This is a genomic window from Herbidospora sp. NBRC 101105, assembly GCF_030269205.1.
GTDB classification, from domain to species: Bacteria; Actinomycetota; Actinomycetes; order Streptosporangiales; family Streptosporangiaceae; genus Herbidospora; species Herbidospora solisilvae.
This window is the reverse complement of the sequence record NZ_BSSX01000001.1, coordinates 1,595,584-1,652,126: the sequence shown is the minus strand read 5'-3', so window position 1 is coordinate 1,652,126 and position 56,543 is coordinate 1,595,584. Positions and strand designations below refer to the sequence as shown.

Below are 56,543 nucleotides of genomic sequence, written 5' to 3'. Positions count from 1 at the left end.
GCGCCGACCTGTCGCTCGGGCCGCTCGACACGCCCAGCCACACCCAGCGCCGCCACGTGTGCGGCCCGGCCGAGTCGGCCAGGGCCGCCGCGGTCGCGGCCGCCGGCCTGGCCGCCCGGTACGACACCTACTGAAGGGGCGCGCGGTGGACGTCTCGGCGGAACTGGCGGTGGCCGTGGCCGCCGCGGAGGCGGCGGGCGCGCTGCTGCGGCGTGAGCCCGCGTGGATCGCCGCCAAGGGCGCGGACGGCGATCTCAGCACCGACCTGGACCTCCGCTCGGAGGAGCTGATCGTGAGCCGGGTCAGGGCCGCCTACCCCGGCGACCGGATCGTGGCCGAGGAGTCGGGCGCGGGGGGCACAGGGGGCGCCGAGGGCGACCGCGTCTGGTTCGTCGACCCGCTCGACGGCACCAACAACCTGGCGATCGGCCTGCCCGTCTACGCCGTGGGCATCGCCTTCTGCGTCGCCGCGCGGCCCGTGGCCGGGGTGGTGCACGACCCCGTCAGCGGCGGCACGTGGTCGGCCGTGCGCGGCGGCGGCGCACGCGGGCCGGGCCTGCCCGCCGAGGTCGCGCCGAGCGGGCGGCCGTTGCTGCTGGCCTGGACGCAGGGGCACGGCCTGGCCGCCGATCCGGTCGCCGGCGCGCTGCGGACCGCCCTGGAGGCGCGGGCCGGCCGCCTGCTGCAACTCTGGGCGCCGCTGGTCGCCTGGATCCTGCTGGCCCGGGGGCGGATCGACGGCATGGTCGGCTACCGGGCCGAGCTCGTCGACTTCCCGGCGGGCGCGCTGATCGCGGCGGAGGCGGGGGTGGCGATCCACCGGTTCGACGGGGAGCCCTTCGACCTGCGGGTCGACCTGCCGGAGTCGGAGCGCAACTTCGTCGCCTGCCGGGCCGGGCGGTTCGCCCGGATCTGGCCGTCAGGCGGCTGAGCCCAGCCCGACGGTCTCGACGACCTCGACGCAGGTGCCGTGCTCGCCCATCACGCACAACGCGAGGGTGCGGTAGACCTCGTCGAACGACCGCACCGGCGGCAGCAGGTCGGCGGGCACCTGCCGGCCGCGGTCGCGGAACCGGGTCATGGTGATGTGGGGGCGGAACAACCCGCCGATCTCGTCGTAGCCGTGGCGGTCGAGGTTGGCGCGGGCCTCAGGGGGCGCGACGAGGCGGTGGTCGGCCAGCACCCGGCCGACCGGGTCGTGTTCGCGCAATCCGGTGCGCAGCGGGCCGAGCCCGGCGACGAGGTCGTCCTGGAGCCGGGTGACGGCGGCGGTCTTCCGGTAGAACAACTCGAACATGCCCTGGTCGTTGGCGGCGAAATGGCCGCCCTCCAGCGGGATCACGGGGGTTCGCGCCGCGACCCGGCGGAGCGTCTCGCACACCTGGCCGAGGCGGGCCGATTCGAAATTCGCCATGTAAAGCGAGATGTGCGGATAGAACGCGCCGCTCCGCAGCGTGAATTCGACCGGGGCGAATTGCGCGCACCACGCGCTCAACCGCACCGAACGCTCCTCGACATCGGTGCCGGGTAACAGCACCGCGTCGTAAACCGGAAGACCCGACATGCGCCCACCCTATTTCAGGTGAGCGCCAGCACCCATACGACCGAAGGGAGCAGGAGAATGGCGAGCACCGCGCCGGTCAGCACGAATTTCCCCAGGGGCACCCTGACACCCCGGCGGCGGCACCATTCGAACCAGAGCAGCGTGGCCAGTGAGGCCCACGGCGTGATGACCGAGCCCACATTGGTGCCGGCCAGAAGGGCCAGCAGCTGGTCGAGATCGGCGGCCGGCACGACCTGTTCGCCCGCGACGTAGGCGGGCAGGTTGTTGATCGTGTTCGACAGGCCCGCGCCGGCCGCGGCCGTGCGCAGCAGCCCGGCGAACCCCTCGCCGGTGCCGACGAGCCAGGTCATCAGGTCGCCCAGGCCGTGGCGCATCAGCGTCGGCACGACCAGGAACAGGCCGGTGACGAACACCAGGAGCTGCCAGGGGATGAGCGAGGGACGCAGCGACCGGCGGTCGCGAAGCAGGTAGGCGGCGACGGCGAGCGCGGCGGCGACGATCGCGGCGACCTCGATCTGGAGCCCGGCCAGGATGGCCGCGATGAACAGCAGGCAGGCCGCGCCGGTGCCCCAGAACAGCACCGGGTCCCTGATCGGCTCGGGCGGGGCGGGCTCGTAGCGGTCGGCCCCCCGCACCCCCCGCCGCCAGTAGAAGACCCAGAGCAGCGCCATCGTGCCCGCGATCGCGACCGTCTGCGCGAGCCACATGCGGACCGCGAACTCCGGCGCCGACAGGCCCAGCTTGTTCAGCGCCAGCAGGTTGGTCAGGTTGCTCACCGGAAGCAGCAGGCTGGCGGTGTTGGCCAGCCAGACCGTGGTCATCGCCAGGGGCAGCGGCGCGATCTTCGCCCGGGGCGCGAGCGCCAGCATGACGGGGGTGAGCAGGACCGCCGTGGTGTCGAGGTTGAGGAAGATCGTGGTGGCCGAGGCGAACGCGACGCACAACAGGAAGAGCGCCGGATAGGCCCCCCGGCCGAGCAGCGCCAGCCGCGCCGCGATGACGTCGAATACCTGCGCCTCTTTGGTGAGTTCGGCCAGCACGATAACGCTGACCAGAAACAGCATGAGCGGAGCTATTCGCTCGACGCTCGCCCGCGCCTCGGCAATCGGCAGCAGACCCGTCAATACGCAGCCGACCCCGATGAAAAGCAGGCCGATTCGAATCCAGTCGAGTACACTCGGTGCTCGTACGGCCCGTTTCCACAACGGCACGGACGGTGACCCCTTGTCGCCCACGGTAGAAAATATCATGGCTTCATTCCGGCGAGGCGGGTGATACCGGCGTCATGGAGCGGCCGATCGACATTTTCATCAGCTACTCTCCGGCCGACGAACGGTGGGCGTCATGGCTGGGCTGGGAACTCGAGGCAGCAGGATACCGCACCATGCTGCAGGCCTGGGATTTCGTCCCCGGCACGAATTTCGTCGACTTCATGGACCGGGGCGTCCGGGAGGCCGCGGTCGTACTGGCGCTGCTGACCGAGAACTATTTGGGTTCGCGTTACGGGAAACTCGAATGGCAGGCCGCGCTCCGCGCCAATCCGGATAATCCAGAAAACAAACTCATCACCGTGCGGATCGAGGACTGCCGGGTCGACGGGCTTCTTTCGACCATCACCTGGGTCGACCTCGTCGGGGTGACCACCCCCGACCACGCGCGGGGGCTCGTGCTCACCCGCATCCGCGAGGCGCTGGCCGGGCGGGCCAAGCCCGAGTTACGCCCGGCCTTCCCCACCGGCTCCGAGCCCCGGCCGCCCGCGCCGCTCACCTCGCCCCGGCCGGCCGTGCCGACCGGGCAGCGCCGGGCCCGCCGGGTGCCGGTGGTGCCGCCGGGATATCCGGCCGACTTCGAGCCGCCCGCCCGGCGCGACAGCCTGAGCGTGCTCCACGTGGCGGGCCCCCGGTTCGGCCGGACGATGGGGGCCGAGCCGCCCCTGAGCCCGGCCGGTCTGCAGTCCCACATCTTCGCCGAGCTGACCCGGCTGACCGACGCGGGGGTGCCCCGGCCCGAGCTGATGGTGGTGGCCGGAGACCTCACGGCGGCGGGCAGCCGCAAGCAGATGACCGACGCGCTGACCTTCCTCACCGGGCTGCGCGCGCTGGCCGGTCTCGAACCCCAGCGGGTGGTGCTGGTGCCGGGCGCGCGCGACGTCAACCTGGCCGCCTGCGAGGCCTACTTCAACGACTGCAAGGCCGACGACGAACGCCCCGAGGCGCCCTACTGGCCGAAGTGGCGCCACTTCGCGTCGTTGTTCCGGGAGTTCTACCAGGGCGTCGACTCGGTGATGTTCGACAGCGCCCAGCCCTGGACGCTCTTCGCCGTCCCCGAGATCAAGGTCGTGGTGGCCGGGCTCAACTCCACGATGGCGATCAGCCACCGCACCGAGCACCGGTTCGGGCTGGTCGGCGAGTCGCAGGCCGCGTGGTTCGCCGAGCGGGTCCGCGCCTTCGAGCGGGAGGGCTGGTTGCGCCTCGGCGTGGTGCACCACGGCCTGACGCCGGGTCACCCCGAGTCGCTCACCGACGCGGCCGTCGTCGAGGGCCTGCTGGGCGGGAAGCTCCACACGATCCTCCAGGGCGGCGGCCGGGCCGGCGACCCGTCGGCGCTGGGGGCCGGGGCGCTCGTGCTGCCCCCGCTGGAGCCCGGCCGCCAGCAGGTGCTGGAGTTCACGCCCGACGGGCTGGTCGTCCACCGCACCTCCGCGCCCCCCGCCACGATCGAGCGGCGCTGGGTCTCGGCCGGCGGGATCTTCCCCGAGCCGGGGGCCGTGCCGGCGCCGCTGGCTGTGGGCGGCCCCGAGCCCGACCGGCCGCCGCCGGCGCGGGCGCAGGGGCCGCGGGCCCAGCTCCTCGACCGGGTCGCCGAGGCCTGCGAGACCCGTTTCGACCACGCCGTCATCCGGACCGTCGACGACGACCCGCCCCACCTGCGGGTGAGCTACCGCGACGGCGGGTTCGTGCGGGAGTTCTGGGTCGGCGTGATCGTCGGCGAGCCGACCGCGGGCGAGGTCGACGAGTTCGTCCGCCACGTCCACGCGGGCCACATGGGCCAGTCGGCCGAGCTGGTCTACCTCGGGCCGACGCCGCCGCGCAGCCTGCGCGAGGACGCCGCCCGGCGGGGCGTGCGGCTGCGCAGCCTGATCGAGTTCCAGGGCCTGGTCGACCTGTCGGGCTACGTCGCGGCCCAGACCCGGCGGCTCGACGCCGACCCGACCTACCCCGCCCACCTCTACGTCACCCAGGACTACCGCGAGCTCGACCCGACCGGCGGCGAGATCCGCCACGACCTGGCGGGTGAGCTGATCTCCCAGCTCCACGGCGACCAGGGCAGGTTCGTCCTGGTGCTGGGCGACTTCGGCCGCGGCAAGACGTTCGTGCTGCGCCAGGTCGTGCGGCGGATGGCCACCGAGACCCCCCACCTGACGCCGGTCCTGATCGACCTGCGCACCCTCGACAAGGCCCACTCGGTCGAGACGCTGATCGCCGCCCACCTGGCCAACCACGGCGAAGACCAGATCGACCTGAAGGCCGTCCAGTACATGCTGCGGCAGGGCCGGATCGTGTTGTTCTTCGACGGGTTCGACGAACTGGTCACCCGGGTGACCTACGACCGGGCCGCCGACCATCTGGAGACCCTGCTCCAGGCGGCGCAGGACCAGGCGAAGATCGTCGTGGCGAGCCGGACCCAGCACTTCAAGTCCGACGCCCAGGTGTTCACCAAGCTCGGCGAGATGGTCGGCGTCCTGCCGCAGCGGCGGGTCTTCAGCATCGAGGGCTTCTCCAGCGAGCAGATCCTGGCCTACCTGATCAACGCCTACGGCGACCGGGCGGCGGCCGAGGAACGGCTGCGGCTGCTGCGCAGCATCCAGGACCTGAGCGGGCTGGCCCGCAACCCCCGCATGCTCACCTTCATCGCCGACCTGGCCGACGACCGGCTGCGGGCCGTCGCGCACGCCCACCGCACGGTCAGCGCCGCCACGCTCTACCAGGAGATCCTCGGTTCCTGGTTGCGCTACGAGCAGCGGCGGCTGGGCGACCAGCGCGGCGCGCAGGCCGGGCTCGACGAGGCCGACCTGTGGCACGCCGTGCGCACCCTGGCGATGCGGTTGTGGGAGACCAACGAGCCCTACCTGCGGCTGGCCGAGCTGGCCGAGGTCGCCGAGACGCTCTCGGGCCTGGCCGACGGGCGCATGTCGGGCGAGCAGGCCACCCACACCGTGGGCACCGCGAGCCTGCTGGTGCGGACCTACGACGGCCTGTTCGGCTTCATCCACGGGTCGGTGGCCGAGTGGCTCGTCGCCCACTTCATCGCCGACGAGTTCGCTCGCGACCGCGCCGACCCGACCGCGCTGAGCCGCCGGGAGTTGTCGCAGCTGACCGTCGACTTCCTGTGCGACCTGGCCGAGGCGCACGACTGCCAGCTCTGGGCCGACCGGGTGCTGGCCGACCCGGAGGCGGGGAACACCGCGCGCAAGAACGCCCTCAAGATCATCACCCGGCTGCGCACCCCCGCCCAGACGAGCCTGCGCGGCGCGCGGCTGCGCGGGGAGGACCTCTCCCACCGCGACCTTCAGGAGGTCGACCTCACCGACGCCGACCTGACCGACGCCCGGCTGGTGGGCACCAACCTGTCGCGGGCGATCCTGCGGGGCACCAAGCTGGCCGGCGCCTGGCTCGACGAGGCCAGGCTGACCGGCGCCGACCTGCGCGGGGCCGACCTGACCCGGGCCCGGCTGGCCCGGACCGACCTGCGCGACGCCGTGGTCTCCGGCAGCCGGTGGACCCGCGCCACGCTGGTCAACGTGACGGCGGGTGAGCGGGTGCTGCGCGCCCCGGAGCTGCGCGACGCCGCCGTGGTGCCGGGGTCGTCGATCGAGGTGCAGGTCGCTCCCCCGGCGGTGGGCGTGCCCTACGGGTTCGACCCGCTGACGACGCGGTTGCCCAACCCGATCGCGTACAACACCGACGGGCAGATCTTCGCGGTGGGCTGCGACAACGGCGGGGTGATGGTGTTCGAGGCGCCCTCCGGGCGGCCGATCCGCACCCTGTGGGGGCACCGCGACCGGGCCTACGCCCTGGCCTTCGGCGCACAGGACCTGCTGGCGACCGGGTCGGCCGACGGCGACGTGCGCATCTGGGACACCGCGACCGGGGAGTGCGCCCACGTCCTGCCGGTGCATGCCAAGGGGGTCTGGCCGCTGCTGTTCGACGAGAGCGGCACGCTCCTGGCGGCCGGTTCGCCCGACGGCACCGTGCTGGTGTGGGAGACCGCGACCGGCACGCTGCGCTGCGCGCTGCCGGGGCACACCCCGCCGGTCTACACGGCGGTGTTCGGGCCCGACGGCACCAGCCTGATCACCGGCGACGCCTCGGCCAACGTCCGCGTCTGGGACCTGACCACCGGCGAGCTGCGGGTGGTGCTGTCGGAGGGCACCGGCCCGGTCTACCGGCTGGCGCTCAGCCCCGACGGGTCGCTGCTGGCCGCCGGCGACCACTACGGGCTGATCCGGCTGTTCGAGACGGCGAGCGGGCGGGTCGTGCACGAGCTGCGCGGCCATCCCGGGCGGGTCTACGCCGTCGACTTCCATCCCGAGGGCACCCATCTGGCGACCGGCGACACGATGGGCACGATCCGGGTCTGGAACCTGCGCGCCCCGCTGGTGCCGCGCCAGCTCGCCGGGCACACCGGGGCGGTCTACCAGGTGTCGTACACCCCCGACGGGAAGAACCTCGTCAGCGTCGACAGCAACGGGTCGCTGCGCATGTGGCAGGGCGAGCTGGGGCAGCCGAGGCCGGGGCTGGCGGGGCACCGGGGGTCGATCTGGCCGTTCGCGATCCACCCCGACGGCGCCCAGCTCGCCACCACCAGCAACGACGACTCGATCCGGTTGTGGGACCTGGGCACCGGCCAGCTCACCCGCACCCTGCGCGGGCACGGCCGCCGGGTCACCTCGGTGAACTTCAGCCCCGACGGCACGATGCTGGCCAGCAGCGGCAACGACGGGGCGGTCCGCATCTGGGAGCCGCCGACCGGCCGGCTGATCAAGGAGTTCAGCGGGGTCAACGACCAGCTCACCTCGGCGGTGTTCAGCCCCGACGGCGAGCGCATCGCCACCACCACCAACGACGGCGCGGTGCACCTGCGGCAGACCGCGGGCTGGGACTTCGAGCGTGAGCTCGACACCAACACCGAGTCGGTGTGGGCGCAGGCCTTCAGCCCGAACGGCAAGGTGCTGGCCACCGCCAACGACGACGACACGCTCCAGCTCTGGTACCGCACCAGCAACACCCACGTCACCCGGCCGGCCCCCCACCAGGGCCGGGTGCGCTCGATCGACTTCAGCCCCGACGGCCGCCTGGTGGCGACGGGCTGCGACGACCGGCTGGTCCGGATCTGGGACGCCACCACCGGCGAGTGCCTGCGCATCATGCCGGGGCACACCGACCGGGTCTACCGGGTGGTCTTCAACCCGATGGGCACGGCGCTGGCCAGCATCGGCAACGACGGCGTGGCCCGGATCTGGGACCACACCACCGGCCGTGAGCTGCAGGCGCTCGACGCCGGGTCGGGCCGCCTGTGGACGGGCGACTTCAGCACCGACGGCTCGATCCTGGCGACGGCGGGCGACGACCGGCTCGTCCGTCTCTGGGACGTCGCCACCGGCCGCCACCTGCACACCCTGTCGGGCCATTCCCGCCGGGTCGTGTCGGTCGCGTTCAGCCCGGCCGGGCCGCTGCTCGCCTCGGCCGGGAACGACGGCATGATCATCCTGTGGGACCTGTCGGGCCCCGAACCGGCCCGCAAGGTCACCCTGCTCGGCCTGCCCGGCGGGTGGGCCGCCTTCGCCCCCGACGGGCGTTACAAGCAGGAGGGCAACGTGCACGGCGAGTTCTGGTTCGCCATCGCCATGTGCCGCTTCGACCCGGGCGAGCTCGACCCCTATCTCGACGACGTGCGGCTCATGGTGCCGCAGGAGGAGTTCTGAGTCAGGCGAGGTGGCGTTCGACCGACGCCACCTTCTCCTCCATCCGCCCGGGTTCGCCGGTCCGGATGTCGGCCTTCAGCACCAGGCTCACCCGGTCACACCGGGCCTCCACGGCGGCCACCGCCGCCTGGACGACGGCCATCACCTGATCCCAGCTCTCCCCCTCGACGGTGGTGAACATCGCGTCGGTCCGGTTCGGCAGGCCGGAGGCCCGGACCACCCGGACCGCCTCGGCGACGTACTCCCCCACCTCCTCGCCCTTGCCGATGGGGGTGACGCTGAAAGCGACGAGTACGGACATGGCCTGACCTGCTTCCTTTGGTACCGTGGACCAACGTGGGCGATCTTGGGCATGAGCTGTGGTTCGGAGTGGGGCCGGAGCCCCGGGCGGACGGCGCCGCGCGGCTGGTCGACGTCGCCGTCCTTGCGGAGGAGGCCGGGCTCGACCTCGTCGCCCTCCAGGATCATCCTTATCAGCCCCGCCATCTCGACGCGCTGACGGCCCTGGGCCAGATCGGCGCCCGCACCCGGCGGATCCGGCTGCTGCCCAATGTGGTGAACCTGCCCCTGCGCCCGCCGCAGGTGCTGGCCAAGGCCGTGGCCAGCCTCGACGTCATGACGGGCGGCCGGGTCGAGCTGGGGCTCGGGGCCGGGTTCTTCTGGGACGCCGTCGCCTCCTACGGCGGCTCCCGGCGCTCCCCGAAAGAGGCGGTGGACGCCGTCGCGGAGGCCCTCGACGTGATCCGGTTGTTGTGGACGCCGGGCGGCCCCGTCTCCTACGACGGCGCGCACTACCGGCTCGACGGCGCCCGGCCGGGGCCGTTCCCGGCTCATCCGATGGGGATATGGGTGGGGGCGTACCGGCCCCGGCTCCTGGAGGTCACCGGGGCCAAGGCCGACGGGTGGATCCCGTCGAAGGGCTACGTGACCCGTGAGGAGCTGCCCCGGCTCGGCCGGATCGTCGACGAGGCGGCCCGGGGGCGCCCGATCAGGAAGGCGTTCAACGTCAGCGGGAGCTTCGACCCGCGCGGCGCCGGCTGGTTCGAGGGCCCGCCGGACCTGTGGGCCGAGCAGCTCGCCGAGCTGGTGCTCGACGTGGGGATGAGCGTCTTCGTCCTCGGCACCTCCGACGAGCGCCAGATCAAGGTCTTCGCCGCCGAGGTGGCCCCGAGGGTGCGCGAGCTGGTCGCGGCCGAACGTCCCGCGCCGGCTCCCCCGGTCGCGGCGGTGATCGACGACGCGTCGCGTCCCCGCTCGGTCAAGCGCGACGTCGCCTCGTTGTCGCCGCGCCAGCGGGAGATCGGCAACCGGCTGGTGCTCATCCACGACCACCTCCGGCAGGAGCTCGCCCGCATCGGCGACGCCGTCGAACAGGTCGCGCGGGGGCGGGCCGAGGCGGCGGCGGTCCGGTCGATGATCAACGACCTGACCATGCGGCAGAACTACTGGACGCTGGGCGGCTTCTGCGCCTCCTACTGCCGGGTGCTGACCGCCCACCACTCGATCGAGGACGCCCACATGTTCCCCGGCCTGGTCGCGGCCGAGGCGTCGCTGGCCCCGGTGATCCGGCGGCTGGAGGAGGAGCACGAGGTCATCGCGGAGATCCTCACCGGCCTCGACGCGGACCTGGTCGCGATGGTGACCGACCCGTCGGGCCTCGACGAGGTGCGCCGCCGGGTGGCGACCCTGACCGAGGCGCTGCTGTCGCATCTGGCGTACGAGGAGGAGGAGCTGGTCGAGCCGCTGTCGCGCCTGGAACTCGACGTCTGACCTCAGGCGCCCGCCGCCCACGCCGCCAGCAGCACCAGGGCGGCCACTACCAGGACGACCGCGCTCGCCCGCTGCCACAACGGCCCGAACCCGCGCGAGGGCCGGGCGATCCGGGCGAGCATCTCCTCCCGCATCGCCGGGAGCAGCACCGGCACCAGGCCGGGCAGGTGGCGGCGCACCGCCTCCTCGGCCGTCTTCCCGCACGCGTCGCACACCCTCAGGTGCCGTTCGACGGCCAGCCGGACCCGGCGCGGGAAGGCCATGCGGTCCCAGCCGTCGACGCCGAGGCAGCCCGGGGCCTCACGGGCCAGCAGGAGGAGCCGCAACCCGCCGGTCAGCGCCCGGCGCAGGTCGCGCAGCAGCAGCCCCGCCCGGGGCAGGTCGACGCACCGGGCCTCGGCGACCTCGCGGCCACCGGCGCCGCGCCGGACCACCAGGTCGTAGAGCCGCCGGTCGCGCGCCGGCAACCCGGCCGCGACCTGGTCGAGGAGGCGGCGGACCTGGTCGTCGGACGGCCCCCGCGACGGCGGGCAGCCCGCGTGTCCCGGCCACGGGGCCCAGGGGGCGTGGTCGTGGTAGGCGGCGATCAGGTGCTCGTGGAGGTCCTGGACGTCCACCTGGCCGCAGCGGCAGGCGGCGATGCCCCGGACCTGCCGGTCGTAGATCGCGGTGAACGCGCGCTCGCGCGGGGATCGGTCCATCCCTGCCAGCGTGCGGCCCCCGGACCGGGGGTTTCCGTTCCTGTACGAATCTTTCCGCCGCCAAGTGGGAGTGAAAGGAGGAAGATTGCGTCATACCCGCATGAAAGGAGTTTCCATGGAGGTCACACTTCGCCCGGTCCGGGCCAAGGATCTCGAGCTCTTCGAGCGGGAGCGCGCCGACCGGGAGGGCACCGGTCCCCACCAGTGGTTCGGGCACCGGCCGCCGCAGCCGTTCCACCGCGAGTTCGCCGAGAACGGGTTCCTCGGGCCCGACTCCGGCCGCATGACCATCGAGGGCGACGGGGTGCCGGTCGGGTGGGTGTCGTGGTGGATGAACTCCTGGGGACCCGATCTGACCTCGTGGTGCTGGTCGACGGGGATCTGCGTGTTCTCCGGCTACCGCGGCAAGGGCATCGGCACGCAGGCGCAGGCCCAGCTCGCCGCCTACCTGTTCGCCCACACCCGGGCCGAGCGCATCCAGTCGTTCACCGACGCCGAGAACATCGCCGAACAGCGGGCGCTGGAGAAGGCCGGGTTCGTCCGCGAAGGGGTGATCCGCCGGGGGCAGTGGCGTGAAGGCGCCTGGCACGACCAGGTGCTCTACTCGGCCCTGCGCCCCTGAAAGGCCCCGATCAGCGTGTACGGCACCGCGAGCACGGCGAACAGCAGCCACGACGGCGCGAACTCCGACCCGAACCCGTAGGAGACGAAGGTCAGCACCGCCACGACCTCGGTGCCCAGGCCCGACATCGAGGTCACGGTCGCGCGTGACCGGTCCGACAGGCCGTGCTGGAGACGGGTGTCGGCCGCGGTGATCGCCCACTGGATCACCCCGAACGCGGCGGCGACGAACACGAACCCCCACGGGTGGCGCACCGCCGCCCCCGCGATCAGCAGCAGGCCGCCGGCGCAGGTGACCGGGCCGGTCCAGCGCAGCCCGCGCCCGGCCAGGAAGCCGCCGGCGGCGAACCCGGCCGAGACCAGCACCATCAGCGGCGGCACCCACGCGTCGCCGACGCCGGTGCCCTGGGCCAGGAGCGGCAGGTACTCGTCGAACGCGCTCAGTCCGGTCACGGCCGAGACCAGCAGCAGCCGCCGCCCGAGCGTCTTCGAGCCCCTGACCTCGCGGAAGCCCGCCTTCAGCACGTCGAGGTAGCCGTCGCCGTCCTCGCCGGGGTCCTCCCGGGTCTCGGGGAGGGTGCGGGCGACGAGGGCGGCGGCCACGAGGGTGGCCATGGAGGCGACGCCGACCGCCTGGTAGCCGCCCCAGGCCATGGCCGGGGCGGCGATCCCGCTGGCGATCATCATGGCGGTGGTGCCGACCGCCTCGGCGCGTCCGGCGACCCGGGGGTAGGCGTCGGCGGCGTCCAGGCGGGCGAGTTCCTCGTAGACGAGGGCCTCGGCGGTACCCGAACTGATCGCGGTGGCGACACCCCAGAGCACGAAGCCCGCCACGAACGACCAGTAGCCCGGCAGGAACGTCCACAGGCCGAAGCCCGTGGCGGTGAGCAGCGGCGAGGCCACCAGCAGGCGGCGGCGCGAGAACGTGTCGGCCCACGCGCCGGACGGGATCTCCAGCAGGAAGGAGGTCAGCGACCAGATGACGAAGAGCGTGGAGATCTGGCCCGCTGAGAGCCCGTGGTCGGCGAACAGGAGCGCGTAGACGGGGTAGAGGAGGACGAACTCCTCGAAGAACGCCAGGGCGTAAAGCCGCCGGGCGAATCGGGACGCGGGTGTGGATCAATGTCGCCAGGTCATGTCCCGACCATAACGGGTCAAGGCGAACGGGCGCATGCGGGTTTCCGTCCGCCGGAGCCGTCATGACGCGGTGGAGCGTCTCTCGTCACGGCGCGGGGTGACCGCCGTCGCCTGGTGGCTCACCTGTCGTCGGCGGCGCGGGTGGAAGCCGTCGTGTGGTTAACCTTTTCTCGTTGCGGTGTTCGACCGGAGCGGCTGAGGAGCGCCGGATGCGGCGCGGGCCCCGGGCGGTGGGCGGGGCCGGGGTGGGCGGAGCCGTAACGGAAAGTGCTTATCGGGGGCCCGGTGCGCGGCGGAAGGTGAAGGGTTCGCTCTCGCGGCCGGGGACGACGAACCAGCACTCTCCGGTGCCCTCGCTCGCGACGACCTTCTCGAAGGCGTCGACGACCTGGTCGACCTCCATGATGGGGAAGCCCTCGGCTTCGAGGAGGACGCGGGCGTCGCCCAGGATCGCGGTGTCGGCGAACGACGGGCACAGGGCCTGCACCTTGATGCCGTCGGGCGCCAGGGCCGCGCCCAGGGAGCGGACCAGTCCGACGACGGCGTGTTTGTTGGCCGCGTAGATCGGGTCGAGCGGGATGCCGACGATGCCGGCCATGGACGCGGTCGCGACGATGGTGCCGCCGCCGGAGGCCTTCAGCGCGGGGATCGCGGCGTGCGCGCCGAAGACGACACCGTCGAGGTTGACGCCCATCGCGCGGCGGTAGAGGGCCGGGTCGAAGTCGTCGCCCACGCCGCAGCCGGAGGCCACGCCGGCGTTCAGGAAGGCCAGGTCGAGGCGGCCGTGCTCCTTCATCACGAAGTCGACGGCCCGCAGGTTGTCCTCCAGGACGGAGACGTCGCACCGCACGTCGGCCGGTTCGGCGACGTCGGCGACCACGACCTTCACGCCGGACGCGCGGAGGCGGCGGGCGACCCCGGCGCCGATGCCGCTGCTGCCTCCGGTCACCAGTGCTACTTTCACAGCGGCAGTCCTCCGGTCGCGGCCCGCGTCGAGCCGGTGTCACGATAGGCGGCGATGGTGCGTTCGGCGATGCGCATCTGGTGGATCTCGTCGGCGCCGTCGGCGAAACGTGCCCAGCGGGCGTGCTGGAACATGTTCGCCAGCGGGGTGTCGGTCGAGTAGCCGAGCGCGCCGTGGACCTGGATCGCCCGGTCGACGATGCGGTTCAGCGAGTTCGCCACGAAGTGTTTGGCCATGGAGACCTCGGTGCGGAAGTCGTCGCCCTTGTCGATCTTCGAGGCGGCGTGCAGCACCATGAGCTTGCACTGGTAGAGCTCCATCGCCGAGTCGGCGATCAGCCACTGCACACCCTGCTTGTCGGCCAGCAGCGAGCCGTGGCTGTAGCGGTTGAGCGCCCGGTCGACCATCATGTCGAGCGCCGTCTCGGCCTGGGAGATCCACCGCATGCAGTGGGCCAGCCGCGCGGGCCCGAGGCGGTACTGCCCCAGGCGGTGGCCGTTGCCCCGGCCGCCGAGGATCTGACCGCCGGGCAGCCGCAGGTCCTCGATGAGGATCTCGCTGTGCCCGGTCGAGCCGTGCATCGTCTCGACCTCGCGCACGTCGGTCCAGCCCGGCGAGGGGATGTCGACCAGGAACGCCGTGGTGGCCCCCCGCTGCCCTTCCGGCACGTCGGGTTCGGTGCGCGCGATGAGGATCGCGAAGTTCGCCCGGCGGGCGTTGGAGATGAACCACTTGTGGCCGTTGACGACCCATTCGTCGCCGTCCTGTACGGCGGTCGTCCGGATCAGCGTGGGATCCGACCCGGCCACCTCGGGCTCGGTCATCGCGAAGCACGACATGGCCCGCCCCTCCAGCAGGGGCCGCAGGTACTTCTCCTTCTGCTCCTCGGTGGCCCAGTGGTGCAGCGTGTGCATGTTGCCCTCGTCGGGCGCCTGGCAGTTGAGCACCCACGGCCCGAGCCGCGTCTTGGCCGCCTCCGACTGCACCATCGCGAGCGCGACGTGCCCCAGCCCCATACCGCCGACCTCGACGGGCATGTGCGGCAACCACAACCCCTCGGCCTTGGCCCTCTCGCGCAGGCCGAAGATCGTGCGCAGGTACTCGTCGCGCGGCAGGCCCTCGGTCGTCGCCGGGACGATGACGTCCTGGACGAACGCGCGGACCCGGCGGCGGATCTCCTCGTGCTCGGGAGCGAGCGTGAAGTCGATGGCCATGGGCCGTATATTAATGCGATCGCCTTAATCCGCACAGGGGGTGCATCGTGGACGGCCGCCTGCGGCTGGTGCTGGCCGCCGAGGAACTGTTCGCCGACCGGGGCATCGACGCCGTGTCGCTCCGGGAGATCAACGCCGCCGCCGGGCAGCGGAACTCCTCGGCGCTCCAGTACCACTTCGGCGACCGGGAGGGCCTGCTCAGGGCCGTCATGGCCCGGCACCACCCGTCGGTGGAGGCCGCCCGGCACGCGCTGCTCGACGCCTTCGACGCCGACCCGCCCGCCGAGCCGCTGCGGCCCCTGGCCGGGGCGTTCGTGCGCCCGCTCGCCGCCCACCTGGCCGAGCCCGGCGGGCGGCGTTATCTGCGGCTGCTCGACCAGGTGGTCCGCCGGGCCTCACCCGGCGCGCTGCGGGCCTCGACTCAGGAGCCGACCAGCGTCAACCGGTGGCGGGAGACGGTCGGGCCGCTGCTGCCGGAGATCGCCGTGACGCGGCTGCACCGGCGGTTCACGGCGATCCGGGTGACGTACACGGAACTGGCCCGCCGGGCGGAGAGCGGCGAGGGCCGTGACGAGCGGCTCTTCACCAGTCACCTGGTGGACGTCGTCGCGGCCGTGCTCGCCACCCCGGTGTCGGCCGAGACCGCCGCGCTCATGAACCCGTGACCCACGTCTTCAGCCAGGCCAGCTGCACCGGCAGGTGGGCGTCGGCGCCGCCCTCGTGGTCGTTGAAGGCGTATTCCTCCATGTGCTTGGCCGCCCCGGCGTAGGCGTTGTAGGCGGCGTAGACGGTGGAGGGCAGGCAGATCTCGTCCATGAGCCCGACCGAGAACAGCGCCGGGGCGGCGGCGCGCTTGGCGAAGTTGACGCCGTCGAAGTAGGACAGGGTGCGCTCGACCTGCTCGACCTCGGTGCGGCGGATCTTCAGGTAGCGGGCGATCTCGGTGTACGGGTCCTTGCCCGTCACCCGGATCGAGCGGGGGAAGTCCGACAGGAACGGCACGTCGGGCATGGCCGCCGCGACGTCGGGGAGCAGCGCCGACACGGCCAGGGTGATGCCGCCGCCCTGGCTGCCGCCCGTGATCGCGACCTTGGCCGGGTCGACGAGCGGATGCTGCCGGACGGTCTCCACGGCCCGCACCGCGTCGCTGAACACGCGGCGGTAGTAGTAGGTCGCCGGGTCGCCGATGCCCCGGGTCATGTAGCCCGGATGCGCCGGGGCCGAGCCCTCGGGGTCGGGGGTGTCGCCGAGGGACCACCCGCTGCCCTGGCCCCGGGTGTCCATGACGAGCAGGGCGTATCCGGCGCTCGGCCAGTAGAGCCACTGGTGCGGCAGCCCCCGGCCGCCGCCGTAACCCTGGTACTGCACCACGCACGGCAGCGGCCCCTCGGCGCCGGCCGGGACGAGGAACCAGCCCCGCACCGGCTGCCCGCCCCACCCCTGGAACGCCACGTCGAAGACCTCGACCGTGGTCAGGCCAGTGGCGACCGGCGAGAAGACGGGGGCGAGCTCGTGGGAGCGGGTCTCGGACAGGGTCGCGGCCCAGAAGTCGTCGAAGTCGTCGGGCTCGGCGACGGCGGAGACGTAGGTGCGCAGTTCGGGCAGCGGCAGATCGAAGTACGGCATGAGCCCATCATCTGGGGTTTCGTCCCCGATTGGCGATCGGTCTCGCCATTTGAGCGCCTTGATCCCGCTAGGGTGCTGCCCATATGAGGGTCTTCGTCTGCGCCGCCTGCGAACAACCCCTGACCGCGCCCCTCTCCCGCGTCGCCTTTCCCTGCCACGCCCTGACGCAGTGGGGTCACCAGCTTCTCCCGGGGCAGCTCCTGGAGCCGAAGACCTATGTCGTGGACCCCGGGCGTGACGGTCCCAAGTGGCGGCGGTGGCAGGACGAGACGCTGGAACCGCCCGGCGCTCCGCTGTCCCCGCGCGAGAGGGCCGGATGGGTCGGGATCTGCCTGGGGGATCTCAGGGGGACCGTCTTCCTGCCCGATCGGCTCGACGGCTACTGCTGCGGCCTGATGGACGCCATGGCCTGCGCCTCGTGCGCCGCCCCGGTGGCCACGCTGATCGACGACTGCGGGCACCTGCAGGTGGTCTGGCTCGATCCCGGCGCGGTCCGGGCGACGGGAGCCGACGAACCGGCGCTCGGGTGGGACGAGCTCGGGGACGTCTTCGACCGCGACCCGTCCGAGATCCCCGACGCCGAGTGGAGCGTGATGGCGGGCAGAGTGACGGCCCGGCTCCTGGCCGCGTCGGGAGGTGTGCGGCCGGACCTGCCCGCCGGAGCGAAGATCTTCGGCGACGTGCTCGACGTGCTGCTGCCGCTGGGGCCGGGCAGCCGGACCGTCGGGCTGGCCGGACCCGGACGGGCGGCGCCCGGGGCCGGCGTCGTGCTCGTGCCCGAGCATCCACAGACCGAGGAGATCTGGCGGGGGGACGCGGCGACGTCCATCGCGATGCCCTGGGCCGTGTGGCGGTGTCTCGCCTTCCCCGCCGACGCCCGGCGGCTGCTGATCGCACGGACGTCGATGCCCCCTGCGGCTCATCTCGACGACCCCACGCTGATGCGCCGCTTGAACGCCACCCCCGACCTGCGCGCCTTCGTCGAGACCCTGGCCACGTTGCCCGAAGTGCGCCAGCCGTGGCTGCGGGCGATCTTCGACCGCTACACCGACCGGTGGCGGCCCTCCTGGCCGTTCTGGTGATCCCGGGCCGCGCGCATGATGGCGCGGCGGATGGGTTCGTAGCCCGTGCAGCGGCAGAGGTTGGAGCCGACCAGGGCGGCCACCTCCTCTTCGCCGAGTGCCGGATCCCGTTCCAGGGCTCCGGCCGCGAGCATCAGGAAACCCGGGGTGCAGAAGCCGCACTGGAGGCCGCGTTCGGCGGAGAAGGCACGTTGCAGGGGGTGGGGTTCGCCGTCCGCGCCGGCCAGGCCCTCGACGGTGCGGATCGGGACGCCGTCGCACTGGACGGCCAGCATCAGGCACGACCGCACCGCCTCGCCGTCGACCAGGACCGTGCACGCGCCGCAGACGCCCTGTTCGCAGCCCAGGTGGGTGCCGGTGAGGCCGCAGTCGTCGCGGAGGGCGTCGGCCAGCACCCGGCGGGGTTCGACGTCGAGCGGGTAGGCCTCGTCGTTCACGGTGAGGGTGATCTTCATACCGGGGCGGCCTCCCTCAGGGTTCGCGCGACCAGGACGGCGATGACGTGGCGGCGGTAGTCGACGTCGGCGTAGGGCTCGGGCACGGGGGCGGCGTCCTGCTCGGCGGCGGTCTCGCCCGCTCTGGCGAACACGGGCGAGGAGGGGCCGGCCCCGACGAGAGCCCTTTCGGCCGCGTGGGCCCTCAGGGGGCGGTCGGCGCAGTTGGCCAGGCCGATCCTCGCCTCGGTGATCACTCCGTCCCGGATCGTGAGGGCGGCCCCGACGGCCACCTGGGCGAAGGAGAAGCCGGTGCGGCGGTGCTCGGTGAAGGCGACGCCGGTGTCCGGGGCGAGCAGGGGGTAGCGGACGGCGGTGAGCAGTTCGTCCGGTTCCCTGGCGGTCCGGAAGGGGCCCAGGAAGTAGTCTCCGGCCGGGATCTCGCGCGTGCCCCGGGTGCTGCGCAGTTCGACGACCGCGTCCAGGGCGACCGCCAGGGCGCACCACTCCGAGGCCGGGTGGGCCCACGCGAGGCTGCCGGCCATGGTGCCCCGGGCGCGGATCGGCGGGTGGGCGATGTTGACGACCGCCCGGCCGAACAGGTCGCCGAGCGGGCCGGGGACCGCGCCGGGCGACTCGAAGGTCTGGTGGCGGACCAGCGCGCCGACCGTCAGGGTGCCGTCGGCGACGGTCAGGGCGTCCAGGCCCGGGATGTGGTTGATGTCGGCGACCAGGTTCGGGTGGACCCGCTGGAGGTGCATCTCCAGGAGGAGGCTCTGCCCGCCGGCGAGCACCTGTGCCCCGGCGGCGAGCGCGTCGACGGCCTCGTCGACCGTGCCCGGCGCGAGGTAATCGAACGCGGTGGGCTTCATGCCGCCGCCCGCCAGACCACGTCGGGGGTGAGCGGCATCTGGAGCCGGTCGGGGTGGTCGAGCCGCAGGGCGTCGGCCACGGCGTTGACGATCGCGGGCGGGGTGCCGATGCAGCCCGACTCCCCCGCGCCCTTCGCGCCCAGCGGGGTGCGCGGGGTCGGGGTGCGGGTCTCCCCCAGTTCGATGGGCGGGATCTCGGCGTACGTCGGCAGCAGGTAGTCGAGCAGCCCGTTGCCCAGCAGCGGGACGCCGTCGTCGCCGAACGGCACGCCCTCGTAGAGCGCCTGGCCGAGACCCTGGACGACCGAGCCGAACGCCTGTCCCCGGACCACGGCCGGGTCGAGGGCGCGGCCGCAGTCGTCCACGGCGACCAGCCGCAGCACGCGGACGGTGCCGAGGTCGGGGTCGACCTCCACCACGGCCGCGTGGGTGCCGAACGGGAAGGCCATGTCCGCCTCGTAGCGTTCGTCGATCCGCAGCGGGCCGGTGCGCTTGACCAGTTCCGACAGGCCCATGGCGGCGGTGCCCCGGACGGGGTGCACGGCGCCGTCGGACCAGGCGGTCTCCTCCACCGGGAGGTCCCACATGCGCGCGGCCCGTTCCCTGGCCTCCTCGATGAGGAGGGTGGCGGCGTGCTGGAGGCCCGCGCCGTCGATCTGGGCCGACCGGCTGCCGAAGGAGCCGACGCCGCCGGGCAGTTCGTCGGTGTCGCCCTCGACCAGGCGGACCCGGGCCGGATCGACGCCGAGCGTCTCGGCGACGAGCGCGGGGAAGACGGTCGCGTGGCTCTGGCCGCTGGAGGAGGCGCCGCAGCGGGCGACGACACCGCCGTCCTCGCCCGCCTCGACGCCGACGTAGTCGTGGAGGGAGCCGCGTTCGCCGCCGGACCGCTCGACGTAGCAGGACAGGCCGACGCCCACGGGCAGGGCGCCCGGGTCGGCGCGGCGGCGGGCCTGCTCGGCGCGCCAGCCGTCGTAGTCGAGGGTGCGCAGGGCCAGGTCGAGGGCGGCGAGGTGGTCGCCGCTGTCGTAGACGCGGCCGGTGGGGGTGCGGTAGGGGAACTGCTCGGGCGGGATGAGGTTGCGGCGGCGCAGCTCGGCCGGGTCGAGGTCCAGCCGCCTGGCCAGCACGTCCATGGTGCGTTCGAGGGGGCTGGTGGCCTCGGGCCGGCCGGCGCCCCGGTAGGGGTAGGTCATCATGGTGTTGGTCAGCACCGAGCGGACCGTGGCGTGCACCTGCGGCGTGGTGTACGGACCGGTCGCCATCCAGGCGGTCTGCATCGGGAAGGCGACGCCGAGGTGGGGGTAGGCGCCCACGTCGGCCTCGACGGTGAGCTCGTAGGCGAGCAGCCGCCCGTCGGCGTCGGCGGCCAGCCGCACGTGCTGGTCCTGTCCCCGCCCCCGGGTCGCGACGAGCAGGGACTCCCGCCGGTCCTCGATCCAGCGGACCGGACGGCCGAGCCGCTCGGCGAGCCAGGCGACGACGATGAACTCGGGGAACACGGCGCTCTTCGAGCCGAACGCGCCCCCGGTGTCGGGCACGACGACCCGGATGCTCTTCTCCGGCCGCCCGAGCAGCCCGGCCAGATCGCTCCGCAGCCGGTGGGGGGCCTGGTGACCCGACCAGACGGTCAGCCGGTCGCCCTCGGGCACGCACAGGATGGTCCGGCACTCCATCGGCGAGGGCATCAGCAGCTGCTGCCGATAATCGCTCTCGACCACGACGGCGGCCCGTTCCCACACCTCGTCGTCGATCGGCTGCCCGGCCTCGCCGTGCAGGGCGACGTTGCTGAGCCCGTCGAACAGCCGGACCTCGTCGCCGGCCGCCTCCTCCGCCGTCACCACGGCGGGCAGCGGGTCGATCCGCACCCGGACCCGCGCGGCGCCGTCCTCGGCCCGGTAGCGGTCGTCGCCGAGGACGACCGCCAGCGCCTCGCCGGGGTAGCGCACCCTGCTCTTCACGAGCGAGGGCCACTCGCGGGTGGCCTCCCCCTGGCGGGTGTCCGGCATCGGCGGCAGGCCGGGCAGGTCGGCGGCCGACCAGGCCCCGGCCACCCCCGGCGTCTCACGAGCGGCCGAGCAGTCGGCCTCCCGCAGCACGCCGTGCGCGACCTCGCTCCGGACGAAGACGGCGTCGAGGCATCCGGGCACCCGCAGGTCGGCGACGAAGCGGCCCGCGCCGGTGAGCAGCCGCTCGTCCTCGCGTCTCAGCCAACGATCCACCATTCGGACACTAGCTGGCCGAAATATCCAGCAAGAGTGGCCTTTAGGGGGATTTTCAGGCGGTGAGTGCGGCCGAGACCACACTCTTTGCCTCCTGCTGAACCTGGGCCAGGTGCTCCGGCCCGAGGAACGACTCGGCGTAGATCTTGTAGACGTCCTCGGTGCCCGACGGCCGGGCCGCGAACCACGCGCTGGCCGTCTCGACCTTCAGGCCGCCCAGCGCCGCGCCGTTGCCGGGGGCGTGGGTGAGCACATTGGTGATCGGCTCGCCCGCCAGGCTGCCGGCCGTCACCTGGCCGGGCGAGAGCCTGGCCAGGATCGCCTTCTCCTCCCGCGAGGCGGGGGCGTCGACCCGGGCGTAGGCGGGGTCGCCGAAGCGGTCGGTCAGGTCGCGGTAGTGGGCGCTGGGTGACTTGCCCGTGACGGCGGTGATCTCGGAGGCGAGCAGCGCCAGGATGATGCCGTCCTTGTCGGTGGTCCAGACCCGGCCGTCGCGGCGCAGGAAGGACGCGCCCGCGCTCTCCTCGCCGCCGAAGCCGAGCGAGCCGTCGAGCAGGCCGGGGACGAACCACTTGAAGCCCACCGGGACCTCGACCAGGCGGCGGCCCAGCCCGGCCACCACACGGTCGATCATGCTGCTGCTGACCAGGGTCTTGCCGACGCCCGCGTCGGCCCGCCAGCCGTCGCGGTGGGCGTACAGGTAGGAGATGGCGACGGCCAGGTAGTGGTTGGGGTTCAGCAGGCCGCCGTCGGGGGTGACGACGCCGTGGCGGTCGCTGTCGGCGTCGTTGCCCGTGGCGATGTCGTAGCCGTCCTTGGACGCGATCAGCGAGGCCATCGCGTACGGCGAGGAGCAGTCCATGCGGATCTTGCCGTCCCAGTCGAGCGTCATGAAACGCCACGTCGGGTCGGTCAGCGGGTTGACGACCGTGAGGTCGAGGTGGTGCCGGTCGGCGATCTCGCCCCAGTAGGCGACGCTCGCGCCGCCCAGCGGGTCGGCCCCGATCCGGACGCCCGCGGCCCTGATCGCGTCGAGGTCGACGACCGAGGGCAGGTCGGCGACGTAGGAGCCCATGAAGTCGTAGCGCCCGGTGGTGTCGGCCTTCAGGGCGCGCTCGAACGGGATGCGGCGGACCTCCTTCAGCCCGCCGGCGATCAGCTCGTTGGCGCGGTTCTGGATCCAGCCGGTCGCGTCGGTGTCGGCGGGGCCGCCGTTGGGCGGGTTGTACTTGAAGCCGCCGTCCTGCGGGGGGTTGTGCGACGGGGTGACGACGATGCCGTCGGCCAGGCCCGAGGTCTTGCCCCGGTTGTGGGTCAGGATGGCGTGCGAGATCGACGGGGTGGGGGTGAAGCCGTCGTGCACGTCGATGAGCACCCGCACCTCGTTGGCCGCCAGCACCTCCAGCGCCGACACCCGCGCGGGCTCCGAGAGCGCGTGGGTGTCGATGCCGAGGAACAGCGGGCCGTCGACGCCCTGCGCGCGGCGGTATTCGCAGATGGCCTGGGTGGTGGCCAGGATGTGGTCCTCGTTGAAGGCCGTGTTCAGCGACGAACCCCGGTGGCCCGAGGTGCCGAAGGCGACCCGCTGAGCGGGCTGCTCCACGTCGGGGCGCAGCGCGTAGTAGCTGGTCAGAAGGCGGGGGACGTCGACCAGGTCGGTCGGCAGCGCGGGCTGCCCAGCTCGCTGATGCACCATAGGCCTAAGTTTGCCGCACTATGCCCCACCAACGGATCACCAGGGGCTCAGAAATGGTCCACGAGTTCGGTGAACCGTCCCAGGGTCAGCACACCGTCGTCGAGCGGGTCGAGCTCGGCGTGCTCCAGCACCCAGGTGTGCTCGTGGGGGATGAACACGGCGCCCATCCCGGCCTGGCGGGCCGGCCGGATGTCCGACTTCGGGGAGTTGCCGATCATCCAGGTGCGGTCGACGGAGAAGCCCGAGTCGGCCGCCAGCCGCCGGTAGACCTCGGCGTCCTTCTCCCGCACGATGTGGGTCTTGCGGAACCACGTCGCCAGCCCCGAGGCGTCGATCTTGCGCTGCTGCTCCTCGGGGTCGCCCTTGGTCAGCAGGAACAACTCGTGCCGCGAGGCCAGGTCGGCCAGGGTGTCGGCGACGCCGGGGATCAGGTCGACCTCGCCCCGGATCAGCCGGCCCGCCAGAGCGTCGATGCGCTCCCGTTCCGCGAGGGAGGCGGGCCGCTCCTGGAGCCGTTCGAAGGTCTCGTGCAGGTTGCGCAGGAAGACCCGGCTGCCGTAGCCGTGGGTGACGGCGTTGGCCCGCTCGATGTCGTTCAGGATCTGCCGGATCTGGACCCGGTCGAGCGTCGGATGGGCGGCCCAGTCGAGGAAGTCGTCGATCACCCGCTCGAAGAAGACGTTGTTCTCCCACAAGGTGTCATCCGCGTCGAAAATCAAGGTCTGTCCGGTACGTCGCATTGGCACAGCCTCCCATGACAGAGATACTTGCGGCGCGGAATAAGTTGGTGCCGGACCACGCTACAGCGGCCGTAACACGAGACCGAGGAGGATGAGCAGAGATGCAGTTCGGGATCTTCACCGTAGGTGACGTCACCACGGACCCGACGAACGGCACCACCCCCACCGAGGCCGAGCGCATCAAGGCCATGGTGACGATCGCGCTCAAGGCCGAGGAGGTCGGGCTCGACGTCTTCGCCATGGGCGAGCACCACAACCCGCCGTTCGTGCCCTCGTCGCCGACCACGATGCTCGGGTACGTCGCCGCCAAGACCGACCGGCTCATCCTCTCGACGTCCACCACGCTGATCACCACCAACGACCCGGTGAAGATCGCCGAGGACTACGCGATGCTGCAGCACCTGGCCGACGGCCGGGTCGACCTGATGATGGGCCGCGGCAACACCGGCCCGGTCTACCCGTGGTTCGGGCAGGACATCCGCAACGGCATCGCCCTGGCCATCGAGAACTACGCGCTGGTCCACCGCCTGTGGCGCGAGGACGTCGTCGACTGGGAGGGCAACTTCCGCACCCCGCTCCAGGGCTTCACCTCGACGCCCCGGCCGCTCGACGGCGTGCCGCCGTTCGTGTGGCACGGCTCGATCCGCAGCCCCGAGATCGCCGAACAGGCCGCCTACTACGGCGACGGCTTCTTCGCCAACAACATCTTCTGGCCGAAGGAGCACTTCGCCCGGCTGATCGAGCTCTACCGCACGCGGTTCGCCTACTACGGGCACGGCACCCCCGACCAGGCGATCGTCGGCCTCGGCGGCCAGGTGTTCATGCGGAAGAACTCCCAGGACGCGGTCCGCGAGTTCCGCCCCTACTTCGACAAGGCCCCCGTCTACGGCAACGGCCCGTCGCTGGAGGACTTCACCGAGCAGACGCCGCTGACCGTCGGCAGCCCGCAGCAGGTCATCGACCGCACGCTGACCTTCCGCGAGTCCTTCGGCGACTACCAGCGCCAGCTGTTCCTGATGGACCACGCCGGGCTGCCGCTGAAGACGGTGCTGGAGCAGCTCGACATCCTCGGCGAGGAGGTCGTGCCGGTGCTGCGCAAGGAGTTCGCCGCCCGCCGCAAGCCGGGCGTCGCCGAGGCCCCCACCCACGCCGCGCTCGTGCAGAAGCGAGACGCCGCGCTCGTCGCCGGTTAGGAGACCCCCATGACCGTCATCGCCGTCGTCTCGGCCGGGCTGAGCCAGCCCTCGTCCACCAGGCTGCTGGCCGACCGCCTGGCCGAGGCCGCCGGCCGCCACCTCGCCGGCCCTGCGGAGAACACCGAGATCCGCGTCGTCGAGCTGCGCGGCCTCGCCGTCGACATCGCCAACAACCTCGTGACCGGGTTCCCCTCCCCCGCGCTGAAGGAGGCGCTGGAGACGGTGGAGCGGGCCGACGGCCTGATCGCGGTCACGCCGATCTTCACGGCGTCCTACAGCGGGCTGTTCAAGTCGTTCTTCGACGTGCTCGACAACACCGCGCTCCAGGGCACTCCGGTGCTGATCGCCGCGACCGGCGGGACCGCCCGCCACTCGCTGGCGCTGGAGCACGCGCTGCGGCCGATGTTCACCTACCTGCGCGCGGTCGTCGTGCCGACGGCCGTCTACGCCGCCTCGGAGGACTGGGGCGCCGCCTCGGGCGACGGGCTGGCCTCCCGGGTCGACCGGGCGGCGGGCGAACTGGCCGCCCTGCTCTCGCGCACCCCGCCCAAACGGCCCGCCGAGGAGCCGCTCATCCCGTTCGAGCAGCAGCTGGCCGCGCTGCGGCCGTTCACAACCGGCTGAACGGCTCGGCGTAGGCGAACGGGCCCTTCTCCCCCTTGTACGCCGACAGCGGCCGGGCCTGGAAATACCGGCCCCACTGCGGGTCGGGAGAGACGATCCCCAGGTCGGAGGCGGCGCGGAAGCCGTACCGCGTGTAGTAGTCGGGGCTGCCCAGCAGCACCACGACGGGCTCGCCGAGCGCGTCGGCGGCCCCGAGGACCGCGTGCATCAGCGCCAGCCCGACGCCCTGGCGCTGCCGCTCCGGCGCGACCGCGAGCGGGCCGAGGCCGAGCGCGGGAGTCCCGCCGAGGTCGGCGCGGGTGCAGACCACGTGACCGGCCACCGCGCCGTCGATCTCGGCGACCATCGACAGGGCCGGGATCCAGCCCTCGTCGGCACGCAGCCAGTCGACCAGCGGGGACTCGACCGGGTCCGGGTTGTCCGGTCTGGCGAAGGCCCGCCTCACGACCTCGCGGATCGCGGCCACGTCGCCCGGGGCCTCACGTCGGATCAGCATCAGGTCAGTGTGGGCACGCGAGCCGACCCCGGCAACCGGTTTATCCTCGGCTACGCTCGGTGACATGCCGGCCGACACGCCCTATGTGGTCGCCCACCTGGGCGTCTCGCTCGACGGGAAGACCGACGGGTTCCCCCTCGACAGCGTCCGCTTCCACCAGCTCGTCGGCACCACCTGGCACGAGGACGTCACCCTCGCCGGGTCCGACACCGTCCTGGCCCTGGAACCCACCCTCGTCCACGGCCCCGGCCCGCGCGACCCCGGCCCGCTGCTGGCCGTGGTCGACGGCCGGGCCCGGGTCACCCGCTGGGAGGAGCTCCGCGACGCCGGCCACTGGTCGGAGGTGCTCGCCCTGCGCTGCCACGCGACCCCGCCCCACCCCCACGGCCGCCACGTCCCCGAACTCGTCGTCGGCGACGACCAGGTCGACCTGGCGGCGGCGCTGCGCGCGATCGGGCGGCGGCCGGGCGCCGAGGTGGTGCGGGTGGCGAGCGGCGGGCGGCTCGTCGGCCGGCTGCTGGCCGCGGGGCTGGTCGACGAGGTCAGCCTGCTGGTCCATCCGGTCATGGGCGTGGGCTCCCGCGACTGGTGGGGCGATGCCCCGCCGCCGCAGCGCTCGCTCCAGGTCATCGACAGCGACACGTTCGGCGGGGGCCTGGTCTGGCTGCGTTACCGTGTCGCATGAGCGACATCCTCACCCTCGGGGTGCCGGTCTGGGACAAGGTGGTCCGGACCGTCGCCGTCTACCTCTGCGTGGTGGTCCTGCTCCGGCTGGTCGGGAAGCGGGACCTGGCCCAGCTCAACACGTTCGACCTGGTGGTCATGCTGCTGCTGTCGAACGTCGTGCAGAACGCCGTCATCGGCCCCGACAACTCGCTGCTCGGCGGCATCATCGGCGCGGTGGTGCTGGTGACGGGGAACGCGATGCTGACCCGCGCGGCGGCCCAGTGGGGCTGGCTGGCCCGGCTGTTCGAGAGCAGGCCGACGGTGCTGGCCCACGACGGCCGCTACGACGACCGCAACCTGAGACGCCTGGGCCTGCGGCACGCCGACCTCGACGTGGCGATCAAACGCCAGGGCGGCACCCGGGTCGAGGACGTCGCCGAGGCGACCCTCGAACCGGGCGGGACCGTGGTGGTCCGGCTCCGGCCCGAGGAGGAGAACGCGACCCTGGCCGACATCGCCCGGCTGGACGAACGCCTGGCCCGCATCGAGGCCCTGCTCACCGAACGCCGCGCCTGACCCGCCTCAGAGCCACCTCAACCAGGAGCCGTGCGGGTCGGTGACCGCCTTCGGGACGCCGTCGAGGGCGGTCACGAAGGCCAGCCGGTCGTGCGGGACCACGCCGTCGGGGATCGCCAGCCGGGGCAGGCGCACGGCGCCCTCGTTGGAGATCCACCGCACGCCCAGGCCGGTGACCAGGTCGACGAACCGGTCGCGCGCCTCGGGGGTCAGGTAGGGCAACATCGCCGAGTGGAAGACGACCACGGTGCCGTGCGCCCTCGCCTCCTCGACCAGGCCGGGCAGCGCCTCGGCGGCGTCGCCGCGCACCAGCCGGGGCGGGCTTGCGGCGGCCAGGGCCAAGGCGGCGCGCAGGCGGTCGCGGCGGGCGTGCTCGCCGGGCCAGACGAGGCATTCGAGCCAGCGGCGCTCCTCGGGGTCGGTGACGTCGACCGGGGACAGGTCGATCCCCGCCCGCCAGGCGACGCCGGGGACCGCGCCGGGAAGGGGCGGGTCGCCCTCGGTGGCGCAGGTCAGGGTCACGGGGCCGGTTCCGATGGGCTCGCGGTCGTCGTAGGCGTACCGGTAGCGGTCGAGCTGGAGGCAGAGACCGGCCGAGGCGCCGACCTCGATGAGGGCCAGCGGCCCCGGGATCCGCGCGAGCACGGGTAACAGGCTGGCGCAGCGGCCGGCCTCGTTGGTCTGGGTGCGGCGGGCGAGCACGGTCCGCTCGACGCGCGGCCAGTGGTCCCTGGCCCACGCGCGGAAGCCGCCCTCCTCGGTCTCCGGGCCGCCCTCGTACCGGACCGCCGCCAGCACCAGGTTCGGCTGGCGTTTCCCCGGCGGGAGCGTGTCGATGAGGGCGATCAGGTCGCGGTCGGCGGCGATCGCGGCGGCGAGCTCCCGGTACGCGCCCCGGGCCTCGCGGATGCCGAAGGTGCGGTAGACGTCGGCGGTGTCCATACCCGCATCCTCTCCGTGCGGCCGGGGTGCGGTTCACTGGGGGTGTGGGAGAGCAGATCGTCATCGGCGCCCGGTTCAACGGGCCGCCCGCCTCGGCCAACGGCGGTTACGCCGCCGGGCTGGCCGCCGCGTTCGTCGACGGCCCGGCGCGGGTGTCGCTGCGCCGGCCGCCGCCGCTGGAGACCCCGCTCGACGTGGTGCGCGACGGGGCGGGCGTCCGCGTCCTGCACGACGGCGTGCTGGTCGCCGAGGCGGGGCCGTCGGACGCGGAGTTCCCCGACCCGCCGGTCCGCCCCGGCCTCGCGGCGGCGGCCGAGGCCAGGGAGCGGCATCCGTGGATCGGCGTGCGGAACATGCTGACCGGCTGCTTCGTCTGCGGGCACGGCCGCGCCGACGGCCTGCGGGTCACCCCGGGGCGGCTTCCCGACGCCGACGTGTGCGCCGCGCCGTTCGAGCCCGACGCGACCGTCACGGAGAACGGGGTGGTGCGGCCGGAGATCCTCTGGGCGGCGCTCGACTGCGTCGGCTATCCGCCGTTCGCCCAGGGCACCGAGGTCATCGCCCTCCTGGGCACGCTGGAGGCCGAGATCGTCCGCGAGGTGGCGGCCGGGGAGCGCCTGGTGGCGGTGGGCTGGCCGCTGGGGTCGTCCGGACGCAAGTCGTTCAGCGCGTCGGCTCTGCTGTCGGCGGACGAGGTCGTCGCGCGGGCCCGCGCCACCTGGATCACGGTGCCCGACGCCGTAGGGTGACGCCCATGGATGCCCTACCTCTGGCCTGGAAAGAAGGCGGGCCGCCGGGAGACGTCCCGGTCGTCCTGATCCACGGGCTGACCGGTACCTCCGGCACGTGGGACCGGATCGCCCCGTTCCTCGGGCGGCACTGGATCGCCCCCGACATGCGCGGCCACGGCGCCAGCCCGCGCCACGCCGACTACAGCCTCGACCTGATGGCCGCCGACACCCTGGCGTTCCTCGACGCGCGGGGCCTCACGACGATCGACATGGTCGGCCACTCGATGGGCGGGCGGGTCGCCCTGCTGGTGGCGCGGGAGCGCCCCGGGCTGGTCCGGCGGCTGGTGCTGGAGGACTCGTTCCCGGCGCCCCACGAGCCGCAGATCATCGAGCCCACCGTCGTGACCGGCGACGAGATCGACCACGACCCGGCCGTCGTCGACGTGATCAGGGCGGGGGTGCGCCAGGTCGACCCGGCGTGGTGGGCGCGGCTGGGCGAGCTGACCATGCCGGTGCTGGTCGTCGGGGGCGCGTACAGCGAACTGGTGCCGCAGGAGGCGCTGGCCGAGTTCACCGCGGCGCTGCCCGACGGGCGGCGGGTGGTGCTCGACGCCGGGCACCGCGTGCACGCCGAGGAGCCCGACGGGTTCGTGAAGGAGGTCGCGGCCTTCCTCAACCGGTGAGGCCGCGGCGGTGGCGGCGGGCCTTCTCCCGGTTGCCGCAGACGCTCATGCTGCACCAGCGGCGGCGGCCGCCCCGCGAGGAGTCGAGGAACAACCAGCCGCACCGGCCACACGCCCTGACCCGGCCGGGCGGCAGGGTGAAAACGGCCTCGACGGCCGAGAGGGCGAGCGCGGCGGGGATCGCCCCGGGCGCACCCCAGCCGGCGTCGGCCCGTCCGGCCCGCAGGCCCTTCCCGGCCCGTTCCAGCAGCGCGCCGAAGGGGGCGGGCGGCACGGCCGCGCCCCGCGCGATCGCGTCGAACACCTCCCACGCCTGCTCGCGGACGGTCCGCGTCTCGGTGACGAGACCACTCGCGGGCGGCTCGGGCGCCTCGTCGAACAACCCGGCCGAGAGGCACCAGCTCAGCACGTCGGAGGGGGATCTGAGCAGTTCGACGTCCTCTCCGGCCGGGAGCGTCCGGTCGAAGACGGTGTTGGTGAGGTCGAGCGCCAGGTGGCCGCCGACGAAATGGGCGTCCTCCCAGGGCGGCCTGACACGCGAGGTCAGAGTAACCATTTAACCCACTATATCTGGTTCCCCCTTGAGCCGTCGCCGGAGCAGGACCGTCACGACGGCCGCCACCGCCGCGAACGCCACCGAGCACCAGAGGGCCCAGCGCCAGCCTGCCACCTCGCCGCCGGTGGCGAAGTGGGCGGCCACCGAGGTCACGACGCCGACCCCGACGGCCAGCCCGAGCTGCTGCGAGACGTTGATCAGGGCCCCGGCCGTGGCCCGGCGCCCCTCCTCCGCGCCGTTCGTGCCGGCGATGCTCGTCGTGATCAGGGCCAGGATGTGGCCGAAGGCGTTCACCGAGGTGCCGACCAGCACGAGCGCGAGCCCGCCGTCGTCCGGCAGGCCCACCATGACCAGGATGCCGATCGTCTCGACGACGATCCCGGCCAGCAGCACGCGGTACAGCCCGAACCGCTCGACGAGCCGGCCCGCGTAGATCCCGGTGACGACCGCGACCGCCCCCGAGACGGCGAACGCCAGGCCGGTCGCGAGCGCGCCCAGGCCGAGGTGGGTCTGCAGGTAGAGCGTGAGGATGAAGAGCATGCCGCCGTACGAGCAGATCAGCAGGACGGTGATCAGGTTGGCCGGGCCGATGGCGGCGGTCCGGAAGATCGAGATCGGCACGAGCGCCTCGCGCCGGCGCGACTCCACCCACACGAACAGGGCCACGGCCGGGACCGCGACGGCGGCCGACAAAAGGATCGGGGCCGACGTCCAGCCGTACCTCTCCCCCTCGGTCAGGGCGAACACGAAGGCGACCATGCCCGCGGCCGCCAGGACGACCCCCGCCAGGTCCAGGTGGCGGGAGGCGTGCGTGTCACGGCTCTCGCCCAGGTGGATCCTGGCCAGGACGCCGAAGAGCACCACGAGCGGCACGTTGATCAGGAAGACCGACCGCCATCCGGCGTACTCGGTGAGGATCCCGCCGAGCACCATGCCGGAGACGAAGCCGGCCGACAGCGCCGCCCCGTAGACGCCCAGCGCGCGTTCGCGCTGCGGCCCCTCCGGGACGGTCGCCTGGAGCAGTCCCAGGCCCGCCGGGGCGATGAACGCCGCGGCCACCCCCTGCAGGGCGCGGCCCGCGATGAGCGCGGCCGGCGACCAGGCCAGGCCCGCGAGGAGCGAGGCCAGGCCGAAGGCGGCCAGGCCCCAGACGAACACCCGCCTGCGGCCGTAGAGGTCGGCGACCCTGCCCCCGAGGAGGAGGAAGCCGCAGAAGGTGAGCGGGTAGGCCGACAGCACCCACGCGACGCCGCCGCCCGGACCGAAGTCCATGCCCTCGCGGATGCTCGGGGCGGCCACGTTGATGATCGAGTAGTCGACCGCGATCAGGAACTGGGTGCCGCAGATGACGGCGAGCGGCCAGAACCGCCCGGATCGGGTCGTGCCGGTCTCGTGCGTCGCCAGGTTCATGCCCATGCCTTTCGGTTCAGCCGGGGGTCAGAAACAGGCCGTGCAGTCGTGTCACCGCCGTGAGGACGTCGGGCTCCGCGCAGGTGACGGAGATGCGCCGGGGGCGAACCGTCAGGTCCCGCACCCTGACGCCGCAGGATCGGAGCGTGTCGGGGAGCAGGCGCACCTGCGGGTGGTGCGGGCGGAAGCCCCGGCCGACCAGCGACACCGTCCCCATGGGTGGCGACCAGTGGCAGCGGGCGCAGGCGCCGGCCGCGCGCAGGCCGGCGAGCAGTTCCTCCACCTGGTCGCGGTCGGCGGCGTCCACCGTGAACCGCAGGGAGTAGCCGGTCCCGGCGGCGAGGTGGTCGAGCACGTCGACGGGCGCCGGGAGCTCGGCCAGGGCGGCGGCGATCGTGGTCAGCGCGGCCGGGTCGACCCCGTCGACCCGGCAGCGGAGCCGTCCGGTCCGGTGGGCGACGCCGACGGCGGCGAACCGCCCGTCGTCCGGCGGGTCGTCCGGCGGGTCCGAGGTCACCCACGTCCCGGTGCCGTCGGTCGTGCTCGACCGCACGTGGACGGGCACGCGGTGGGCGCCGGCGAGTTCGACGCTGGAGTGGGCGAGCACGCCGGCTCCCCCGGCGGCCAGTTCGGCCATGTCCTCATAGGAGAGGCGGTCGAGCTTGCGGGCGTCGGCGACGTGCCGGGGGTCGGCGGTGAAGACGCCCTCGACGTCGGTGAAGATCTCGCACGCCTCGGCCCGCAGCGCCGCCGCCAGGGCGACGGCGGTGGTGTCGGAGCCGCCCCGGCTGAGCGTGGTCAGCTCGCCGCTCCCGGCCGCGATGCCCTGGAACCCGGTCACCACGGGCACGTAGCCGGTCTCGACGCACTCGCGGATCAGTCCCGGCCGGACGGTCACGATGTTGGCGCAGCCGTGCACGCCGTCGGTGACGATGCCGCCGTCGCGGGCGTTGAACGAGCGGGCCGGCACGCCCAGCTCGTGCAGCGCCATGGCGAGCGCGGCGGCGGAGGCCTGCTCGCCGGTGCTGAGCAGCAGGTCCAGTTCCCGGGCGTGCGGGTTGTCGGTGAGCTCGCGGGCCAGGCCCAGCATGGCGTCGGTGGTGCCGCCCATCGCGGAGACGACGGCCACCACCGGTCCGGGCGCGGCGGCGATGCGCTTCGCCACGTGACTGATCTTGTCCACGTCACCCAGTGATGTGCCGCCGTACTTCTGGATCACCAGGTCCATCGGTCACCCCCGCGGCTGCGGGAGCCGGACCGACTCCGCCGCCGCCCTCCGGTAGTAGAGCTGCGCGTCGTCGTCGGACCGCATGCCCGCCGCACCGTGGATCTGCATGGTCTGGACGGTGACCGTGCGGGCCAGGTCGGCGGCCTCGGCCAGGGTTCCCGCCGCGTGCGCGGCGGCGTCGCGATCGTGGACGAGCAGGCGGGCCGCGTCGACGCGCATCGACAACTCGGCGAGCCGGAAGGACAACGCCTGGTTGGCGCCGATGGCGCGGCCGAACTGGCGGCGGGTCTTGGCGTAGCCGACGGCGTGGTCGAGCGCCGCCTGGGCCAGGCCCACGAGGTAGGCCGCCTGGCGCACCCGCGCGGGCTCCCAGTCGACGGGGCCCGCCCAGGTCGTCACGGGCGTGTCGGTGAAGTCGACCCGGTAGAGCTCGCCCCGGCCGGTCTCCTCGTGCCGCCGCGTCGTGATGGACGGATGGCCGGCCCGGACGAGCGCCGACCGGTCCCCGCCGACGACGGCGAAGTGCTCGACCTCGTCCGCGAACCCGACGAAGTCGCACCGGGCGGTGATCGTCTCGTCCTGGCCGGAATAGGACCCCGCCGCGAGCGCCACCGGGGCGGGGCCGAGATCGGCGTCGGGGAACAGTTCGCGCGCGGTCAGGGTGTCGAGGAGCGGGCCCTGGTAGAGGACCGATCCGAGCAGCTCGGCCAGGCCGACGGCGTCGCCGTCGTCGAGGGCGCCGAGGCCGGTCAGGCCCTCCCACACCATCGCGCGGGTCTCGCGGCGGTCGTCGTCGGTGTCCCCGCCCTCGCCGCGCGGGCGGTCGGCCATCCGCCGGACCAGCGGGGCCAGGTCTCCTTCGAAGAACTCGGCGATCGTGGTGGTCATGACGGCAACCCCAGTTTCGATGTGGCGACGAAGTACAGCATGATCTCCGAGGAGCCCTGCGCGAGCGTGAGTCCGGGCGCCTCCCGGAACGCGGCGTCGAAGACGCCGTCGGCGATCGCGTCGGGGTCGCGCGCGTCGAGCAGCGCCCGCGGTCCGAGCAGCTCGACCGCGGCCACCGACACCTCCTTGGCCGTCTCGGACGTGTACCACTTGGCGGTCGCCGAGTGGATCTCGTCGGGCTTCCCCTCGTGCAGGTTGGCGATGCACCGCCAGGCCAGCAGCCGGGCCGCGCGCACCCGGGTCTCCAGGCGCGCCAGGCGTTCCGCGCTCCCCGGCGGCGCGTGCTCGCGCAGCGCGGCCAGCGTGCGTTCGGCCTTGGCGGAGTGGTCGAGCCCGGTGCGCTCGAACGGCAGCACCCGGTTCAGCACCTGCCAGCCGTCGTCGACCTCGCCGAGCACGTCCTCGCGGCCGATCCGGATGCCGTCGAGCGTGATCAGGTCGAAGCGCTCCTCCGACAGGTTCCACACCGGCTCGATCACGGTGCCCAGGGTGTGCAGCGGGACCAGGAACAGCGTGATCCCGGCGTAGTTGACCGGGCCGGTCGAGGTGCGGGCCGCGCACAGCGCGAAGTCGCTGTGCTGGGCCTTCATGTTGTAGATCTTCCGGCCCGTCAGGCGGTAGCCGTCGCCGTCGGGCTCGGCGCGGGTGGCCAGGGAGCCCAGGTCGGATCCGACGTCGGGCTCGCTGAACAGCACGTTGGCCGTGGTCTCGCCGCGGGCCAGGCCCGGCAGGTAGCGCTCCTTCTGCTCGTCGGTGCCCATCAGGTTGATGGCGTTGCCGACGATGTCGACGCCCAGGGAGTGCACGTTCTCGGGGATGCCGTGGCGGATCATCTCCTCGGTGACGATCGCCTTCTCGACGATCGTGGCCCCCGAGCCGCCGTACCGTTCCGGCCAGTTGATCGCGAGCCAGCCGAGCTTGCCCAGCCGCCGGTGGACGTCGAGCAGCCCGCTCTCCTCCCCGTACGGCGTCCGCCGCGACTGGGCGATCTCCGCGCGCACCACGTCCTCGCACAGCAGCGCGCAGACCTTCTCCCGGAAGCCCTCCTGTTCGGGCGTGAAGACCGGCGTCATCGCACACTCACCTCGCTGAACCTCTCGCGCATCACGGCGGCGAGCGCCTCGGCGCGCGCCGCCTGGAGCATGGTGTAGTGGTCGCCCGCCACCACCTGGACGTCGTCGGCGTAGGGCCGCCACCGGTCGAGCTTGGCCGGTTCGCAGTCCTCGGCGCAGAGCAGGACCACCCGGCCCTCCACCCGCGTGGGGCGGAAGGCCAGGAGCCCGCGGACGTTCGCCGCGAACACGGGGAACCGCCGGGCCCGTTCGGCCTCGTCGAGTTCCGCGCCCATCGCGGCGAGGTCGGCGTCGAACCACGCGGCCAGTTCGTCGTCGCCGGGCCTCGACGGCTCGTCGGCGACGCCGGTGTCGAGCAGGAACGTCAGCGCGGCCCCGCCGTCGAGGCGGGCCATCTCCAGCGCCACCGCCCCGCCGACCGACCAGCCGCCCAGGTACAGCGGCCCGTAGGGCCGGACCGCGCGGACCTCGGCCAGGTAGACGGCCGCCAGTTCGGCCAGGTCCCGGTCGCCGGGCACGCCGTCGTGCAGGCCCGGGTCCTCCAGGGCGTACACCGGCCGGTCGCGGCCCAGGACCGCCGCCAGGGCGACGTAGGGCGCGACCGAGCCGCCGGCGGCGTGCACCAGGAACAGCGGCGGCTCCTCCAGGCCCATGCCGCCGAGCGGGACCAGCGGGGACTCCGGCCGCCGTTCGGGACGCGGCAGCCGGAGCGCCTCCTCCCGCCTGCGCCGCAGCTCGACCCGCAGCAGCGCCTGCCGTTTCTCCTCAAGGGTGGCGTCCATCAGCTCTGCTCTTTCAGCAGCCGGTCGAGTTCCTCCTCGGACAGGTCGGCGACCTGCGCCTCCAGCTTCGCCACCTCGTCGTCGCCGAGCAGCGCGCGCTGCGCGTCGTCGACCTGGGCGGAGAACTGGCTGAGCAGCGGGTAGCTGAACAGCCGCCGGGGGTCGAGCGTCACCTGGAAGGCGTCGCGCACCCGGGAGATCATCTGGGTCACCTGCAGGGAGTTGCCGCCCAGGACGAAGAAGTTGTCCTGCGCGCCGACGCTGCCGGGCTCCAGGCTCAGCAGGCCGGTCCAGATCTCGGCGATGCGGCGCTCGGTGTCGGTGGTCAGCTCGACCTTGCCCGCGCCGCCCTCGGGCCGGGGGTCGGGCAGCTTCCGGTGGTCGATCTTCCCGGCGGAGGTGAGCGGGAGCTGGTCGAGCGCGACGTAGTCGGTGGGCACCATGTGCATGGGCAGCCGCCCGGCCAGGTGCTCGCGCAGGGCGTCCGGTTCGAACTCGCCGACGACGTAGGCGGCCAGCCACGCCGAGGGCGTGCCCTGGTCGCGCACCGTCACGACGCACTGCCGCACGCCCTCGAAGCCCTCGATGGCGTGCTCGATCTCGCCGAGCTCCACCCGCAGGCCGCGCAGCTTCACCTGGCGGTCGGCCCGGCCCAGGAACTCCAGCTGGCCGTCGGCGTTCCAGCGGGCCAGGTCGCCGGTGGCGTACATGCGCTCGCCGGGGCGGTTGGCGAAGGGGTCGGGCCGGAACCTCTCGGCGGTCTGGTCGGGCCGGCCGAGGTAGCCGACGGCCAGGCCCGCGCCCGCCATGTAGAGCTCGCCGGGCACGCCGACCGGCACCGGCCGCAGGCCCTTGTCCAGGACGTAGGCGCGCTGGTTGTCCATCGCCCGCCCGATCGGCGGGGTGCCCTCGATCGGCTCCGGCGGGCACAGGTAGTCGACGCAGGTGACCGTGACCTCGGTCGGGCCGTAGCCGTTGTGGAACTCACGGCCCGGCCGGCTCCACTTGTTGACCAGCTCGGGGCCGAAGGGCTCCATGCCGATGAAGCAGACCCGCAGGTCGTCGAGGTTCGACGGGTCGAGCAGCCCGAGCACGGCGGGCGGGATGTCCACCATCGTGACCCGTTCGCGGGCCAGCAGGTCCTGGAGCGAATCGGGGTCGAGCAGCTCGGCGCGCGGCGCGCCGACGATGGTGCCGCCGGCGGTCAGCGTCGAGAAGACGTCCGAGACGCTCACGTCGAAGGCGGGGTTGGAGAACTGCAGAATCCGGTCGTCGGACGTGACCTGGAACATGCGCTGGAAGGCGGTGCAGAAGTTGACCACCGCGCGGTGGGGCACCATGACGCCCTTGGGCGTGCCGGTCGAGCCCGAGGTGTAGATGACGTAGGCGGTGTCCTCGTGCGACACGGTCACCGACGGCGGCATGCCGGGCCGGCCGTCGAGCGCGTCGGTGTCCAGCAGGACGCGGGCCACCTCCGAGGGCACCCGGTCGGCGAGGTCGGAGGTGGTCACGACCACCGGCACCTCGGCGTCGCCGAGCTGGTAGGCCAGCCGGTCGGGCGGGTACTGCGGGTCGAGCGGCAACCACGCGCCGCCCGCCTTGAGCACGCCGAGCTCGGCGGCCGGCAGGTCGAAGCCGCGCTCCACCAGCACCCCGACCACGGTCCCCGGCGTCACCTTGTGCTCCTCGACGAGCACCTGCGCCAGGCGGTTGGACCGCTCGTCGAGCTGCGCGTACGTCAGGTCCTCGCCGGCGAAGCGCATGGCGACCGCGTCGGGGGCCTCGGCCACACGCGCGGCGACCAGCTCGTGCAGCAGGCGCTCGTCGCGCTCGCGGGGCTCGGGGTTCCAGGCGGTGAGCACCCGCAGGTACTCCTCGTCGGACATGATGTCGAGCTCGTCGATCCGGGCGCCCGGCCGCGACAGCGCGTCGGCCATGACCGTGGTGAAGTGCTCGACGAGGCCCTCGACCCGTTCGTGGTCGAACAGCTCGGAGGAGTACTCGATCCACACGCCGAGCCCGCCGTCGGGCAGGTCGTTGATCTGGAAGGTCAGGTCGAACCGGGTCGTCTCGGGCTGCGGGGTGAGCATCTCGACGTCCAGGCCCTGGAACTCCCAGCGCGCGATCATCGGCTCGGGCAGCAGGGTGAACAGGTGGGCGACCAGTGGGTTGCGTCCCGGCACCCGCTCGGGGCTGAGCTCCTCGATCATCCGGCCGAACGGCATGTCCTGGCGGGCCATCGCGTCGAGCACGGTGTCGTTGGTGACGTGCACCAGGTCGCGGAAGACCGGGTTGCCCGCGAGGTTCCCGCGGACCGCCACCGTGTTGGCGAAGAAGCCCATCATGGGTTCGGTCTCCGAGCGGGTCCGGCCGGAGAAGACCGAGCCGAGCGCGATGTCGTCCTGGCCCGTGTAGCGGTTGATCACGATCTGGTAGCCGGTCATCGTCAAGGCGAGCAGCGAGACGTTCTCGGACTGGGCCAGGTCGCGGATGCCGCGGGCGAGGTCGTCGGGCAGGCGGCCCTCGTAGATGCGGCCGGCCCCGGTCGGCGCCGAGGGGCGCTCCCGGTCGCCGCGCCACTCCAGCGGCTCCATCCCGTCGAGCGCCCTGCGCCAGGACTCGATCTGCTTGGCCGGTTCCTCGCTGAGCAGCCAGAGCCGCTGCCAGGCCGCGAAGTCGGCGGGGTGCAGGGTCAGCTCGGGGAACTGCGCGCCGGGGTCGGCGTAGCGGGTGCTCAGCTCCTCGGCGAACTGGCGCGACGACCATCCGTCGATGACGATGTGGTGCCAGACGATGGACAACACGTGGTCGTCGGGGCCCAGGCGCAGCAGGCCGAACCGGTAGGGCGGATGGTTGCGCAGGTCGAACTCCTCGCGCACCTGGCCGTCGATCCAGTCCTGGATCCCGTCCTCGGTCCCCTCGGTGACCGGCAGTTCCCAGTTCTCGGGCGGCGGGTCGACGGTCTGGAACGGCACGCCGTGCTCGTCGCCGAACCGGGTGCGCAGGCTCTCGTGGCGGGTCACGATGCCGCGCAGCGCCCCGGAGAGGGCGTCCACGTCGAGCGGCCCGCGCAGCCGCATCGCGAACGGGACGTTGTAGACGGGGGCGCCGGCCACCATCTGGTGCAGGAACCACAGGAAACGCTGCTGTTCGGCGATGGCCATCTTGCCGGTGCGGGGCACCGGGACGATCTTCTCGCGTTCGGCCTTCTCGGCCACGCGCTGGCGGACCTTGCGCTCCAGCAGGGCCCGCTTGATGTCGCCGACGTTGCGCTCTTCGGGGGTGGACATGATCTCCTTCTCCTCCTTCACCGTCGGACGCTCAGCGGACGCAGATCCGTCCACACGCTCGCGATGTGCGCCAGGCACTCGTCCTTGCCGCCTTCGAAGCCGGCCTCGCGCCAGCCGTTCGGGATCTCGCGGCCGACCGGCCATATCGAGTACTGCTCCTCGTGGTTGATCACCACGGCGAACTGCTCTTCCATTGCGCCTACCTTTCTTGAGGGACGAAGGCGGAGGTGTCGGACAACGAGCTGAGGTAGCGGTCGAGCGCCCCGAGCGCGTCGGTCTCCGGGCGGGCGAGCGCGGCCCCGTGGCGGTCGAACCGCCGGATGTCGAAGTGCCGGGATCCGTCGGTGAACATCTCGTCGAACTCAGCGGGAGCGGCGCCGCCGTCGCCGGACGGGGGCGGCAGCAGCAGGCGGAGCCCGGTGAGCCTGTCGTCGGGCTCGGCGACCGCCTCCAGCCGGTCGCGGAACTCCGCGTAGCCGACCCGGTCGAGGCCGCAGCGCGCGGCGAGCACGTCGAAGGCGTCGGCGAAGCGCAGCCCGACCGGCCACAACACGTGCATCGCGCCGTCGGGCACGTCGACCTCGCCGGTCGCGGCGCCGGCCAGGAACCGGGCGACCACGTCGACCGGGGTCACGTCGGTGGCGGCCCCCGTCGGGAACACGCACCCCGTGCGGGCGCAGGCGTACAGCAGGTTGTGGGCCAGCGAGTCGGGGTTGGGCACGCCGGTCTCGCGGTGGGGCCAGACCTCGCCGAGGCGGTAGACCACCGAGGCGACGCCCTGGCGGTGCGCCTCGGCGACGAGGCTCTCGGCGACGTACTTCGATCGGTTGTAGCCGTCGGCGGCGACCTCGTCGGGCACCGGGATGCGGTCTTCGGTGATGGGCGGGCCGCTCCGCCCGGCGGGGGCGAAGATGCTCAGGGTGGACAGCAGGTGCAGGCGGGCGCCGCCCGTGGCGAGCTTGATGAGCTCCTGGACGCCCAGCACGTTGGCCGGGCGGTGGTCGAGGTAGCCGGACAGGAAGTTGACCGCGCCGGCGGCGTTGACGATGCCCGACACCGTCGAGGCGAGGGCGTCGAAGCGCCGCTGGGTCAGCCCGAGCAGGTCCCCGGCCAGGTCGCCGGGGAGGACCTCGACGCGTCCCGACGTGATCGCCATGGGGAGCTGCCGCCAGGCGGAGGTCAGGCCGTATCGGTCGAGGACGCCGGTAAGCCGCCGGGCGCCCTCGTCGGGGTCGGCGCACCGGACCAGGCAGACGACCTCGGCGGTGGAGCGGGTCAGCAGCTCCGCGAGGACGTGCGCGCCGATGAACCCGGTCGCGCCGGTCAGCAGCAGCGTGCGGGGCGGGCGCCACGCCAGGTCCTGCCGGACGTAGGCCAGCTCGGCGCTGTCGTCGTCGACGCCGCCCTCCAGCCGCGCGGCCTGGGCCCGCACGGTCGGCTCGGCGAGCAGGTCGCGCGGCCGGACGGGCCGGCCGAGCCGTTCGCCGACGGCGGTGACGACCCGGTAGGCCAGCAGCGAGGTGCCTCCGTAGTCGGAGAAGGGCACGACCACGGAGATCCGGTCGCGTTCGAGCACCTCGCGCCACGCCGCGCAGACCAGCTCCTCCATGGGGCCGGACGGCGGCTCCACGGGCTCGTCCGAGCCGTCGGCGACGACGAGCGCGGCCAGCGCCTTGCGGTCGGCCTTGCCGTTGTGGTTGAGCGGGAGCTCGTCGAGCACCACGATCCGGTGCGGGACCTGCTCGGCCGGGAGCTTCCCGGCCGCGTAGCCGCGCAGTTGCTCCGCCGACGGCGTCTCGCCGGGCGAGCGCGGCGTGACGCAGCTGACCAGCGTGGCGTCGGGCGGCTCGCCGAGCACGACCGCCGTGGCGTCGCCGACGAGCGGATGGCCGGCCAGGGCCGCGGCGACGTCGCCGAGCTCGACCCGGACCCCGCCGAGCTTGACCTGCTCGTCGATCCGGCCGGCGAAGTGCAGCAGCCCGTCGTCGCCGGCCCGCGCGAGGTCGCCGGTCCGGTAGAGCCGGGGGCCGGGGATCTGCGGGAACGGGTTGGGCACGAACGTCCGGGCGGTCCGCGCGGGGTCGCCGAGGTAGCCCGCGCCGACGCACTCGCCGCCGAGGTAGAGCTCGCCGGGGGTGTCGTGCGGGACGGGGTTCAGGTCGCCGTCGAGCAGGATCGCGGCGGTGTTGTCGATGGGCAGGCCGATCGGGATCCGGTCGGCGTCGGCGTCGGTGACGTCGTGGAACACCGACCCGATCGAGCACTCCGTCGGCCCGAAGGTGTTGGTGACCGCGAGGCCCGGCAGCAGCGCGCGCAGCCGGTGGACCACGGCGGGACCGGCCGGTTCGCCGCCGATCAGCATGCGGCGCAGGCCCGACGTGGCGGCGCGCAGGTCGTCGCGCTCCTCCAGCAGGGCCACGAACGCCGCCAGCACCGACGGCACGAAGTCGGTGGTCGTGACGCCGTACCGGCCGATGGTCGTCGCGGTCTGCTCCAGGTCGAGGATGCCGTCGCGGTCGGGCAGCACGACCTGCCCGCCGGACGTCAGCGGCCACAGCACCTGCCACATCGAGGAGTCGAACGTGGACCGGCTGTTCTGCAGCGTCACGTGGCCGGCGCCGTCGCCGAACCGGCGCGACATCGTGGTCAGCCGGTTGACCAGGCCGCGGTGGTGGTTGAGCGCGCACTTGGGCGTGCCCGTGGAGCCGGAGGTGTAGAACCCGTAGATCAGGTCGGCGGGACCGGGCCGGCGCTCGTCGGGCGGCGGTTCGGCCTCGCCCGGCCCGGCGCAGTCGGCGACCACCGCCGGGACGGCTTCCCGCAGGCCGGCGAGGATCTCCTCGGTCGCCGGGGACACCACGACGGCGGGTGGCGAAAGCTCGGCCATGATCGCGTTGAGCCGGTCGGCGGGCCAGGCCGGATCGAGCGGCACGAACGCCGCGCCGGTCTTCATCACCCCGAAGAGCGCGGCCGGGAATTCGCGTCCGTCCGCCACCAGAACGGGGATCAAATGGTGTTTCTCCACCCCGCCGCGGATCAGCCGGCGGGCGGTCGCATTGGCCGCCGCGTCGAGGTCGGCGTAGCTCATCGTCAGGTCGCGATAGCGAACGGCGGGACGGTCCGGCGCGTTCTCCACCTGTTCCCGGAAAAGGTCGAGGACGGTGCTTCTTGAAGGGAACTCGCGCGGCGGGCCGAGGAATAAGTGAGCGGCGGGATCGGCGTTTTCGTTCACGTGCGTCTGCTGATGGCGTGGCATCGTGCTTCCATGGTCAGGTCAGACAGATCAGACACTATTCAGATGGGTGCGAAAATGCTTTTGAGCGTGACCGCATGCTCCCTTCACGGAACGATTGAGTAACCCTCATTCAGGGTGTTACGGGTTACTCCATACTGTGTCAGCCGGACCGGATCCGCAAGCCCGGACCTGGGTTGACTTGCCTGAAGTGCTGGCTCTACCTGCGTAAACCGTGCTCCTAACCGCACCGGGAGGGCGTGGTGCGGCGGCAGGCGTCCGAGCGCCCCGATACCCGAGCCCGCGAGGGCTAATCCAGGATTCGCGTTTTCCGTGCGAAATTCCTCCAAAAACGCCGATGACCAGCGGAGAATCGGATCGACGATCATCGGGCCGATTCGGCCCGCACCTCATCAGTAACACGAGACGACTTCCGGACCATCAGCGCTCAGGGCGTGCGGACTTGATTTCCATGGGTATGGTGGGCAAGGCTTGACATATCGCCAGTAATCCCCCAGCGCAAGGAGGAGGTCGTGGTAATAACCGATGGCACACCCCCGACGGGGTTATTCCAATCAGGAGGACTTTCCTCGCTGGCCGTCGGAGTATGGCTCCGTGAGACGTCCACTCCGGCGAGGCACTACATCGCCGACATCGGCCAGTCGGACCATGCGGAATTGCAGGAGCTCGCGACCTCCCTGCGCCATTCCGGCGCGGAGGTCGTCACCGTGGACCTGCGCGCGCCGATGGCCGAGGTCGCATCCGATCTGCTGCGTTACCGCGCCCGCCACGACGGCGGCTACTGGAACACCACCGGCGCGTCCCGCCTGGTGCTCACGAGCGAACTGCTGCCCCGGATGCGGGCCGACGGGTGCGAGACGTTCGTGCACGGCTGCGTCGGCGGCGGCAACGACCAGCGCCGGTTCGCGCGCTACGGCGCCCAGCTCGCCCCGGAGATGTCCCGCGTCGAGCCGTGGACCGACCCCCGCGCCCTCGGGCGTTTCCCCGACCGCGCCGCCATGACGAAGGCGGTCGCCGACCACGGGCTGCGCCTTGACCGGGGCAGCTCCGCCGACCGGTCCACCGACGCCAACCTCGCCGGCGCCTCCCACGAGTCGGCCGAACTCGAAGACCTGGAGACCCCGGTCACCCGGCTCCGGCCCCGCTGGAGCGCCTGGCCCCACGAGGCCCCGCCCGAACCCCAGACCGTCACCGTCGTCGTCCGCGACGGGCGCATCGCCGACGTCGACGGCAGCGGCCCCGACCCGGTCGCGTGGATGGCCCTGGCCAACACGATCGGCGCCCGCCACGGCGTCTGGCTCCGCGACGTGGTCGAACGGCGCATCGTCGGCACCGTCTGCCGGGGCATCTACGAGTCGCCCGGACTGGAGCTGCTCGAACGCGCCTGGACCCGGGTCCTGCAGGCCGGCCTCGACGCGGCCGGACGCGAGCTCTACGACCGGCTGTCGGCCGTCCTCGGCGCGGCGATGTACGAGGGGCGCTGGCTCGAACCCGCCGCGCGGGCGGCCCGCGAGGCGGCCGACCGGCTCGTCGGCGACCTCAGCGGCACCGTGACCCTGTCGGTGCACCGGGGCGTGGTCCGGCCCGAAGGGATGAAGGTGGCGAGCCACGTGGTGCGGCAGACCCGGTTCGGCTCGGGCGGCAACCGCTGGAGCGGGGAAGGAGGCGGCGATGCGTGAGCGTCGGTTCGGCCGGCTCGGCTGGACGGTCGGCGAGGTCGGCTACGGCATGTGGGGCATCGCCGGAGGTGAGGGCGGCTGGACCGGCGCCGACGACGCGACCGGCGACGCCGCGCTCGACGAGGCCGTCGGGCTCGGCTGCGACTACTTCGACACCGCCTGGATCTACGGGCGCGGCGAGAGCGAGCGCATGCTCGGCCGGCTGGTGCGGCGGCATCCCGGCCGCCGTCTCCGCATCGCGACCAAGCCCCCGCCCAAGGACCTCGCGTGGCCGTCCACCCGCGACTCCAAGCTCGCCGACGTCTACCCGCCCGACCACCTCTGGGACTACCTGCACCGCAGCCTCGAAGGGCTGGGCACGCCGTCGGTCGACCTGTTCCAGTTCCACGTCTGGGAGGACTCCTGGGCGCACGACCCGACGTGGCAGGACACCGTCGTCGAGATGCGCGAACGCGGCCTGATCAAGGGCGTGGGCATCAGCGTCAACCGCTGGGAGCCCTGGAACGTGCTGGAGACGCTGCAGACCGGGCTGATCGACGCCGTCCAGGTCATCTACAACGTCTTCGACCAGGCCCCCGAGGACGAGCTGTTCCCGGCCTGCCGCGAGCTCGACGTCGCGGTGGTCGCCCGGGTGCCCTTCGACGAGGGCACGCTCACCGGCACGCTCACCCACGACACCCGCTGGCCCGAGGGCGACTGGCGCAACACCTACTTCGTGCCCGAGAACCTCGGGCCGAGCGTCGACCGCGCCGAACGGCTCAAGCGCATCCTGCCCGAGGGCATGACCCTGCCCGAGCTCGCCCTGCGCTTCATCCTGCACAATCCCGACGTCTCCACCGTCATCCCCGGCATGCGCAAGCCCGCCCACGTCCACGCCAACATCGCCGTCAGCGACGCCGAACCGCTGAGCGAGGCGCTGATGGCGGAGTTGCGGACCCACCGGTGGGACCGCCGTCCGACGGAGTGGTCGCAGTGACCGCCGCGCCGAAGCCGATCATGTTGTGGGCGGTGCCCCGGTCGCGGTCGACGGCGTTCCTGCGCGTCATGATGGAGCGCGGCGACCTGGAGGTGGCCCACGAGCCGTTCTCCTACCTCCAGGACGACGGCCGGTTCTCGTTCGCGGGCCGGACCGTCACCTCCCCGGTCGAGCTGCTCGACGTCATGCTGGAGGTCAGCGCCTCGGGGCGGCGGGTGTTCGCCAAGGACACCTCCGATTACACGTACACGCCGCTGTTCGAGGACGAACGCCTGTTCACCGACGTCGTCCACACGTTCATGATCCGGGAGCCGGAGAGCGCCATCGCCTCCCACTACGCCATGAACCCCAAGGCGACCCTCGACGAGTACGGCTTCGAGTACCTGCACGCCATCTTCGAGGCCGTGCGCTCGGCCACCGGCCAGACCCCGCTGGTGATCGACGGCGACGACCTGGTGGCGCGTCCCGAGGCGACGGTCCGGGCCTACTGCGAGCACGTCGGGCTGGAGTTCGTGCCCGAGGCGCTGCGCTGGGACCCCGGCGAGCAGGCGGGCTGGCGGCGCACCAACCGGTGGCATGCCGAGGTGGCCCAGAGCAGCGGGCTGGTGGCGCGGGCGCCCGCGCGGCGCGAGACGCCCGCGACCAACGAGCACCTGCGCCGCGTCGCCGACCACCACCGGCCCTACTACGAGGCGCTCGCCCGGGCTAGACCTTCCGCCGCATGATCGGCCGGTCGGCACGCGGGCGGGCCACCTCGGAGAACCCGGCGTCGAGGAAGGCGCTGGCGATGCCCGTCATCGCCGTGTCGGCCCCGGCCCGTCTCCCCTCGCGGGGTTCGACCGGATAGCCCTCGGCGTGGGCGTAGCCCGCGGACGACGCCCAGTCGCAGACCGCCTCCAGGATCCCCGGCAGCAACCCGGAGCCACGATGACTCTTCTCGACGTACACACACGCGATCGCGCAGACCCCCTCGTCGTCGCCGGCCTTCGCGAGGAGCGGCGAGCGCTCCAGCCGGGGGAACGACGACCGCGGCCCGAGCGAGCACCACGCGACCGGGGTGTCGTCGTCGTAGACGACGAGGCCGGGCGCCGGTTCGCGCCCGGCGAGGCGCCTCATCGCCTTCTTGTTGCCCTCGCCCTTCCCCTCCGTCCACTCCTTGATGGACAACCGCCAGTGCATGCACCAGCACCCGCGGGCGCCTCCGTTCGCTCCGAGGACCGACTCGAAGTCGCCCCAGGTCTCCCTGGACAGCTCTCTGACGGTCAGGGAACTCATCGCGCCACCTCCAGATAACCGATGTAAAGCTGATTACAGGTTACTCCAACCAGAAACCGGAGGGCCGGGACATGGCCGGAGAAGACGCCGTCCTCGACATGCTCGAAGCCGAGGCGGTCCACATACTGCGCGAGGTCGCCGGGGCGTTCCGGCGGCCGGTGCTGCTCTATTCGATCGGCAAGGACTCCTCGGTCCTGCTGCACCTGGCGCTGAAGGCGTTCGCGCCCGGCCGGATGCCCTTCCCGGTCGTGCACGTCGACACCGGCTGGAAGTTCCGCGAGATGATCGCCTTCCGCGACGCCACGGCCGAACGGCTGGGGCTCGACCTGCGGGTGCACACCAACCCGGACGAGGCCACGCCGTTCACCCACGGCACCCACGAGTACACCCGGATCAAGAAGACCCTCACCCTGCGCAAGGCCCTCGACGACGGCGGGTTCGAGGCGGCGATCGGCGGCGCGCGGCGCGACGAGGAGCGGTCGCGGGCCAAGGAGCGCATCTTCTCGCTGCGCGAGCCCGGCCACCGCTGGGAGCCCCGCTCGCAGCGCCCCGAGTTCTGGTGGCAGGCCAACACCGAGCTCGCCGACGGCCAGACGATGCGGGTGTTCCCGCTGTCGAACTGGACCGAGCTCGACGTCTGGCGCTACATCAGGCGGGAGGAGATCCCCGTGGTGCCGCTCTACTTCGCCGCGGACCGCCCGGTCGTCGAACGGAACGGCTCACTGATCATGGTGGACGACGACCGCTACCCCCTGGAGCCCGGCGAGCGGCCGGTGCAGCGCCGGGTGCGCTTCCGCACCCTCGGCTGCTACCCGCTGACCTCGGCCGTGGAGTCCAAGGCCGAGAACATCGACGAGATCATCGACGAGATGGGCCGCGACCGCCGGTCCGAACGCGCCGGCCGGCTGATCGACGGCGAGGGCGGCACGTCCATGGAGAGCAAGAAGTCGGAGGGGTACTTCTGATGGTCGCAGTACTGAGAGTCGTGGCGTGCGGCTCGGTCGACGACGGCAAGTCCACCCTCATCGGCAGGCTGCTCGCCGCCACCGGCGGCGCCACCGACGACCAGCTCGACTACGCCAGGACGACACGGCGCGGCGGCTCCACCGTCGCGGCCGGGGCGGTCGACTACTCGCTGCTGACCGACGGGCTGGAGGCCGAGCACGAGCAGGGCATCACCATCGACGTCGCCCACCTGTTCATGGACCTGCCGTCGGGCCGCCGGGTGATCGTCGCCGACGCGCCGGGGCACGAGCAGTACACCCGCAACATGGCGGTCGCCGCCTCGACCGCCGACGTCGCGGTGCTGCTGGTGGACGCCACCAAGGGCGTGCGCGAGCAGACCCGCCGCCACCTGGCGATCTGCGCGCTCATGGGGGTGCCGTCGGTGGTCGCGGTGGTCAACAAGCTCGACGCCGTGGGCTGGGACCGGTCGGTCTTCGACGAGCTGGCGGGCGAGGTGCGGGCGGCGGCCGACGGCTTCGGCATGCGGGCCGACGTCATCCCGGCCAGCGCGCTCGACGGCGACAACGTCGCCGAGCCCTCCCCCAACCTGCCCTGGTACGACGGCCCGACCCTGCTGGGCGCCCTGACGGCCTGGGAACCGGCGCAGGAGCCGCGGGAGGCCGGTTACCGGCTGCCGGTCCAGTACGTGATCCGCGCCGACGGCTTCCGCGGCCTCGCGGGCACCGTGGTCGGCGGCCCGATCCGGCCCGGCGACGCCGTCGGGGTGGCGGGCGGCGGGAGGACGTCCACGGTCGGCCGCCTGCTCGGCCCCGGCGGCACGGACCTCGACCGGGCCGCTCCGGGCACCGCGGTCACGGTGACGCTGGCCGACGACGTCGACGTGCGGCGCGGCGACCTGCTGGCCGCGCCCGAGGCCCTCCGCGACGGCCTGTCCCCGGCCGGTGCCTTCTCCGTCACGCTCATCTGGACCGCCGAGGAACCCCTGCGGAACGGCCGCTCCTACCTGCTGCGGGCCGGGGGGCGCACCGTGCCCGCCGTGGTCACCGCCGTGCGCGACCGGCTCGACGTGGTGAGCGGCGGGAGGCTCGCCGCCCGCACCCTCGACCTCAACGACATCGGCACGGTCGAGCTGACCACCGACACGCCGGTCAGCCTCGACGCCTACCGGGAGTCGCGGCACACCGGCAGCCTCCTGCTCGTCGACCGGGTCACCAAGGAGACCGTCGCGGCCGGCATGGTCCGGCACGCCCTGCGGCGCGGCCGCACCGTCGCCCCGCGCGCCTACACCGTCGACCGCGAGGCCCGCGAGCGCCTCAAGGGCCAGCGGGCGAAGGTGGTGTGGCTGACCGGCCTGCCCGGCGCCGGCAAGTCGACCCTCGCCAACACGCTGGAGCGGCGGCTGCACGGCATGGGGCTGCACACCTACGTGCTCGACGGCGAGAACGTGCGCGGCGGGCTGAACAAGGACCTCGGGTTCACCCCGCAGGGCCGCGCCGAGAACGTGCGCCGCGTCGCCGAGGTGGCGCGGGTCCTGGTGGACGCCGGCCTCATCGTCGTCGTGGCGCTGGTGTCCCCGTTCCGGACCGACCGGGCCGCGGCGCGGGCCCTGTTCGCGGAGGGGGACTTCGCCGAGGTCTTCGTCGACACCCCGGCGGAGGAGTGCGCCCGCCGCGACCCGAAGGGCCTCTACGCGCAGGCGAGGGCCGGGCGGCTGCCCAACATGACCGGCCACGGCCAGGCCTACGAGCCGCCCGAGCACCCCGACCTCGTCGTCGACGGCGCCGGTTCCCTCGACGAGGCCGCCGACGCGCTGTGCGCCCTGCTACGCCCCTGAGACGTCGGCGACGAAGGCCGCGATCGCCGCCGCGCTCTCGTCGGCGTGGGTCTCCAGCAGGTAGTGGCCGGCGTCGTAGACGTGCATCTCGATCCGGTCGAGATCACGGGCGTAGCCCATGATCTCGGCCAGGTCGAAGAACGCGTCGTGGCGGCCCCACAGCAGCAGGCACGGCGGCTGGTGGGTGCGGTGGTATTCGGCCAGGTCGCCGAAGCGGGCGACGTGCGCGCCGTAGTCGCGGAAGAGCTGGAACTGGACGTCGAGGTCGCCCGGCCGCGACATCCGCTCCCAGTCGAGGTGCCAGGTCTCGGGCGGGTGCAGGATCCGCAGCCGCTCGGGCAGCCCGTCCAGGTACTGGCCCCGGGTGCCCTCGAAGTTCAGCCACTCGGGCAGCCTGGCCCGGTTCTCCTCCGAGGGGTCGGCCCAGTAGTCGCGGGCGCCGTCCCACTGCTCGCCCAGGCCGTCGTCGTGGGCGTTGCCGTTCTGCACGACCAGCCCGAGGACACGCTCCGGCCGCCGCATCGCCAGGTGGTAGCCGACCGGGGCGCCGAAGTCGTGCAGGTAGACGAAGAACTCCTCGACGCCGATGCGCTCCAGGAAGCGCTCCATCGTGTCGGCCAGGTTGGCGAAGGTGTACTCGTACTCACCGATCTTGGGTGCGGAGGAGAACCCGAAGCCCGGCAGGTCGGGGGCGACGACCCGGCTGACCTCGCTCAGCGGCGCGAGCACGCGCCGGAAGCAGTGGGAGGAGCTGGGGAAGCCGTGCAGCAGCAGCAGGCACGGCAGGTCCGGCGTGCCGGCCTCCCGGTAGAAGATCTCGATCCCGTCGACGTCGACGCGTCGGTGGCGCGCCTTGGCGGTCGCTCGCATCCGTGGGGTCCCCTCGGCTGGACGGTGTCGGCCGTGGTTACCCCTGCCCCGTCGCGAAGGGTTGATGAGCGCATCGAGACCGACGTGCTCCAAGCACGAGGAACTCGTCCGCGACCTGGCCGCCCTCCGCGAGCGCGGGCTGATCCGCCTCGTGACACCGACCTGCCCCCACCTCCGCCGGGCCACCGCCCTGCGCCACCCCCGCGATCAGCCACGTCGCCGCCGTGGAGCGGCTGGTGCGCGACGCGGTCGGCCGGTTGCCTGAACTCCCAGACGGCACGGCCGCCGTCGCGGCCGAGGGGCGACCGAACCGGGCGGCGAAGCGGAGCGCCTGGGCGTGGGTGGGCACGTCTCAGGCGCCCCGCACGACCACCCATCCCCGCGTGGCCGGCCCGTCCTGCGCACCGGATGTTTCGGTTGCCCGCATCGGACGCCTCCTGGTGAGTGGTGCCTCCAGAGAAGCGGCATCCTTGGTGCGGTGCCGGTCGGGAGGCGGGCGAGGTCAGGGCGTTTACGGGTTGACCCTTGCAAGAGTCAGCTCATCTCACTAAGGTTCGCCCAACCTTAGTGAGATATATTCGCAAGCAATGAGCTCATATAGGGGGAACCAAGCGGTGCTAGCCCAGGAGCGAAGGCTTGCCGCGATCGCCGCGGCGTCCGCCGCCGCCTTCCGGCACAGCGACTACCACCAGGTCCGTGCCGAGGACGTCGCCGAGCGGGTCCGGCTGCCCCGGGGCGGCGAGAAGGACACCGGCCGGTCCGCCGTGTGGCTCTACAACGAGGTCCGCAGCCGCCGCGTCCTGGTCGCGCTCGCCGCCAAACACGCCTTCGACGAGTTCACCAGCGGCGAGAGCACCCCCGAGCCGGTCACCTCGATGCTCGGCGCGGCCGAGTCGGTGGCCGCCGCGCTGCGCCGCATCGCCCGCTTCCACCAGGTCGAACGATTCCTGCTCGCCCAGGTCAGGCTGGGCATCGGCGACATCTCCACCTCCGAGAAGCGCCCCTCGGCGGCGCAGACCCCGCCCGTCTGGCTCACCGGCACCTACGGCTCGGCCGCCGCCGCGGGCTGGGAGGGGCGCGTGACGGCGTACGCCGAATATCTCGCCCCCCGCCTCGACCAGGCCGCCCGCGCGGTGGCCGTGCCGCCGGAGAACTGGGCGAAGACCAGCGCCGAGCGCCTGTCCGAGCTGGCCTTCCGCGCCATGTCCGACGACGCCGACGCCCCCGCCGACCGCCAGGCCGAGGGCCTGGCGGCCTACTGGCTGGCCCGCGACCTGATCCCGCTGACCGGCGAGTGGGCCGACCGCCTCCACGCCGCCGAGCGCACCGCCGAACTGGTCGAGAAGATCGGCCCCAACGGCCGTTCGCGCGCGAACGCGCTGGTCGTGGTCTTCCAGGTGCTCCTCGACAGCAGCCCCCTGCTGGCCCGCGCCGCCGAGGTCGGCGCCGAGCTGATCCCGCTGCTGGCGGGCTCCCCCGCCGACGCCGTGACCCTGTGCGACGTGACGTCGCGGCGCGGCCTGGCCCTGCTGCGGCTGGGCGACACCGCCGCCGCGCGGGGCTGCTTCGAGGAGTCGCGGCGCATCGCCGAGAAGCTGCCCGACTCGGCCGACCCGGCGTCGCTGATCGCCCGCGCCGAGCACAACCTGGCCGAACTCCTCGTCGACGAGGGCCACGCCGAGCAAGGCCGGGCGATCCTCGCCGACGTGGCCGGACGCCGCAGTGCCGGGGTGCCGACGACCGGCGCCGGTCCGGCCTGGCGCCGCCACACCCTGACCCGGCAGGCCCTGGCACGCGCCACCACGAGGGCGGGCCGGCTGATAGAGGGCGTGCGGCTCGCCGAGGCCACCCTGACCGACCGCGAAGACCGCCTCGGCCAGGACAACGTGAACACCGCCTCGGCCCGGGTCACCCTGGCCGAGGCTCTGCTGGCCGCCGCCCACCCCGCCCAGGCCCGCCACCACCTGAGCGAGGCCATGCGCCTGCGCTCCCTCTACCTCCCGGGCGAGAGCTACTGGCCCCAGTACGACCTGGTCCGCCTCGCCGAGATCGAACTGCACGCCGGTTTCCCCGCCCAGGCCGTCCGCCTCCTCGACGACGCGACCGTGACCACGACGTGGTTCGCCGACCGCGTCTCCCCCCGGCTGCACGAGGAGGCCGTGCTGATCCGCTCCCTGGGCCTGACCGCCTCCGGCGAGGCCCTGACGGCCCTGTCCGACCTGGCCGAACTCCCCCAGACCAGGGCGGTGCTCCGCGCCCAGGCGACGGCCCGCCTGACCGTCGGCGACCCCGCCTCGGCCGCCCGCGTCCTCGACGCCCTGGACCCCGGCGAGCCCGCTCCCGAGCAGGCCGAGACCCTGCTGATCCGCGCCCGCGTCGCCGCCGCCCTGGGCCGCGAGCAGGCCGCCGAGGAGGCCTGCCAGGCGATCCTGGCGCTGGCCGGCGACCAGATCGACGCCACCCACCCAACAGTGCTTGGCGCCCGCCTGGGCCTCGCCCTGCAACGTGTCTGCTCCGACCGGGCCGCGGAGGTCGGCGACCTGCTCGCTCCGCTGCTCGACCGCCGGGCCCTCGCACACGGGAAACCGGCGCTGGGTGACGGGCATCCGCTGCTGGCAGAGGCCATGGCGCTGGCGGCACGGGCGGGCGCGCCGCCGGCGCGGGCGCCGGAGGACCAGCTGTGGGAGAACTTCTAGTTGAGTCAGCTCTCTATGAGTTGTTGATCTGAGTAAAGCTCGCGTTGACGAGGTCGGCGCGGAACATGCCCACGATTTCGATCAAATCATTCAAACGGGTCTTCGGAGCGCCGTACACGATCCAGAACTCCTCGGGCGACTCGAGATGTTCGAGCTCCCTCACCGAGAGCTCGACGCTCAGGGCGTCGTCCGGCCATCGTTCGCGGATCCGGCGGAAGCCGGTCGCGTCCAGGCGGATGCGGGCCTCGAAGTGGCTGTCGGGAAGGTAGCGCAACCGGCTGTCCACGCTGGACAGACATGTCTTCCACAGCAGCACCTCGGCCCTCGAATTCAGCCGGACCGTGAAACGATCATTCGCCCACTCCAGCGTGACCGGCCCCTCCTGGCGTCGGAGCATGCCACCTCCCCATTGAAATCCGCCGATTCGGTGGCGGCTGAACCCTTCTCAGGCGAGTGGTCGGGTTCAACCCTGGTTATAGCAGGCGGAATACTGCGGGGCGTGGAATCCACGTCCCTGATCTCGCCGACCCCCGCGCTCCCGATCGTGCTGGTTCTGATGGTCGCGGGTGGTGCCGTCGTGGCGGCGGTGGGAGGGCTCGGGCTGGGGTGGGCGGTGGTGCGGGCCTGCGCGCGGGCCGTGGTGCAGCTCGGGGTGGTGTCGCTGGTCATCGCCTGGGTGGTCGCGAACGGGTTCGCCGTCGCCGGGTTCATCCTGCTCATGTACGTCTTCGCCGTCCACACCGCCGCCCGCAGGATCGGCACTCGTTGGGCGGCGGTCCCGATCGCCGCGGGCAGTGCCCCGGTCCTCGCGCTCCTCATCGCCACCGGCGTGGTCTCGCTGGACGGGATCGTGGTCATCCCGGTCGCCGGCATCGTCTTCGGCGGCTGCCTGATCGCCACCAGCCTGGCCGGGCGGCGGGCCGCCGACGAACTGACCACCCGCCACGGCGAGGTGGAGGCGGCCATGGCCCTCGGGTTCACGCCCCGGGAGGCCCGGCTGGAGATCTGCCGGCCCGCCGCCGCCCAGGCCCTGGTGCCCGCGCTCGACCAGACCCGGACGGTCGGGCTGGTCACCCTCCCGGGCGCGTTCGTCGGCATGCTGCTCGGCGGGGCGGGGCCGATCGAGGCGGGGATCGTGCAGCTGGTCGTCCTGGTGGCGCTGTTGTCGGCGGAGGCCCTCGCCGTCGTGCTGACCGTCGAACTGGCCGCCCGAGGGCGGCTGATCAGGCCGTAAATTTCTGCCCCATATCGTGATATGTCCCGAATTCGGGATCTTCGGAGCGGGCACGCCCAACCCGGAACCGAAGGGGGTACGCAAGTGATCAAGAAGCTGCACCGTATGGGTCTCAGGTCCAGTCACATGTACACCGCCGCCGCGGCGTCGGTGGGCCTGTCCTTCTGCACCTGGATGATCTCCAGGCAGGTGGAGCACGCCGGCCTCGACCGGGCCGACCGCTGGGGGATCTTCATCGGCCAGTGGGCGCCGACGCTCATGGCCATGGGCGTGGCGCTCCGCGTCGAGGAGACCCACATGACCGACGACGAAATGCGGAAGATGGACTCCGACATGGAGATGGGCTCCCGCACCTCGGGCAGCTCCCGGGTCCACGCGCCCGCCAGGTAGGAGACCACTGGGGCCGCCCCGGCAACGCATCCGACCGGGGCGGCTCCAGACCCGCGACGTCCGCACCCACCGTCCCCGACCGGCACTGACGCCGCTCCGCTCCGCCGCCCATCGTTCGGCACTGTCGCCGCTCCGCCTCCGCCGCCCATCGTTTCCGACCGTTCCGCGCTGACGCCGCTCCACGTCCGCCAACCACCGTTTCAGCCCGTTCGGCGCCGACGCCGCTCCACGTCCGCCAACCACCGTTTCAGCCCGTTCGGCGCCGACGCCGCTCCACGTCCCAGGGGTCGCTCACCCGTCGCCCGGGACCGCCGATGTTCCAGCCGGCGTGTCAGGCCCGGGACACCAGGTAGGGCACCAGTTCGCCCACGCCCCGGACCACCTGCAGGCTCTCCGCCCGCAGCCCGAACCGGGGATGGTCCTCCAGTTCCCCCGCGATCGCCGGGTCGGCCAGCACGCCTCCCGCCGGAGCCAGTGAGGTCAGCCGCGACGCCAGGTTCACCGTCGTGCCGAAGACGTCGCCCATGCGGCCGATCACCGGGCCGATCGCCAGGCCCACCCGCAGCTGGGGCATGCCCTTGACGCGGGCGTGCGCGCCGATCAGGGACAGGGCGATGTCGGCGGCGTGGGCGGCGGTGTCGCTCACCCACAACACCGAGTCGCCCAGGGTCTTGATCATGCGGCCGCCCGAGGAGGCCACGATGTCGGCCGAGCGGCTCTCGAAACGTTCGACCAGGCGGGCCAGTTCGGTCTCGGAGATCTGGCGGCTCAGCCGGGTGAAGCCCACCAGGTCGGCGAAGCCGACGGCCAGGCGGGCCGAGGCGGTCTCCTGGTCGACGATGCGGCCGGCGGAGGCGGCGAGGTGGCGGCGCCAGGCGTACACGAGCAGGCGTTCCAGGTCGGGGACGACGCGGTCGGCGCGGCGCTGCCACGCGTGGCTGCGCCGGGACAGCGGGACCCCGGCCAGGTCGAGGGTCTCGGCGCCGAGTTCGGCCTGGGACTCCGCGAGGCGGGCGGAGGCCCGGCCGAGCGAGCGGGCCATCAGCATGATGTGCTCGTCGTCGTAGGTGCCGTCGGCGAGCAGGCCCATGAGGGTCTTCAGCGCCTCGACGTCGGCGTCGGTGAACTCGATCGCGTCGTCGGCGACGTTGGCGAAGCCGAGCGCGCGCCAGAAGCGGCGGGCCCGGTGGAAGGGCACGCCCGCCAGTTCGGCGACCTGGTGACTGGTATAGCGACGATGCTGGCGGAGGAAGGCCTCCGTCAGCCCGTCGACTCGCGGGTCGTCAATCGTCATGCGGAAACCGTTCTGCGACCCATTCCGGAGAACGCACGATACCCGCGCTTTCGGTGGGGGAAAAGTCTTGCCACCAGCCACTTTATCCGGCAATTTGCCCAAATGCTCAGCGTTTGCGGCCCACGCCCCCGTACTGGTGGACCTCCCGGTCCCGGTAGTCGGTCAGCGTGTCGGGCCGCCACTGGGGCAGCGACACCACGCCGGGATCGAGCAGCTCGAGATCCTCGAAGAAGCGGGCCAGGTGCTCGGGCGAGCGCAGCACCAGCGGGGCGCCGCCGCGGGCGTGCCAGACGTCGACCGCCCGCTGCATCCGGGTGCTCGGCACGCTGCACGCGATCGCCACGTAGCTGCCCGGCGCGAGGGCGTCGAGCGCCAAGGTGTCGTCGGTGACGAACTCGACCACCCCCATCAGCATCAGCCCGACCGCCCGGGAGAAGTCGAGGATCTCCGAGGCGGCCTGCAGGAGCGGGTCGGGGCAGCGCAGGTCGGCGTCGAGGTAGTCGCTGGCGCCGTCGGGCGTGCTGTCGAGCAGGGCGCGGGCGTGGATCGGGACGATGGGGTCGTTGTCGACGTACCCGATCCGGGCGGCGGGGTTGATCTTCTGGGCCACCAGATGGGTGTTCCCGGCGCTCGGGATGCCGGTGCCGATGTCGAGGTGCCGGCCATCTCCTTCCCTCCACTCCAGCCAACATGGCCGCGGGCCTCTCCCGGCACGGCGAAGCGGAGCCCGTGATCTGGTCACGAACCCCGCTTACGGCGGGAAATCGGGGCTAACGACGCGGCAGGGGCCGTACCGCCGACGTGCCGAGGCCCGAGGGGAGCAGCACCAGCCGGGGCGGCGGCGCGAACGACTCCGCGCGCAGCCGGAGCAGTTCGGGCTCGGTGTAGCGCACGCAGCGGCGGTGCCACTCCATGATCCCGGCCATCCAGTCCTTGAGCAGGGCGGCGTGGCGCTCCAGCACCCGGCTCACCTCGGGGTCGCCGATCATGGCGAGCATGGCCGGGAGGCCGTTGGCGAGGATGTGCTCGAACTGCCGCATGCGCTCGTTCATCAGGTCGGCCACGATGGCGCGGGCGGTGACCCGGTCGACGTCGAGGAAGTTCTCGACGACGAGGACCATGTTGTGCAGCTCCCCCTCGAACTCGATCTCCTTCTGGTAGGAGAACAGGTCGTTGGTGAAGCAGGCGTAGTCCTGCGCCGCGGTCTCCAGTTCCCGCATGACCCGCGACTGGTAGACCGCGTCGTC

51 protein-coding genes (2 of these 51 only partly in view) are annotated in these 56,543 nt (G+C 72.8%); 21 read left to right on the top strand and 30 right to left on the bottom strand.

The features are described from left to right. Both QSK34_RS07210 and QSK34_RS07205 read left to right on the top strand, forming a co-directional pair. Positions 1–134: the final stretch of a hypothetical protein gene (locus QSK34_RS07210; RefSeq protein WP_285581265.1), read on the top strand. It extends 520 nt beyond the left edge of the window; the window shows 134 of its 654 coding nt (coding positions 521–654); its start codon lies beyond the left edge, outside the window; its stop codon occupies positions 132–134. Between the two features lie 11 nt (positions 135–145). Further along, positions 146–931 carry an inositol monophosphatase family protein gene (locus tag QSK34_RS07205; protein ID WP_285581263.1) on the top strand — a complete coding sequence of 262 codons (786 nt, stop codon included), beginning with the start codon at positions 146–148 and terminating at the stop codon, positions 929–931. On the opposite strand, the gene QSK34_RS07200 is transcribed toward QSK34_RS07205, so the two are convergent. Beyond that, entirely contained in the window at positions 920–1,564 is a 645-nt protein-coding gene (locus QSK34_RS07200; protein WP_285581262.1) for a DUF1045 domain-containing protein, read from the bottom strand. The genes QSK34_RS07205 and QSK34_RS07200 overlap by 12 nt on opposite strands. Before the next feature lie 14 nt (positions 1,565–1,578). Then, complete coding sequence (locus QSK34_RS07195) at positions 1,579–2,814, bottom strand: ArsB/NhaD family transporter (RefSeq protein ID WP_285581260.1); 1,236 nt, start codon at positions 2,812–2,814, stop codon at positions 1,579–1,581. Positions 2,815–2,849: 35 nt separating this feature from the next. Between QSK34_RS07195 and QSK34_RS07190 the strand changes: the two genes are divergently transcribed. Further along, a complete protein-coding gene (locus tag QSK34_RS07190; protein ID WP_285581257.1) occupies positions 2,850–8,549 on the top strand; it encodes a WD40 domain-containing protein in 5,700 nt (1,899 codons plus the stop codon). A 1-nt stretch (position 8,550) separates the two neighbouring features. On the opposite strand, the gene QSK34_RS07185 is transcribed toward QSK34_RS07190, so the two are convergent. Next, entirely contained in the window at positions 8,551–8,850 is a 300-nt protein-coding gene (locus QSK34_RS07185; RefSeq protein ID WP_285581255.1) for an MTH1187 family thiamine-binding protein, read from the bottom strand. Positions 8,851–8,885: 35 nt separating this feature from the next. Between QSK34_RS07185 and QSK34_RS07180 the strand changes: the two genes are divergently transcribed. After that, positions 8,886–10,319 (top strand): LLM class flavin-dependent oxidoreductase, encoded by a 1,434-nt coding sequence (locus tag QSK34_RS07180; RefSeq protein ID WP_285581253.1) that lies wholly within the window; start codon positions 8,886–8,888, stop codon positions 10,317–10,319. A gap of 2 nt (positions 10,320–10,321) precedes the next feature. Here the strand turns inward: QSK34_RS07180 and QSK34_RS07175 are convergent, their stop codons facing one another. Then, positions 10,322–11,020: a hypothetical protein gene (locus QSK34_RS07175; protein WP_285581251.1), complete on the bottom strand. Its 699-nt coding sequence runs from the start codon at positions 11,018–11,020 to the stop codon at positions 10,322–10,324. 115 nt (positions 11,021–11,135) lie between these two features. Here QSK34_RS07175 and QSK34_RS07170 point away from each other — a divergent pair, with 115 nt between their 5' ends. Next, positions 11,136–11,642, top strand: coding sequence for a GNAT family N-acetyltransferase (locus QSK34_RS07170; RefSeq protein ID WP_285581249.1), 507 nt, complete (start codon positions 11,136–11,138; stop codon positions 11,640–11,642). Here QSK34_RS07170 and QSK34_RS07165 read toward each other — a convergent pair. The 3 genes from QSK34_RS07165 to QSK34_RS07155 all read right to left on the bottom strand — a co-directional run bounded on the left by QSK34_RS07165 (position 11,621) and on the right by QSK34_RS07155 (position 14,956). After that, positions 11,621–12,673 (bottom strand): MFS transporter, encoded by a 1,053-nt coding sequence (locus QSK34_RS07165; protein ID WP_285582066.1) that lies wholly within the window; start codon positions 12,671–12,673, stop codon positions 11,621–11,623. The genes QSK34_RS07170 and QSK34_RS07165 overlap by 22 nt on opposite strands. Before the next feature lie 376 nt (positions 12,674–13,049). Beyond that, the gene (locus tag QSK34_RS07160; protein WP_285581247.1) at positions 13,050–13,742 is read right to left on the bottom strand and encodes an SDR family oxidoreductase; all 693 of its coding nucleotides are present in this window, start codon (positions 13,740–13,742) and stop codon (positions 13,050–13,052) included. Continuing rightward, a complete protein-coding gene (locus QSK34_RS07155) occupies positions 13,739–14,956 on the bottom strand; it encodes an acyl-CoA dehydrogenase family protein (protein ID WP_285581245.1) in 1,218 nt (405 codons plus the stop codon). The genes QSK34_RS07160 and QSK34_RS07155 overlap by 4 nt, the downstream gene beginning before the upstream one ends. 47 nt (positions 14,957–15,003) lie before the next feature. Between QSK34_RS07155 and QSK34_RS07150 the strand changes: the two genes are divergently transcribed. Next, a complete protein-coding gene (locus QSK34_RS07150) occupies positions 15,004–15,621 on the top strand; it encodes a TetR/AcrR family transcriptional regulator (protein ID WP_285581243.1) in 618 nt (205 codons plus the stop codon). On the opposite strand, the gene QSK34_RS07145 is transcribed toward QSK34_RS07150, so the two are convergent. After that, positions 15,608–16,582, bottom strand: a complete 975-nt coding sequence (locus QSK34_RS07145; protein ID WP_285581240.1) for an acetylxylan esterase — start codon at positions 16,580–16,582, stop codon at positions 15,608–15,610. The two genes, QSK34_RS07150 and QSK34_RS07145, sit on opposite strands and share 14 nt — an antisense overlap. 83 nt (positions 16,583–16,665) lie before the next feature. Between QSK34_RS07145 and QSK34_RS07140 the strand changes: the two genes are divergently transcribed. After that, positions 16,666–17,664 (top strand): hypothetical protein, encoded by a 999-nt coding sequence (locus QSK34_RS07140; protein ID WP_285581237.1) that lies wholly within the window; start codon positions 16,666–16,668, stop codon positions 17,662–17,664. On the opposite strand, the gene QSK34_RS07135 is transcribed toward QSK34_RS07140, so the two are convergent. Genes QSK34_RS07135 through QSK34_RS07115 form a run of 5 tightly spaced genes read right to left on the bottom strand, consistent with a single transcriptional unit; the run spans position 17,625 to position 23,628 of the window. Beyond that, positions 17,625–18,119: a (2Fe-2S)-binding protein gene (locus QSK34_RS07135; RefSeq protein ID WP_285581236.1), complete on the bottom strand. Its 495-nt coding sequence runs from the start codon at positions 18,117–18,119 to the stop codon at positions 17,625–17,627. The genes QSK34_RS07140 and QSK34_RS07135 overlap by 40 nt on opposite strands. After that, positions 18,116–18,970, bottom strand: a complete 855-nt coding sequence (locus QSK34_RS07130) for an FAD binding domain-containing protein (protein WP_285581233.1) — start codon at positions 18,968–18,970, stop codon at positions 18,116–18,118. The genes QSK34_RS07135 and QSK34_RS07130 overlap by 4 nt, the downstream gene beginning before the upstream one ends. Next, on the bottom strand, positions 18,967–21,192 hold the full coding sequence (locus QSK34_RS07125; protein ID WP_285581231.1) for a xanthine dehydrogenase family protein molybdopterin-binding subunit: 2,226 nt from the start codon (positions 21,190–21,192) through the stop codon (positions 18,967–18,969). Before QSK34_RS07125 ends, QSK34_RS07130 begins: the two co-directional genes overlap by 4 nt. Before the next feature lie 55 nt (positions 21,193–21,247). After that, positions 21,248–22,888, bottom strand: a complete 1,641-nt coding sequence (pgm, locus tag QSK34_RS07120; protein ID WP_285581229.1) for a phosphoglucomutase (alpha-D-glucose-1,6-bisphosphate-dependent) — start codon at positions 22,886–22,888, stop codon at positions 21,248–21,250. Positions 22,889–22,935: 47 nt separating this feature from the next. Beyond that, positions 22,936–23,628, bottom strand: a complete 693-nt coding sequence (locus tag QSK34_RS07115; protein ID WP_285581227.1) for an HAD family hydrolase — start codon at positions 23,626–23,628, stop codon at positions 22,936–22,938. 101 nt (positions 23,629–23,729) lie between these two features. Between QSK34_RS07115 and QSK34_RS07110 the strand changes: the two genes are divergently transcribed. Both QSK34_RS07110 and QSK34_RS07105 read left to right on the top strand, forming a co-directional pair. Beyond that, entirely contained in the window at positions 23,730–24,821 is a 1,092-nt protein-coding gene (locus QSK34_RS07110; RefSeq protein WP_285581224.1) for an LLM class flavin-dependent oxidoreductase, read from the top strand. A 9-nt stretch (positions 24,822–24,830) separates the two neighbouring features. Further along, the gene (locus QSK34_RS07105) at positions 24,831–25,448 is read left to right on the top strand and encodes an FMN reductase (RefSeq protein WP_030453452.1); all 618 of its coding nucleotides are present in this window, start codon (positions 24,831–24,833) and stop codon (positions 25,446–25,448) included. On the opposite strand, the gene QSK34_RS07100 is transcribed toward QSK34_RS07105, so the two are convergent. Then, a complete protein-coding gene (locus QSK34_RS07100; protein ID WP_285581221.1) occupies positions 25,435–25,944 on the bottom strand; it encodes a GNAT family N-acetyltransferase in 510 nt (169 codons plus the stop codon). The two genes, QSK34_RS07105 and QSK34_RS07100, sit on opposite strands and share 14 nt — an antisense overlap. A gap of 64 nt (positions 25,945–26,008) precedes the next feature. Here QSK34_RS07100 and QSK34_RS07095 point away from each other — a divergent pair, with 64 nt between their 5' ends. Together QSK34_RS07095 and QSK34_RS07090 are read left to right on the top strand one after the other, a co-directional pair. Then, complete coding sequence (locus tag QSK34_RS07095; RefSeq protein WP_285581219.1) at positions 26,009–26,629, top strand: dihydrofolate reductase family protein; 621 nt, start codon at positions 26,009–26,011, stop codon at positions 26,627–26,629. Then, the gene (locus QSK34_RS07090; RefSeq protein ID WP_285581217.1) at positions 26,626–27,186 is read left to right on the top strand and encodes a DUF421 domain-containing protein; all 561 of its coding nucleotides are present in this window, start codon (positions 26,626–26,628) and stop codon (positions 27,184–27,186) included. Before QSK34_RS07095 ends, QSK34_RS07090 begins: the two co-directional genes overlap by 4 nt. Before the next feature lie 6 nt (positions 27,187–27,192). Here QSK34_RS07090 and QSK34_RS07085 read toward each other — a convergent pair whose 3' ends face one another. After that, the gene (locus QSK34_RS07085) at positions 27,193–28,128 is read right to left on the bottom strand and encodes a DUF2332 domain-containing protein (protein ID WP_285581215.1); all 936 of its coding nucleotides are present in this window, start codon (positions 28,126–28,128) and stop codon (positions 27,193–27,195) included. A 44-nt stretch (positions 28,129–28,172) separates the two neighbouring features. On the opposite strand from QSK34_RS07085, the gene QSK34_RS07080 reads away from it, so the two are divergent. Beyond that, positions 28,173–28,877 (top strand): hotdog fold domain-containing protein, encoded by a 705-nt coding sequence (locus tag QSK34_RS07080; protein WP_285581213.1) that lies wholly within the window; start codon positions 28,173–28,175, stop codon positions 28,875–28,877. A gap of 5 nt (positions 28,878–28,882) precedes the next feature. Next, positions 28,883–29,542, top strand: coding sequence for an alpha/beta fold hydrolase (locus QSK34_RS07075; protein ID WP_285581211.1), 660 nt, complete (start codon positions 28,883–28,885; stop codon positions 29,540–29,542). Here the strand turns inward: QSK34_RS07075 and QSK34_RS07070 are convergent. Genes QSK34_RS07070 through QSK34_RS07030 form a run of 9 tightly spaced genes read right to left on the bottom strand, consistent with a single transcriptional unit; the run spans position 29,532 to position 41,965 of the window. After that, positions 29,532–30,098: a CGNR zinc finger domain-containing protein gene (locus tag QSK34_RS07070; RefSeq protein WP_285581209.1), complete on the bottom strand. Its 567-nt coding sequence runs from the start codon at positions 30,096–30,098 to the stop codon at positions 29,532–29,534. The genes QSK34_RS07075 and QSK34_RS07070 overlap by 11 nt on opposite strands. Further along, positions 30,099–31,508: an MFS transporter gene (locus tag QSK34_RS07065; protein WP_285581207.1), complete on the bottom strand. Its 1,410-nt coding sequence runs from the start codon at positions 31,506–31,508 to the stop codon at positions 30,099–30,101. A 16-nt stretch (positions 31,509–31,524) separates the two neighbouring features. Continuing rightward, on the bottom strand, positions 31,525–32,736 hold the full coding sequence (locus QSK34_RS07060) for an aspartate kinase (protein ID WP_285581204.1): 1,212 nt from the start codon (positions 32,734–32,736) through the stop codon (positions 31,525–31,527). 3 nt (positions 32,737–32,739) lie between these two features. Further along, positions 32,740–33,624, bottom strand: a complete 885-nt coding sequence (locus QSK34_RS07055; protein ID WP_285581202.1) for an acyl-CoA dehydrogenase family protein — start codon at positions 33,622–33,624, stop codon at positions 32,740–32,742. Next, positions 33,621–34,757: an acyl-CoA dehydrogenase family protein gene (locus tag QSK34_RS07050; protein WP_285581200.1), complete on the bottom strand. Its 1,137-nt coding sequence runs from the start codon at positions 34,755–34,757 to the stop codon at positions 33,621–33,623. Before QSK34_RS07050 ends, QSK34_RS07055 begins: the two co-directional genes overlap by 4 nt. Further along, positions 34,754–35,539, bottom strand: a complete 786-nt coding sequence (locus QSK34_RS07045; protein WP_285581198.1) for an alpha/beta fold hydrolase — start codon at positions 35,537–35,539, stop codon at positions 34,754–34,756. The genes QSK34_RS07050 and QSK34_RS07045 overlap by 4 nt, the downstream gene beginning before the upstream one ends. Then, positions 35,539–38,850: a non-ribosomal peptide synthetase gene (locus QSK34_RS07040; protein ID WP_285581196.1), complete on the bottom strand. Its 3,312-nt coding sequence runs from the start codon at positions 38,848–38,850 to the stop codon at positions 35,539–35,541. Before QSK34_RS07040 ends, QSK34_RS07045 begins: the two co-directional genes overlap by 1 nt. Continuing rightward, a complete protein-coding gene (locus tag QSK34_RS07035) occupies positions 38,847–39,023 on the bottom strand; it encodes an MbtH family protein (RefSeq protein WP_285581194.1) in 177 nt (58 codons plus the stop codon). Before QSK34_RS07035 ends, QSK34_RS07040 begins: the two co-directional genes overlap by 4 nt. Positions 39,024–39,028: 5 nt before the next feature. After that, complete coding sequence (locus QSK34_RS07030) at positions 39,029–41,965, bottom strand: non-ribosomal peptide synthetase (protein ID WP_285581192.1); 2,937 nt, start codon at positions 41,963–41,965, stop codon at positions 39,029–39,031. A gap of 629 nt (positions 41,966–42,594) precedes the next feature. Here QSK34_RS07030 and QSK34_RS07025 point away from each other — a divergent pair. From QSK34_RS07025 to QSK34_RS07015, 3 genes are read left to right on the top strand one after another with little or no spacing between them, the layout of a single operon-like run. Then, positions 42,595–43,761 carry an argininosuccinate synthase domain-containing protein gene (locus QSK34_RS07025; RefSeq protein WP_285581190.1) on the top strand — a complete coding sequence of 389 codons (1,167 nt, stop codon included), beginning with the start codon at positions 42,595–42,597 and terminating at the stop codon, positions 43,759–43,761. Further along, entirely contained in the window at positions 43,754–44,737 is a 984-nt protein-coding gene (locus QSK34_RS07020) for an aldo/keto reductase (RefSeq protein WP_285581188.1), read from the top strand. Before QSK34_RS07025 ends, QSK34_RS07020 begins: the two co-directional genes overlap by 8 nt. Further along, the gene (locus tag QSK34_RS07015) at positions 44,734–45,462 is read left to right on the top strand and encodes a sulfotransferase-like domain-containing protein (RefSeq protein ID WP_285581186.1); all 729 of its coding nucleotides are present in this window, start codon (positions 44,734–44,736) and stop codon (positions 45,460–45,462) included. The genes QSK34_RS07020 and QSK34_RS07015 overlap by 4 nt, the downstream gene beginning before the upstream one ends. Here QSK34_RS07015 and QSK34_RS07010 read toward each other — a convergent pair. Continuing rightward, positions 45,443–46,012, bottom strand: coding sequence for a GNAT family N-acetyltransferase (locus QSK34_RS07010; RefSeq protein ID WP_285581184.1), 570 nt, complete (start codon positions 46,010–46,012; stop codon positions 45,443–45,445). The genes QSK34_RS07015 and QSK34_RS07010 overlap by 20 nt on opposite strands. A gap of 71 nt (positions 46,013–46,083) precedes the next feature. On the opposite strand from QSK34_RS07010, the gene cysD reads away from it, so the two are divergent. Together cysD and cysC are read left to right on the top strand one after the other, a co-directional pair. Next, positions 46,084–46,977 carry a sulfate adenylyltransferase subunit CysD gene (gene cysD, locus QSK34_RS07005; RefSeq protein WP_285581182.1) on the top strand — a complete coding sequence of 298 codons (894 nt, stop codon included), beginning with the start codon at positions 46,084–46,086 and terminating at the stop codon, positions 46,975–46,977. Continuing rightward, positions 46,977–48,812: an adenylyl-sulfate kinase gene (cysC, locus tag QSK34_RS07000; RefSeq protein WP_285581180.1), complete on the top strand. Its 1,836-nt coding sequence runs from the start codon at positions 46,977–46,979 to the stop codon at positions 48,810–48,812. Before cysD ends, cysC begins: the two co-directional genes overlap by 1 nt. Here the strand turns inward: cysC and QSK34_RS06995 are convergent. Beyond that, the gene (locus tag QSK34_RS06995) at positions 48,801–49,682 is read right to left on the bottom strand and encodes an alpha/beta fold hydrolase (RefSeq protein WP_285581178.1); all 882 of its coding nucleotides are present in this window, start codon (positions 49,680–49,682) and stop codon (positions 48,801–48,803) included. The genes cysC and QSK34_RS06995 overlap by 12 nt on opposite strands. A 614-nt stretch (positions 49,683–50,296) precedes the next feature. Between QSK34_RS06995 and QSK34_RS06990 the strand changes: the two genes are divergently transcribed. Further along, positions 50,297–52,378, top strand: a complete 2,082-nt coding sequence (locus QSK34_RS06990) for a hypothetical protein (RefSeq protein ID WP_285581176.1) — start codon at positions 50,297–50,299, stop codon at positions 52,376–52,378. A 13-nt stretch (positions 52,379–52,391) separates the two neighbouring features. Here QSK34_RS06990 and QSK34_RS06985 read toward each other — a convergent pair whose 3' ends face one another. Further along, on the bottom strand, positions 52,392–52,775 hold the full coding sequence (locus QSK34_RS06985; protein WP_285581174.1) for a hypothetical protein: 384 nt from the start codon (positions 52,773–52,775) through the stop codon (positions 52,392–52,394). A gap of 102 nt (positions 52,776–52,877) precedes the next feature. Between QSK34_RS06985 and QSK34_RS06980 the strand changes: the two genes are divergently transcribed. Both QSK34_RS06980 and QSK34_RS06975 read left to right on the top strand, forming a co-directional pair. Beyond that, a complete protein-coding gene (locus QSK34_RS06980; RefSeq protein ID WP_285581172.1) occupies positions 52,878–53,612 on the top strand; it encodes an ABC transporter permease in 735 nt (244 codons plus the stop codon). A gap of 126 nt (positions 53,613–53,738) precedes the next feature. After that, entirely contained in the window at positions 53,739–54,002 is a 264-nt protein-coding gene (locus tag QSK34_RS06975) for a hypothetical protein (protein ID WP_235965781.1), read from the top strand. 331 nt (positions 54,003–54,333) lie between these two features. Here QSK34_RS06975 and QSK34_RS06970 read toward each other — a convergent pair whose 3' ends face one another. The 3 genes from QSK34_RS06970 to QSK34_RS06960 all read right to left on the bottom strand — a co-directional run. Then, entirely contained in the window at positions 54,334–55,296 is a 963-nt protein-coding gene (locus QSK34_RS06970; protein ID WP_051760121.1) for an adenylate/guanylate cyclase domain-containing protein, read from the bottom strand. Between the two features lie 106 nt (positions 55,297–55,402). Then, positions 55,403–56,038, bottom strand: a complete 636-nt coding sequence (locus QSK34_RS06965; protein ID WP_285581170.1) for an SAM-dependent methyltransferase — start codon at positions 56,036–56,038, stop codon at positions 55,403–55,405. A 28-nt stretch (positions 56,039–56,066) separates the two neighbouring features. After that, a protein-coding gene (locus tag QSK34_RS06960; RefSeq protein ID WP_285581168.1) for a terpene synthase family protein crosses the window boundary here: on the bottom strand, positions 56,067–56,543 show its 3' end. Its footprint extends 1,692 nt past the window's final position; only the last 477 of its 2,169 coding nucleotides appear in the window; its start codon lies beyond the right edge, outside the window — the gene reads right to left on this strand; it ends in the stop codon at positions 56,067–56,069.

Bases quoted from the DNA above. Each gene is read 5' to 3' on its own strand.
- QSK34_RS07200 (WP_285581262.1), bottom strand. From the start codon at position 1,564: ATGTCGGGTCTTCCGGTTTACGACGCGGTGCTGTTACCCGGCACCGAT.
- QSK34_RS07195 (WP_285581260.1), bottom strand. From the start codon at position 2,814: ATGATATTTTCTACCGTGGGCGACAAGGGGTCACCGTCCGTGCCGTTG.
- QSK34_RS07190 (WP_285581257.1), top strand. From the start codon at position 2,850: ATGGAGCGGCCGATCGACATTTTCATCAGCTACTCTCCGGCCGACGAA.
- QSK34_RS07185 (WP_285581255.1), bottom strand. From the start codon at position 8,850: ATGTCCGTACTCGTCGCTTTCAGCGTCACCCCCATCGGCAAGGGCGAG.
- QSK34_RS07175 (WP_285581251.1), bottom strand. From the start codon at position 11,020: ATGGACCGATCCCCGCGCGAGCGCGCGTTCACCGCGATCTACGACCGG.
- QSK34_RS07170 (WP_285581249.1), top strand. From the start codon at position 11,136: ATGGAGGTCACACTTCGCCCGGTCCGGGCCAAGGATCTCGAGCTCTTC.
- QSK34_RS07155 (WP_285581245.1), bottom strand. From the start codon at position 14,956: ATGGCCATCGACTTCACGCTCGCTCCCGAGCACGAGGAGATCCGCCGC.
- QSK34_RS07145 (WP_285581240.1), bottom strand. From the start codon at position 16,582: ATGCCGTACTTCGATCTGCCGCTGCCCGAACTGCGCACCTACGTCTCC.
- QSK34_RS07140 (WP_285581237.1), top strand. From the start codon at position 16,666: ATGAGGGTCTTCGTCTGCGCCGCCTGCGAACAACCCCTGACCGCGCCC.
- QSK34_RS07135 (WP_285581236.1), bottom strand. From the start codon at position 18,119: ATGAAGATCACCCTCACCGTGAACGACGAGGCCTACCCGCTCGACGTC.
- QSK34_RS07130 (WP_285581233.1), bottom strand. From the start codon at position 18,970: ATGAAGCCCACCGCGTTCGATTACCTCGCGCCGGGCACGGTCGACGAG.
- pgm (WP_285581229.1), bottom strand. From the start codon at position 22,888: ATGGTGCATCAGCGAGCTGGGCAGCCCGCGCTGCCGACCGACCTGGTC.
- QSK34_RS07115 (WP_285581227.1), bottom strand. From the start codon at position 23,628: ATGCGACGTACCGGACAGACCTTGATTTTCGACGCGGATGACACCTTG.
- QSK34_RS07110 (WP_285581224.1), top strand. From the start codon at position 23,730: ATGCAGTTCGGGATCTTCACCGTAGGTGACGTCACCACGGACCCGACG.
- QSK34_RS07105 (WP_030453452.1), top strand. From the start codon at position 24,831: ATGACCGTCATCGCCGTCGTCTCGGCCGGGCTGAGCCAGCCCTCGTCC.
- QSK34_RS07100 (WP_285581221.1), bottom strand. From the start codon at position 25,944: ATGCTGATCCGACGTGAGGCCCCGGGCGACGTGGCCGCGATCCGCGAG.
- QSK34_RS07095 (WP_285581219.1), top strand. From the start codon at position 26,009: ATGCCGGCCGACACGCCCTATGTGGTCGCCCACCTGGGCGTCTCGCTC.
- QSK34_RS07090 (WP_285581217.1), top strand. From the start codon at position 26,626: ATGAGCGACATCCTCACCCTCGGGGTGCCGGTCTGGGACAAGGTGGTC.
- QSK34_RS07085 (WP_285581215.1), bottom strand. From the start codon at position 28,128: ATGGACACCGCCGACGTCTACCGCACCTTCGGCATCCGCGAGGCCCGG.
- QSK34_RS07075 (WP_285581211.1), top strand. From the start codon at position 28,883: ATGGATGCCCTACCTCTGGCCTGGAAAGAAGGCGGGCCGCCGGGAGAC.
- QSK34_RS07070 (WP_285581209.1), bottom strand. From the start codon at position 30,098: ATGGTTACTCTGACCTCGCGTGTCAGGCCGCCCTGGGAGGACGCCCAT.
- QSK34_RS07065 (WP_285581207.1), bottom strand. From the start codon at position 31,508: ATGAACCTGGCGACGCACGAGACCGGCACGACCCGATCCGGGCGGTTC.
- QSK34_RS07060 (WP_285581204.1), bottom strand. From the start codon at position 32,736: ATGGACCTGGTGATCCAGAAGTACGGCGGCACATCACTGGGTGACGTG.
- QSK34_RS07055 (WP_285581202.1), bottom strand. From the start codon at position 33,624: ATGACCACCACGATCGCCGAGTTCTTCGAAGGAGACCTGGCCCCGCTG.
- QSK34_RS07050 (WP_285581200.1), bottom strand. From the start codon at position 34,757: ATGACGCCGGTCTTCACGCCCGAACAGGAGGGCTTCCGGGAGAAGGTC.
- QSK34_RS07045 (WP_285581198.1), bottom strand. From the start codon at position 35,539: ATGGACGCCACCCTTGAGGAGAAACGGCAGGCGCTGCTGCGGGTCGAG.
- QSK34_RS07035 (WP_285581194.1), bottom strand. From the start codon at position 39,023: ATGGAAGAGCAGTTCGCCGTGGTGATCAACCACGAGGAGCAGTACTCG.
- QSK34_RS07020 (WP_285581188.1), top strand. From the start codon at position 43,754: ATGCGTGAGCGTCGGTTCGGCCGGCTCGGCTGGACGGTCGGCGAGGTC.
- QSK34_RS07010 (WP_285581184.1), bottom strand. From the start codon at position 46,012: ATGAGTTCCCTGACCGTCAGAGAGCTGTCCAGGGAGACCTGGGGCGAC.
- cysD (WP_285581182.1), top strand. From the start codon at position 46,084: ATGGCCGGAGAAGACGCCGTCCTCGACATGCTCGAAGCCGAGGCGGTC.
- cysC (WP_285581180.1), top strand. From the start codon at position 46,977: ATGGTCGCAGTACTGAGAGTCGTGGCGTGCGGCTCGGTCGACGACGGC.
- QSK34_RS06995 (WP_285581178.1), bottom strand. From the start codon at position 49,682: ATGCGAGCGACCGCCAAGGCGCGCCACCGACGCGTCGACGTCGACGGG.
- QSK34_RS06985 (WP_285581174.1), bottom strand. From the start codon at position 52,775: ATGCTCCGACGCCAGGAGGGGCCGGTCACGCTGGAGTGGGCGAATGAT.
- QSK34_RS06975 (WP_235965781.1), top strand. From the start codon at position 53,739: ATGTACACCGCCGCCGCGGCGTCGGTGGGCCTGTCCTTCTGCACCTGG.
- QSK34_RS06970 (WP_051760121.1), bottom strand. From the start codon at position 55,296: ATGACGATTGACGACCCGCGAGTCGACGGGCTGACGGAGGCCTTCCTC.